This window comes from Pseudomonas ulcerans (assembly GCF_036324125.1).
Taxonomy (GTDB): Bacteria; Pseudomonadota; Gammaproteobacteria; order Pseudomonadales; family Pseudomonadaceae; genus Aquipseudomonas; species Aquipseudomonas ulcerans.
Genome location: NZ_JAZDQN010000023.1, coordinates 55,833 through 96,418, shown reverse-complemented (window position 1 = coordinate 96,418; position 40,586 = coordinate 55,833). Strand labels below are relative to the sequence as shown.

The following is a 40,586-nucleotide window of genomic DNA, read 5'->3' as shown; positions in this document are numbered from 1 at the left end:
AACCAAACTCCGGGGGTTCGCCCCGGTCCGGGGGGGGCGGTGGACCCCCGGTTTTTTTGTTTCTGAAATCACCACTGCAATCGCGGGTGAACCCGCTCCCACAAGGTCCGTGAATCAGGCCGAGGCCACGAAGAAGCTCACGATCAACCCCAACCCCACGAACCACACAGCCGAGCGCAGCGCCGCCCAGTCCGCCAGATAGCAGATGATGTAGAGCAGCCGGGTGGTAATGAACAACACCGCCAGCACATCCTGGGTCACCTGCTCGGCATTGCCCACCACGTCGGCGATCAGCACCGCGGCGATAAAGGCCGGAAGGATCTCGAAGCTGTTCAACTGCGCCGAATGCGCCCGCCGCGGCAAGCCCTCCAGGCTGTCCTGGAACGCCCGCGGATCATGGTTCTGGCGCAGGTTGAAGCGCCCGCTGGCCACCTTGGCCAGGGTCGTGCACAGGTAGGGCAGTATCAGCGCGATCAGCACGCACCAGAAAGCGACGGTCATCATCAGGTCCTTTTCAGTGGGGAAACGGGAGGGCTGGTCAGAGCTTCATCACCAGCATGCCGACCAGCACCAGGGCACAGGCTAAGAGCCTGGGGCCGCCGAAAGGTTCTTTGAGGTAGCGCATGCCCATCAGCACCACGAGGATCACGCTGACCTCGCGCAGTGCCGCCGCTTCCGCCACCGAGCCCAGGTGCATGGCCCAGAGCACCAGAGCGTAGCTCAGCAACACACAGACGCCGACGGTCAGGCCCAGTTTCCACTGGGTGCGCCAGAACGTCACGAACGGCCCGCGCCGCGCCACGCCGGCGATCATCGGAAATGGCAGGGAACAGGCCAGGGTCAGCCACACCAGGTAGTCCAGCGGATGGGCCCAACGGCGGATCGCCTGGCCGTCGAGCCAGGTGTAGCAACCGATGCACAGGCCGATCAGCGCCACCACCGGCAGCATGCTCCAGGGCAGGCGGTCACCGCCGCCGCCGGCCCAGAGCAGGCAGGCCATGCCGCAGGGAATTAGAAGGATGCCGATGATCTGCTGGCCGCTCAGGTGCTCACCGGCGAATACCAGGGTCAGGGCCAGCACTACCAGCGGCGACAACCCGCGCATCAACGGATAGACCAGGCCCAGGTCGCCGACCTTGTAGGCCTGGATCAGCAGGAAACGATAGAGCAGCTCGCACAGCGCCGAGGCCAGCAGCCACGGCCAGATCTGCGCTGGCGGCACCTCGACGAACGCCACCATGGCGAAGGCGAAGACCAGGGCCACGCTGTCCATGCTGGCGATCATCAGCAGGCGCTCGCCGCTGAACTTGACCAGGGTGTTCCAGGTTGCATGCAACAGTGCCGCGACGAGCACCAGGGAGGTCGCTACCACGTCTCGATTCCTTCGCCATCCACGGACCGGGTCCGTCCACCAGAAGGCGGAGTTTCAACCACTCGCAACAAAACAGCCAGCACGCTGTCAATCGCGGCATTGAAAGAAACTGTGTCGCGAACCGGACAAAAAGCCATCAAAGCTTTTGTCCGCGTTGCGCGGGCACAGAATCGGAAGCCAATACAGGAACCAGGATGCTCGAATTAGTTGCCGCGTTTATCTGCCTCACCACCCTCCTCACCTACGTGAACTACCGCTTCATCGGCCTGCCGCCGGCCATCGGCGTGATGGTCACCGCCCTGCTGTTCTCCCTGATGCTCCAGGGCCTGAGCCTGATCGGCTTCCCCGGCCTGGAAGAGCGGGTCGAAGGCCTGATGAACCAGATCGATTTCAACGACCTGCTGATGCACTGGATGCTGTCGTTCCTGCTGTTCGCCGGCGCCCTGCACGTCAACCTCGGCGACCTGCGCAGCTACCGCTGGCCGATCGGCCTGCTGGCCACCCTCGGCGTGCTGATCGCCACCGTGGTCATCGGTTATCTCGCCCACTGGGTGTTCGCGCTGTTCGGCTGGAACGTCAGCCTGATCTACTGCCTGCTGTTCGGTGCGTTGATCTCGCCGACCGACCCGATCGCGGTGCTCGGCGCGCTGCGTACCGCCAACGCCTCCAAGCCGCTGAAGACCACCATCGTCGGCGAGTCGCTGTTCAACGACGGCACTGCGGTGGTGGTGTTCACCGTGTTGCTGGGCATCATCCAGCTCGGCGAGACCCCGAGCGTATCCGACACGGCGATCCTGTTCGCCCGCGAAGCCATTGGCGGCGTGGTGTTCGGTGCGGTGATCGGCTACGCCACCTACCGCATGATCAAGAGCATCGAGCAGTACCAGGTCGAGGTCATGCTGACCCTGGCCCTGGTCATCGGCGGTTCGGCGATGTGCTACGAGCTGCATGTCTCGGCACCGATCGCCATGGTGGTGGCCGGCCTGATCATCGGCAACCTGGGGCGCAACCTGGCGATGAACGACATGACCCGGCGCTACATGGACGGTTTCTGGGAACTGATCGACGACATGCTCAACGCCCTGCTGTTCGCCCTGATCGGCCTGGAGCTGTTGCTGCTGCCGTTCAACTGGATGCACCTGGCGGCCGGTGGCGTGCTGGCGCTGGCGGTGCTGGCTTCGCGACTGCTGACCGTGGCCCCGGCGATCCTGCTGCTGCGGCGCTGGCGCAGCGTGCCGAAAGGCACCGTGCGGGTACTGACCTGGGGCGGTTTGCGTGGGGGCGTGTCGGTGGCCCTGGCGCTGTCGCTGCCGGTGGGGGAAGAGCGTGACCTGCTGCTGTCGATCACCTACATCGTGGTGCTGTCGTCGATCCTGGTGCAGGGGCTGACCGTTGGCCGCGTCGTGAAGGGTGTCAGCGAGCAACCTGCTGCCTGATCGACCGCTATCGCTGGCAAGCCAGCTCCCACAGGGTCAGCACAGGCCTCAGGACCTGTGCTGACCCTGTATCAAGTCGATCACTCGACGGCGCTGTCCGGGAACTGGTCCTGGATGTACTTGATCTCGGTCCGCCCGTGGGCCGCCGGCAAGCCGTCCTCGCCCAGGTTGACGAAGACCATCTTGTCCACGGTCAGGATCGACTTGCGGGTGATCTTGTTGCGCACTTCGCAACTGAGGGTGATGGAGGTGCGACCGAACTCGGTGGCGGTGATGCCCAGCTCGATGATGTCGCCCTGGCGCGAGGCGCTGACGAAGTTGATCTCGGAAATGTACTTGGTCACCACGCGCTGGTTGCCCAGCTGGACGATCGCGTAGATCGCCGCCTCTTCGTCGATCCAGCGCAGCAGGCTGCCACCGAACAGGGTGCCGTTGGGGTTGAGGTCTTCGGGTTTTACCCATTTGCGGGTATGGAAGTTCATGCGTGCTCCTAGATCGGCCTGGCATGTCAAGAATGGGCCTTGGCGACCCTGCCACTACAGGTTAGCCGCTTTTCCCCGCGCCTTGACCATGACCTTTGTAGGCCCTTTGTCGCGAGCGACGTTTTTGTCCTTGGGCCGTCACGAAAGCCCGGCTATAATCCCCGCGTTTTTATCCGGCGCCGACCCTCTGCGGTCGACGCTCCCGCCACCCGACCGAGGGGCGCTGCAGCAGGTTCGATCCTGTCAGGCTCGGTCGGGGCGTTGTCCGCGAACCCCGCGGACGCTCAACGCACAACGGCGCCCATTCGCACACTACGAATGGAGGCTCTAATGAGCGCTGTAAACACGCCTGCAGGTTTCACCGACTACAAGGTCGCCGACATCTCCCTGGCCGCCTGGGGCCGTCGCGAGACCATCATCGCCGAGTCGGAAATGCCTGCACTGATGGGCCTGCGCCGCAAGTATCAGGAAGAGCAGCCGCTCAAGGGCGCAAAAATCCTCGGCTGCATCCACATGACCATCCAGACCGCCGTGCTGATCGAGACCCTGGTTGCCCTGGGTGCCGAAGTGCGCTGGTCGTCCTGCAACATCTTCTCCACCCAGGACCAGGCCGCTGCCGCCATCGCCGCCGCCGGCATCCCGGTGTTCGCCTGGAAAGGTGAAACCGAAGAAGAGTACGAGTGGTGCATCGAGCAGACCATCCTCAAGGACGGTCAGCCATGGGATGCCAACATGATCCTCGACGACGGCGGCGACCTGACCGAGATCCTGCACAAGAAATACCCGGCGATGCTGGACAAGATCCACGGCGTCACCGAAGAAACCACCACCGGCGTGCACCGTCTGCTGGACATGCTGGCCAAGGGCGAGCTGAAGATCCCGGCGATCAACGTCAACGACTCGGTCACCAAGAGCAAGAACGACAACAAGTACGGCTGCCGTCACAGCCTGAACGATGCCATCAAGCGCGGTACCGACCACCTGCTGTCGGGCAAGCAGGCCCTGGTGATCGGCTACGGTGACGTGGGCAAGGGCTCGGCCCAGTCCCTGCGTCAGGAAGGCATGATCGTCAAGGTCACCGAAGTCGACCCGATCTGCGCCATGCAGGCCTGCATGGACGGTTTCGAAGTGGTCTCGCCGTTCAAGGACGGCATCAACGACGGCACCGAAGCCAGCATCGACGCGGCCCTGCTGGGCAAGATCGACCTGATCGTCACCACCACCGGTAACGTCAACGTCTGCGACGCCAACATGCTCAAGGCCCTGAAGAAGCGCGCCGTGGTCTGCAACATCGGTCACTTCGACAACGAGATCGACACCGCCTTCATGCGCAAGAACTGGGCATGGGAAGAGGTCAAGCCGCAGGTGCACAAGATCCACCGCACCGGCCACGGCGATTTCGATCCGCACAACGATGACTACCTGATCCTGCTGGCCGAAGGCCGCCTGGTGAACCTGGGCAACGCCACCGGCCACCCGAGCCGGATCATGGACGGCTCCTTCGCCAACCAGGTCCTGGCACAGATCTTCCTGTTCGCGCAGAAGTTCGCCGACCTGAGCGCCGAGCAGAAAGCCGAGCGCCTGACCGTGGAAGTCCTGCCGAAGAAACTCGACGAGGAAGTGGCCCTGGAGATGGTTCGCGGCTTCGGCGGCGTAATCACCCAGCTGACCCCGAAACAGGCCGAGTACATCGGCGTGACTGTCGAAGGTCCATTCAAGCCGCACGCCTATCGCTACTGATAAGTGAGCGACCCGAACCGCCGGCAGGCGCCGTTTCCACGGTGCCTGCCGGCGGTTTGCGGTGTGCATCCGACGTTGCAAGGATCTTTCGACATGACTCAGGAACGCCGTTACAGCTTCGAGTTCTTCCCGACCAAGACCGACGCTGGACATGAAAAACTGCTCGCCACCGCCCGTACCCTGGCGAGCTACAACCCGGATTTCTTCTCCTGCACCTACGGGGCCGGTGGCTCGACCCGCGACCGTACCCTGAACACCGTGCTGCAGCTGGAAAGCGAAGTGAAGGTCCCCGCCGCGCCGCACCTGTCCTGCGTCGGCGACAGCAAGGCCGAATTGCGCACCCTGCTGGCCCAGTACAAGGCTGCCGGCATCAAGCGCATCGTCGCCCTGCGCGGTGACTTGCCGTCGGGCATGGGCATGGCCAGCGGCGAGCTGCGCTACGCCAACGAACTGGTGGAGTTCATCCGCCAGGAAACCGGCGACCAGTTCCACATCGAAATCGCCGCCTACCCGGAGATGCATCCGCAGGCGCGCAACTTCGAGGACGACCTGGCCAATTTCGTGCGCAAGGCCAATGCCGGCGCCGACAGCGCCATCACCCAGTACTTCTTCAACGCCGAAAGCTACTTCTACTTCGTCGAGCGCGTGCAGAAGCTGGGGGTGAAGATCCCGGTGGTCCCGGGGATCATGCCGATCACCAACTACAGCAAGCTGGCCCGCTTCTCCGACGCCTGCGGCGCCGAGATCCCGCGCTGGATCCGCAAGCAGCTGGAAGCCTACGGCGACGACGCCCGGAGCATCCAGGCCTTCGGCGAAGAGGTCATCACCCAGATGTGCGAGCAACTGCTGCAAGGCGGCGCACCGGGCCTGCACTTCTACACCCTGAACCAGGCCGAACCTAGCCTGGCGATCTGGAACAACCTCAAGCTGCCGCGTTGATCCGGATGGCGATGGTGCCTGCGTGTTGTGGCACCATCGCCCTCTTCCCCCCTCCAGCCTGCCCGCCAATGCCCAGATTCGTCCGCCTGCTGACCGTCCTGCTGTTGAGCTGCATGAGCCTGCTGGCCCGTGCCGAACAGTTGCGCATCGTCAGTGATCCCTGGGCGCCCTATGTCTACGAGGAAAACGGCGAGGCCAAGGGCATCGACTACGAAGTCACCGCCGAGGTGTTCAAACGCCTGGGCGTGGATGTGCGCTGGGAGTTCATGCCGTGGAAACGCTGCATGCTGATGGTCGATCAGGGCCTGGCCGACGGCGTCATCGATATCTTCCAGAACGAAGCGCGCAGCACCCAGCTGTACTACCCCAGCGAGCCGCTGTCGGTGGTCGAGTTCGTGCTGTTCCAGGCCAATGACCGGCCGCATGCCGTCGAATCGCTGGAAGACCTGAAGAACCTGACCATCGGCACCTCCGCCGGCTACGACTACGGCACCGACTTCCTGCAATCGCCACTGTTCCGCCGCGAGGCCGCGCCGACCCAGGAAGCCAACTTCGGCAAGCTGCTGCGCGGACGCATCGACCTGCTGATCACCGACCGCCGCGTCGGCCGCTACATGCTCGAGCAACTCGGTCTGCAAGACCGCATCAGCGAGCTGCCGCTGGTGATCAGCCGGCAGAAACAGTACCTGGCGGTGCGTCGCAATGCCGGAATGGACCTGCTGGCCCAGCGCTTCGCCGCCGAACTGCGGCGCTTCAAGCAGGAACCGGCCTATGCCGAGCTGCAGGTCCGCTACGGGCACGTCACGGTGCCGATTTCAGAAACCGTTGAGCAGCAGGAACGCAGCACTCCCTGATTGCTCTGTTATACTCGGGCCTTTCCGCCAGGCTTACGCCCGGACGCCGGCCCCGATAGACGACATCCCAACCCCCGGATGCGCACCGTGGACCAGCAGGACCGGACGCGACAGCATCGACCCGATGCCCCTCGCGCCAGGCACGATCATCCCCATCGGGCACAGTCCCCACTAGAACAGGATTTCTCATGTCCTTTGCTTCCCTCGGTCTCTCCGAGGCTCTAGTCCGAGCTATCGAGGCTGCCGGCTACACGCAGCCGACTCCGGTGCAACAGCGGGCCATTCCCGCCGTGTTGCAAGGTCGCGACCTGATGGTCGCGGCACAGACAGGTACTGGCAAAACCGGCGGCTTCGCCCTGCCGATCCTCGAACGCCTGTTCCCCGGCGGTCACCCCGACAAGTCCCAGCGCCATGGCCCACGCCAGCCGCGGGTACTGGTCCTGACCCCGACCCGCGAACTGGCCGCCCAGGTCCACGACAGCTTCAAGATCTACGCCCGTGACCTGAAATTCGTCAGCGCCTGCATCTTCGGTGGCGTCGGCATGAACCCGCAGGTCCAGGCCATGGCCCGCGGCGTAGACGTCCTGGTGGCTTGCCCCGGGCGCCTGCTCGACCTCGCCGGCCAGGGCAGCGTCGACCTCAGCCACGTCGAGATCCTGGTCCTGGACGAAGCCGACCGCATGCTCGACATGGGCTTCATCCACGATGTGAAGAAAGTCCTCGCCCGCCTCCCGGCGAAACGCCAGAACCTGCTGTTCTCGGCGACCTTCTCCAAGGACATCACCGACCTGGCCGACAAGCTCCTGCACAACCCGGAGCGCATCGAGGTCACGCCGCCGAACACCACGGTCGAGCGCATCGAGCAGCGCGTGTTCCGCCTGCCGGCCAGCCACAAGCGTGCCCTGCTGGCGCACCTGATCACCGCCGGCGCGTGGGAACAGGTGCTGGTCTTCACCCGCACCAAGCACGGCGCCAACCGTCTCGCCGAGTACCTGGAAAAGCACGGCCTGACCGCCGCCGCGATCCACGGCAACAAGAGCCAGAATGCCCGCACCAAGGCCCTCGCCGACTTCAAGTCGGGCGCCGTGCGGATCATGGTCGCCACCGATATCGCCGCCCGCGGCCTGGATATCGACCAACTGCCCCACGTGGTCAACTTCGAGCTGCCCAACGTCGAGGAAGACTACGTCCACCGTATCGGCCGTACCGGCCGTGCGGGCCGCTCCGGCGAAGCCATTTCGCTGGTCGCGCCGGATGAAGAGAAGCTGCTCAAGAGCATCGAGCGCGTCACCCGCCAGAAGATCCCGGATGGCGACCTGATGGGCTTCGACTTCGCCGCCGTCGAGGCGGAGAAGCCGGAAGTGCGCGAGCCGCGTCCGCAGAACAACCCGCGCCGTGGCCAGCGCGCCGATGGCAGCAATGCCGGTGGCCGCAAGGACAAGGGCAAGGACAAGGGCCAGGAGAAAGGCGCCAGCAAGGAAGCCAAGCCAGCCGGCGAGAAGTCCGCGGACAAACCTGCCGGCGGTCGCCAGGAGCAGCGCAAGCCACGGGACAAGAAGCCACGCCAGCAGCAGAATGCCCAGCAAGGCGTGCCTTCGGCGCCGGCAGACCGTGATCCGGAAGAGTTCCTGGATGACGACGTCGACAATTTCGGCAACCGCGCCGACTACGTCAGCCCGTACCAGAACAAGGGCGGCCAGGGCCGCAACCGTCGTCCGGGTGCCCAGGCCGGTGCCGGCAATGGCGGTGGCCAGGCCCGTGGTGGCCAGCCGCGCAGCAATGGCGGCGGCGGTCAGCAGCGTAGCGGCGGCAGCGCCAATGGCGAGAAACGCGGTGGTGGTGCACGCAACGGCGGCAGCGGCGGTGCCCGTGATGGCCAGCCGCGTCGCGATGGCGGCAACGCCAACCGCAACCGCCGCCCGGCCCGCGAGGAGCGTCAGGAGCCGGCGGTGCGCAGCCCGCGTGAAGGCCAACCGCAGAACCAGCCGAAAATCATGCACAAGGAATCGAAGATCGATCGCTTCCCGTCCATGGAACAGCTGGAGCAACTGCCGAGCCGTCCACGGGGCGAGAAGCCGGCGTTGCTGACACGCAATCGCTGAGTCTTCCCTGCACAAACAAAAACGCCGCCCCTGAGGGCGGCGTTTTTGTTGGCGAGGCAGAAATTACTTCTGCTTAACGCCTTCGACCGAGATGTCCAGGTCCAGGGTCTGGGAAGCCGGGCCCGGACCTTTGATGCCGAAGTCGTTCAGGTTCAGGGTGGTGGTAGCGTTAAAACCGGCACGCTCGCCGCCCCATGGGTCCTTGCCTTCACCGTTGAAGGTCGCCTTGAAGGTGACCGGCTTGGTCACGCCGTGCAGGGTCAGGTCGCCGGTGACGTCAGCGGTTTTCTCGCCGGTGGATTTCACTGCGGTGGAGACGAACTTGGCGTCCGGATACTTCTTCACGTCCAGGAAGTCGGCGCTGGCGATGTGCTTGTCACGCTCGGCGTGGTTCGACCAGACGCTGGCGGTCTTCAGGTCGACGCTGATCTTGCTGGCCTCAGGCTTGGCGGAGTCCCAGGAGAAGTTGCCGTCGAAGTCCTTGAAGGTACCGTGGATGAAGCTGTAGCCCAGGTGGCTGATCTTCCAGTCGACGAATGCGTGCTGGCCTTCCTTGTCGATCTTGTAGTCGGCGGCCATGGCCTGACCAGCCGAGAGCAGAGCGGTACCCAGTGCCAGAGCGGCAAAAGTCTTTTTCAACATTCTTTCGATTCCTTTGAGTTGAGGTTGAACATCAAGCCTTGCGGCCCAGCATGCGCGTCAGGGTCGCATCACGGTCGATAAAGTGGTGCTTCAGAGCGGCCAGCCCGTGCAGGACGGCGAACACCACCAGTCCCCAGGCCAGATAGAGGTGAACCACACCGGCGATATCAGCCTGATCGGGCAGGCCGGAAATCAGTGCCGGTACTTCGAACAGGCCGAACACCGGAATCCCCGCACCGTCGGCGGTGGAGATCAGGTAGCCGGCGATCAGCACGCTGAACAGGCCGACATAGAGCAGCAGGTGACCGAACTTCGCGGCGACGCGGGTCAGCGCGCCGTGATTGGCCGGTGCCGGTGGTGGCGGGCTGACGAAACGCCAGATCACCCGCAGCAGCATCAGCGCCAGCACGGTCAGGCCGATGCCCTTGTGCAGTTCCGGCGCGGTGTGGCGCCAGGAGCTGTAGTAGTCCAGGCCGACCATCCAAAGCCCCAGCCCGAACAGACCGAACACCGCCAGGGCGATGCCCCAGTGCAGGACGATGCTGAGCAGGCCGTAGCGAGAAGATGAATTGCGAAGCTGCATGTGCCGGGTTCCCCGTAAGAATTGCTGCCAAGACTAACCGGTTATCTATCGATTTAAAGCGGAAAATTTCGCTTTGAACTATCAGAAAAATAGATGTTAAGTCTGTAACAGAGGCGTTAAGGAAACATTAACACCGGGGGAAAGACTGTAGATGGGGTTGGCGGGGAATGCGAAAAACACGCTGTTGAGGTGAAGAAACGAGGGTGGCAGCCGGCCTCATCGCCGGCAAGCCGGCTCCCACAGGTTCCTTCACTGCTCGCAAAAGCGGTGCTGGGCCCGTGGAAGCGACAAGGACCTTCAGCCTGCCTTGGCCTGGCTGTCAGCCGCCGGCTTCTTGGCTGGCTGCGTCTTTGCCTCGGTCTTCTTCGCCGGGGCGTGGGTGGTGGTCTTCTTCGGCGCAGGCTTGCTTTCCGCCTTCTTCACCGGAGCCGCTTTCGCCGGGGCCGGCCTGGCGGCGGGTGCAGCCTTGGCCGGCGCTTCCTTGGCCACCGGAGCCGGGGCTGCTGGAGTGGCGGGCGCTGGCGCTTGAGCTGGAGTTGCCGCCGGAGCCGGAGCCGGAGTTACGCTGGTCTCGGCGGCCTTGGCGGTTTCCGCCGCTGCCGGCTTGTCATCGCCACCACCGAACAGACGCGAGAAGAAGCCCGGCTTGCCGTCGTCTTTCTTCGCTGCCACCGCCGCAGCCGCCGCGGTACCCGCCGCCGCAGTCGCGGCAACCGACTTGACCGGATCGAACGACTTGCCTGCCGCCAGGTCCTGCACCTGCCCCGCCGCGCGCTTGCCGCTGCGCAGCGCGCCTTCCAGGGTGCCCGGGTACAGCACGTCGGTGTGCTCGCCGGCGAAGGCGATGCGCTGCACCGGCTTCTCCCAAAGGCGCCAGTACTTGCTGATCTGCCCCGGGCCATAGGCCAGGTACGAACCGCCGGTGCCCACGTCGGTGCTGTAGCGGCGGATCTCATAGCCGGTGAAGGCACCACGGGCCTGAGGATAGAAGGCGTGCAGGCGGATCAGCACCTGGTCGACCATCTGCTTGTCGCCGAAGGCCTGCATCACCCGCGCATTGTCGCCGGACAGGTTGATCACCACATTGGCACCGCCCTTCAGCGCCGGTTCGATCCACAGCATGCCAAGGCCGGCGTTGCTGTAGATCTCGCCGGACATGCGCGCCTTGCTTTCCCAGACCGGGTTCTTGAACTTCAGCATCAGCTGGTCGCGCCAGCCGTAGTTGGTGCCCTTGAGCGCCGCCAGGTGCTGGGTGTCCAGGCCCGGGGTCAACTGGATCTTGGCCAGGGCGCGCAGCGGCACCGCCAGCACCAGGTAGTCGGCCTGGTAGCCGACACCACCGACCTTGACCGTCACGCCGTCCTTGTCCTGGCTGATGGCAGTGACCGGGGAACTGGTCTTGATGGTCTTCAACTGCTTGACGAAGGCCTGGGCCAGTACCGGGCTGCCGCCAGGCAGGCGCGCGGCCCGCAGGTCACGGTCGTTGACGCCGCGATAGACGCGGGTCTGCTGGGCGAAATACAGCAGCGACAGGCGCGACGGCTCGTCATAGCGGGTACGGATCTGCTGGTTGACCAGCTGCCGCGCGGTGGCCGGCAATTGCAGCTTGTCCAGCCAGGCGGAAACGTTGATCTGGTCGAGGGCGAACAGGGTGCTGTTGGCCGCAGGGTTCTCCGGGTCGCTGATGGACGCGGCGAGGTCATCGAGGGTCTTCTCGTAGCGCTTCAGCGCTTCGGCAGTGGCCGGCTGTTTGGTGGCCAGGTCGGCAGCGCTGAAATACTCGCCGTCGATCAGGTAGCCGGGGGTCCGGACGAACTCGGGCGCCGGCAGCGTGGTGAGCTTGAAGCTGTCCAGGTACTGGTTGAGCAGCGGCTGCGCCTTGCTGTTGCCGATCCACTCGCTGGTGGCCAGGCCGGAGCGGCCACCGATACCCGACTTGGCTTCCAGCAGGGTGACCTGCCACCCCTTGTTCTGCAGTTCGTAGGCCGCGGTCAGGCCCGCCAGGCCGCCACCCACCACGATCGCCGTCGGGGTCTTGGTCGCCGCCATCGCCCCCGCGCTGAACAACCCGATAAACACCAGCGCGCAGCCGCGCAGCCAACCAGCAGACATTCGTCGAACTCCGGATTCAAGGCAGAAAAAGGGGAAGGAAATCCCCTGTAAAGAATGCCCGGAAGGATACGTCAGGGCTGCCGGGCTCGCCAGCGCAGGCACATGAAACAGCGCGGGCACCTGATATTTCTGTCAGTAGACGACTGGCGGGGCGAGCGTGACGATATCCGGGCATGGCCAATGGGGCTCGTGCACGTCCCGGGAGACCGATCATGTTCGTGATGGAACAGAACAAGGTTCATATCGAAGACTTCGACTTCGCCGTGAGCGAACATCTTTTCAAGCCTGGCGAAACCTATGACGACTCCAAATGCGGCCTGCGCCTGACATTCATCGACCGCCCCAATGCCGCCGGTACGATGCAAAGCCGCATCGCTGAAGTCCCCCAGGCCAACGGCAAGCCCAATATCCAGCGACTGTCGCTGATCATCGGCGACCAGGCGCAAGTACGCATGCAGTTCAAGGATGTAAATGGCAGGCCGATCCTGGCCAAGGACGTCAAGTTCCAATGGGCGAGCCACCCAGACTACAGCGCGGACAACGCGAAGCAGGATGCGCTCGACCTCGAGAACAAACGCACCGACTTCGCCGGACCGATCCGCATGGAGCTGCGCCGCGAAGGCAAGGCCGTTGCCTGGAGCGACTACGTGGCGCCCACCAGCACCCTGAGCACCGTGAGCCTGGCAGGTATCGAACTGGACGAGATCCTCATCACCACATCCGCGCGCGGGAAAGTATGGTTCGACAACTTCAACTGGAAGCCGGCCGTCTGACCCGGGACACGGCTGTCGACCAGGCCTGCAAAAACGCAAACATTGTCCTGCCCCCCGGCTTTGCTTAGGCTTGTGCGGGTTTACCCAACCCGCGTTGCCAGGAGTACAAGCCGATGGGCCTCAACCAACAGTGGATGGACCGCGACCTCAAGGTCCTGTGGCATCCCTGCACCCAGATGAAAGACCACGAGCAACTGCCGCTGATCCCGATCAAGCGCGGTGAAGGCGTCTGGCTGGAGGACTTCGAAGGCAAGCGCTACCTCGACGCGGTCAGTTCCTGGTGGGTCAATGTGTTCGGCCATGCCAACCCGCGCATCAACCAGCGCATCAAGGATCAGGTCGACCAGTTGGAGCATGTGATCCTCGCCGGCTTCAGCCACCAGCCGGTGATCGAACTGTCGGAGCGCCTGGTCAGCATCACGCCCGAGGGCCTGAACCGCTGTTTCTATGCCGATAACGGCTCGTCGTGCATCGAAGTGGCGCTGAAGATGAGCTTCCACTACTGGCTGAACAAGGGCCGCCCGGAGAAGAAGCGCTTCGTCACCCTGAGCAACAGCTACCACGGCGAGACGATCGCGGCGATGTCGGTGGGCGACGTGCCGCTGTTCACCGAGACCTACAAGGCGCTGCTGCTCGATACCCTCAAGGTGCCGAGCCCGGACTGCTACCTGCGCCCCGAGGGCGTGAGCTGGGAAGAGCACTCCCGGACGATGTTCGCGGCCATGGAACAGACCCTCGCCGAGCACCACGAGAGCATTGCCGCAGTGATCGTCGAACCGCTGATCCAGGGCGCCGGCGGCATGCGCATGTACCACCCGGTATACCTCAAGCTGCTGCGCGAGGCCTGCGATCGCTACGAGGTGCACCTGATCCATGACGAAATCGCCGTCGGTTTCGGCCGCACCGGAACCATGTTCGCCTGCGAGCAGGCCGGCATCCGCCCGGACTTCCTCTGCCTGTCCAAGGCCCTGACCGGCGGCTACCTGCCGCTGGCGGCGTGCCTGACCACCGACGAGGTGTACGGCGCCTTCTACGACGACTACCCCACCCTGCGCGCCTTCCTCCACTCCCACAGCTACACCGGCAACCCGCTGGCCTGTGCGGCGGCGCTGGCGACGCTGGATATCTTCGAGCAGGACAACGTGATCGAGGCCAACCAGGCGCTGAGCCAGCGCATGGCCACTGCCACGGCGCACCTGGTGGATCACCCGCATGTGGCCGAGGTGCGCCAGACCGGCATGGCCCTGGCCATCGAGATGGTCCAGGACAAGCCGAGCAAGACCGCCTATCCGTGGCAGGAGCGGCGCGGGATGAAGGTCTTCGAGCATGCGCTGACCCGCGGCGCACTGTTGCGCCCGCTGGGCAGCGTGGTGTATTTCCTGCCGCCTTACGTGATCACGCCGGAGCAGATCGATTTCCTCGCGGAAGTCGCCAGCGAAGGGATCGATATCGCCACCCGGGACAAGGTCAGCGTGGCGGTGCCGGCGAATTTCCATCCGGATTTCCGTGATCCGGGCTGATAGCCCCGTATCGATCTTGAGGGCCTCATCGCTGGCAAGCCAGCTCCCACAGGTACTGCATGCACCGGACCTGTGGGAGCTGGCTTGCCAGCGATGAGACCCTCGACAACACCTCATATCCAATGCCGAGCCCCCAATGAGACTCTCCCGCTTTTTCATCGATGCCCCGCTGAGCCTTGGCGAGCACGATCTGCCTGAAGCCCAGGCCCACTACATTGGCCGTGTCCTGCGCATGAGCGCCGGGGACGCCGTGCAACTGTTCGACGGCAGCGGCGAGGAATTCCTTGGCGAACTGCTCGACGTCGGCAAGAAGAGCGTGCGCGTGCGCCTCGCCCAGGCCCTCCCCGGCCAGGCCGAGTCCCCGCTGCACATCCACCTCGGCCAGGGCCTGTCCCGTGGTGAACGCATGGACTGGGCGATCCAGAAAGCCACCGAGCTGGGGGTCAATGTCATCACCCCTATCGTCAGCGAACGCTGCGAAGTGCGCCTCAAGGACGAACGCGCCGACAAGCGCCTGGCCCACTGGCGCCAGGTGGCGATCAGCGCCTGCGAGCAATGCGGTCGTTCCAGCGTGCCGCGCATTGAAGCGCCGGTGACGTTGACTGAATGGCTGGCGGCCCGCGACGAGGCCCTGAAACTGGTACTGCACCCGGTGGCCGAGCCGCTGGTCAGCCACGAGCGCCCGGCCAGCCTGGCCTTCCTGATCGGCCCCGAAGGTGGGCTGTCGGATGCCGAAGTGGAGCAGGCCAAGGCCAGCGGCTTCCATTCCGCGCGCCTCGGCCCGCGGGTCCTGCGCACGGAAACCGCGCCGGTGGTAGCACTGGCCGTGGCCCAACAGCTGTGGGGCGACTTCTAGTTCGACGGCAACAGCTTTTCCAGCGCCACCAGGTCCGGCACCCGGGCGACCTGCTCGCCCACCTGCACCGCCGCCAGCTCCAGCGCGCCGAGCGGGACATCGACGTAGTTGAGCTGGCTGTCCAGCTTGCAGGAACGCGGAATACCCTGCACCAGCAGGGCGAAGAAGCTGCGCGAGGTACCGCCGAGGGCATTGAGCACGACGATCCGCGCCCGCTCGCCGACCTGGGTCTGGCCACCGCAGGCCGCCTCGAAACTCAGCAGCGGCAGGCGCAGGCCGCGCCAGTCGATCCAGCCCAGCAGCCAGGCGGGCTGGTCGGGCGCCGGCGCACAGTGCTGGTAACCGATCAGCTCGGCCACCGCCACGTTGGGCAGCACCAGGCTGCGGTCGCTCAGCGGCAGCAACAGCCCGGTGAGGCTGCTGCGCCGTCCGCTGCGGGTAACTTGCTCAAGCATGGGAATGACTCCAGCGGGCGATGCTCTGCAGCAGCACCGATTCCTGGTACGGCTTGCCCAGGTAGTCGTTGACGCCGATGGCCATGGCCCGGTCGCGGTGCTTCTGGCCGGTACGCGAGGTGATCATGATGATCGGCAGGTTGTGCAGTTGCGGGTCCTGGCGCACCTGGGTGGCCACCTCGAAGCCGTCCATCCGCGGCATCTCGATATCCAGCAGCAGCACGTCGGGACGGTGCTCGGCCAGCACGGCCATGGCGTCGACCCCGTCCTTCGCCGTCAGCACGTGCATGCCGTGACGCTCCAGCAGGCGCCCGGTGACCTTGCGCACCGTCACCGAGTCGTCCACCACCAGCACCAGCAACGGCCGGGCCGGCCCGCTACCGGTCAGCAGCGGCGTCTCCCGCTGCGGCCGACCCGCCTGCTGCGCCAGGCGCAAATGCAGGCCGCGCAGTTGGGTCAGCACGTCGAGGATCAGCACCACCCGGCCATCGCCAAGCAAGGTCGCCCCGGCCAACCCCTGCACCGCAGCGAACTGCGGGCCGAGGCTCTTGACCACGATCTCGCGGCTGGCCGACAGGCTGTCCACCTGCACCGCGAACTGCTGGTCATGGGCATGCACCAGCAGCACCGGCAACGGCAGGCTCTGCCCCAGCAGGCGCGGCTGGCGCTCGCCTTGCAGCAGCTCGCCGAGGTAGCGCAGTTCATAACCGCGCCCGGCATATTCGTAGCGCGGCGGATCGAGGCGGTAACAGGCCTCCAGTTCCGCCGGCGGCACCCGCACCACGCCGTCGATGGCGTTGAGCGGCACGGCGTACTGTTCCTCGCCGCAATGCACCATCAGCGCGCGGTTGACCGACACGGTGAACGGCAGGCGGATCAGGAAGCGCGCGCCCTTGCCCGCCACCGAGCTGATGACCATCGAGCCACCGAGCTGCTTGACCTCTTCATGGACCACGTCCATACCCAGGCCGCGCCCGGAGATCTGGGTGATCTTCTCGGCGGTGGAGAAGCCCGGCTGGAGGATGAACTGCATCACCTCGTGGTCGCTGAGTTCGCTGCGCGGATCGAGCAGGCCGCGCTTGATCGCCTTCTTGCGCACCGCCTCCAGCGGTACCCCGGCGCCGTCGTCGAACATCTCGATGACGATATCGGCGCCCTCGTGGAGCAGGTTCAGGGCAATCATGCCCTGCTCCGGCTTGCCCGCCGCCAGGCGCGCCTCGCGGCTTTCCAGGCCGTGGTCGACGGCGTTGCGCAGCATGTGTTCCAGCGGCGCGACCATGCGTTCGAGGACGCTGCGGTCCATCTCGCCCTCGGCGTTGCCCACCACCAGCTCGACCTGCTTGCCCAGCTCGCTGGCGGTCTGTCGCACCACCCGCTGCAAACGCGGCACCAGGCGCTCGAAGGGCACCATGCGCGTGCGCATCAGGCCTTCCTGCAGCTCGCTGTTGACCCGCGCCTGCTGCGACAACAGGCTCTGCGCCATCTGGTTGCGCGCGCCGAGCGTCTCCTTCAGGTCGAGCAGGTCCGAGGCCGACTCCGAGAGCGCCCGGGACAGTTGCTGGAGCTGCGAGTGACGGTCCATCTCCAGCGGATCGAAGTCCTCGTAGGCATCGCCGTCGATCTGCAGGCGCCCGAGCAGGCTGCCCTGGGTCTCGGTGTCGAGGCGCCGCAACTGGTCACGCATGCGCTCCAGGGTGGTTTCCATCTCGTTGAGGGCGACCTGGGCGTCGTTGATCTGCTGTTCCAGGCGCCCGCGCAGGATCGAGGTCTCGGCGGCCTGGTTGCCGAGGTCGTCGAGCAGCTCGGCGTTGACCTTGACCATGTCCAGCGCCGCCCGCTCCGGGGTCGGTGCCGGGGCCTCGGCGGGCACGCTGTCGCTGCCCGGCGCGGCGGCAGCGCTGTCGCTGAGGGCGGCACTGCTGAAGTTGCGGATGTAGTCGATCAGCGCCGTGGCCGCGTGCAGCGGCTGCTGCAGGCGCACCGCATCGAGCATGTGAGCGAGGCGGTCATGGCAGTTCTGCAACAGGCTGAACAGCGCCGGACTCGGTTGCAGCTGGCCGGCGGCGAGGTGTTCGTAGAGGAATTCCAGTTCGTGGGCGAGGTCGCCGATCGGCGCGATTTCCACCATGCGCGCGCCGCCCTTGAGGGTGTGCAGGTCGCGCAGCAGGTTCTCCACCTCGACGCCGTTGCGCGGCTCGGCCTGCCAGCGGGTCAGCGCGGCCGCCGCGCTTTCGACGATATCCACGCCTTCTTCGAGGAAGATTTCCAGCAGCTCCTTGTCGCCCTCCTGCTCCGGCTGCTCGGCCTTGGCCACGGTGCTCGCCGGCTGGGCGTGATGGCGGAACTCGCGCAGGGCGGCGAGGCTTTCCACCACCGAGTCCAGGGCATGGCCTTGGCTCAGTTGCGCCAGCATCCGCGCCAGCAGGGTGTGGCTGCCGCGCAACAGGCTGGCCAGCTCCAGCGACGGGCTGAAGCGCCGGTCCACCAGGCCTTCGTAAAGCAGCTCCAGTTCATGGGCGAGCACGTCCAGCGCGCCGATGCCGGCCATCCGCGCGCCGCCCTTGAGGGTGTGCAGGTCGCGCTGCAGCGAGGACAGCACCGAGGCGTTCTCCGGCTCGTCGATCCAGCGCCTGAGGGCCTGGTCGGCGCTGTCCAGCACGTCGATGGCCTCTTCGAGGAAGAGCGCCACCAGTTCATGATCGCTTTCCTGGTCGGCCAGCTCGCGGGTGACCGCATCCAGCGCGACCACGCTCGACGTGCCATCGCCGTGTTGTCGCACCAGGCCCATGGCGGCGGGGTCCAGGCCCTGCTCCAGCAGCTCGCGCAGGCCGTGCAGGCGCTCCGGGCAAGGTTCCACTTCCTGGCCGGCGGCAATCTGGTCGAGCATGTTGATCAAGGCTTCGTGGGCCTGCTGGGCTTCGTCGAAGAAGCGCGCATCGGCCACCAGGCTGCTTTCTTCCACGGCGCCGTAGAGATCCAGCAGGGCTTCGCACAGCTCGTCGACCTGCCACAGGTTGGCCAGGTGGGCACTCTGGCCCAGCGTTGTCAGTTCGTCCAGCAGCGAGTTGAGCTCGTGGCGCTCGCCGGGGTGCTCCTGCCAGCGCAGCAGCAGGGACTCGGCATCCAGCAGGATGTCCATGCCCTGTTCGAGGAAACTGGCGATCAGTTGCGGGTCGCGCTTGATGCGCAGGCTCTGGTCCGGCGAGTCGAGCAGCGCCCGGAGGCGCGCGTCGACCACCTGGTCGACCTGCTCGACAAGGATTTCCGCCCCCTTGATCGGTGCCAGCGGCGTCGTGCCGAGCTGGTCCAGGCCACGGCGCAACAGCGGCTCGGCCATTTGCAGGAGGTAGATTTCATCGAGGTCTAAGCCTACCTGGTGGGCCTTGAACTCGCGGGCCAGCAGGTCCAGGGCGGTGGCCAGCTCGGCGATCGGAGTGACCCCGGCCATCGCCGCGCTGCCCTTGAGGGTGTGCAGGGCCCGTTGCAGGTCGTCGCTGACCGGTGCCGGCAGGTGCATCTCGGCGCCTTCGAGGAAAGCGTCGAGGCTGGCCAGGTGGGTCTGCGCCTCGTTGCGGAAGACCTCCAGCAGTTGCGGGTCGAGGGCCTCGGCGCCCTCCCCGTCGCCCGCGCCATCGTTCATCGCCAGGGCATGCAGGTGGCTGGCCAGGTGCTCGACATGGGCATGGGCATGCACCTCGCCGCTGGCGAACTCGGCGACCAGCGGTGGCATCAGGGTCATGGCCTGGCCGATCGCCTTGAGCACATCGTCGCGACTGCCGACGCGGCCTTCGAGCATGCGGTTGAGCAGGTGCTCACCGGCCCAGGCCAGCTCGGCCAACACCAGGGCACGGACCATGCGCCCGCTGCCCTTGAGCGTATGGAATCCACGGCGCAGCTCGATCAGCGCCTCGCGTGGATGCCCCTCGCCACGCCAGCGGCGCCAGTGTTCATCCAGTTGGCCGAGGACTTCCTCGGCTTCTTCGAGGAACACCTCGCGCAGTTCGTCGTCCACCGGCTCCGGCGCCGCGATGGCCAGCGGCGCCAGTTGCACCGGCCGCGCCAGCACCGGGAAGCCCAGCGCCGCCAGGGCCCGGCGTGCGCGGGCGAGCAATCCTTCGACCTCGGCGTGCAGATCGATGCTCAGGGCTTGCAGGTAGCAGTCGAGGCTGCCGATGACATCGGCCAGGTGCTCCAGCTCAACGCTGCCGGGCAGGGATTCGGCCTGCAGCACATGGGCTTGCAGGTAATCGGTGCAGCGCTGCACCACGGCGGCAGGTTGCGGCAGCATGAGCATAGCCAGTGCGCCACGGATCTGCCCGAGCAGGTCCGGCAGCGGTTGCAGGCGCTGGCGCTCCCAGCCGGCTTCGAGGCAGTCGGCGATCAGGTCGCGGGCCTGCAGCAGCACGCCATGGGCTTCATCCAGCACCAGCTGACGGATCTCGCTGATGTCGGTGCCGGCCGGCGGGCTCTGGTTGGCGGACTCCATGGAGCCGACCATGCCGCCGAGGGTCGCCTCGGCGTATTGCAGGGCCCCGGATACGTCCAGCAAAAGCGGCAGTTCCGTGGCACGCTGACCGCTGACCATGCCTTGCAGGGTCGCCACCTGGTCGAGGATCACCCGGCGCGGCTGGTTGAAGCCGAGCACGGCCAGGGTATCGGCGATCTGCCGCAGCGGCGCGAGCAGCGGCTCCAGTTCCCGGGCCTGTTGCGGCTCGCCACGGACGAACTGGTCGATGCGCTCCTTGATCCGCAGCAGGTCTTCGCTGATCGCCGCCACCACCGAGCGCATGGCATCCCGGCCGGGCATGTCGGACAGGCGACCGTGCAGCGCATCCAGGGACAGTTCGAAGCTTTCCCCGGCGCCACCCAGCGCACTCTCCCCCAGTGCCTCGACGCCGCGGGCGGCGCGCAACTGGTTGAGCAGCGGCAATGCCAGCAGCGGCAGGTCGCGGCGGGCACCCCGCAGGCGTTCCAGATACAGCGGCAACTGGGCCAGCGCGCGGAACAAGGCGCCCTGGGCTTCGCTACGGGCGGCGACCCGGCCCCCGCCCAAGGCCCGGGCCAGCAGCTCCATTTCCTCGGCCAGCAACGCCGCGCCCTTGAATTCCAGGAGCAGCAGACAGCCGCGCACCTGGTGCAGCGGCTCGATGCCGTTGTCCAGGTTTTCGCTTTCCCCCGCGACGAACTGCTCCAGCGCTTGGCGCGCCTGCGCGAGACTCTCGTCGATCGCCTCCCTGACCCACGCCAGGGCGACGAAATCTTGCCGGTCAGCCATGTCTGCTTCCAACACATAACTCATTGAATTTTCGCGGCCCCCGTGGAAGCGGGTTCACCGCGGATCAGCCGGCAGGGTGAAGCCCGACACCGAACGGCGCATCTCGCTGGCCATCCGCGCCAGGTCGCCGATGCTTTCGGCGGTGGCGGTGGAGCCGGACGAGGTCTGCGAGGTGATCTGCTGGATGATCGCCATGGTGTGGGAAATCTGCCCGGCCGACGACGTCTGCAACTGCGCCGCGTCGGAAATGCTCAGGATCAGGTCGGCCAGGGTCTGCGACACGCCCTCGATCTCTTCCAGGGCCACCCCGGCGTCCTGGGCCAGACGCGCGCCGCGCACCACTTCGGCAGTGGTCTGCTCCATGGATATCACCGCCTCGTTGGTGTCGGCCTGGATCGCCCGCACCAGCGCCTCGATCTGCCGCGTGGCCGAAGACGAACGCTCGGCCAGGCGCTGCACCTCGTCCGCCACCACGGCGAAACCACGCCCGGCCTCACCGGCCATGGACGCCTGGATCGCCGCGTTGAGGGCCAGAATGTTGGTCTGGTCGGCAATGTCGTCGATCAGGCCGACGATATCGCCAATCTCCTGGGAAGACTCGCCCAGGCGCTTGATCCGCTTGGCCGTGTCCTGGATCTGCTCGCGGATGTTGTCCATGCCACGAATGGTGTTGTGCACCACCTCGTTGCCCTTGTTGGCGATGGCTACCGAGCGCTCGGCCACCTTGGCCGACTCGTAGGCGTGCCCGGACACCCGGTCGATGGACTCGGCCATGTCGCCCACCGCCATCGACGCATCGGCGATCTGCTGGGCCTGGTGCTCGGAGGCCTTGGCCAGCTGGTGCGCGGTGGTCTGCGTGTCTTCCACGGCAGTGGCGACTTCCTCGGCGCTGAGGTTGATGGTCGCCACCAGGTCGCGCAACTGGTCGATGGAGTAGTTGATGGAGTCGGCGATGGCCCCGGTGAAGTCCTCGGTGACCGAGGCGGTGACGGTCAGGTCACCGTCGGCCAGGTCCTCGATCTCGTCGAGCAGGCGCATGATCGCCTGCTGGTTGCGTTCGTTCTTTTCCGCGGTCTCGCTGAGCTGGCGATGGGTCTCGCGGACCATCACCAGGCCGATAAGGATGATCGAGGCCAGCGCCAGCAGGCCCAGCACGTAGCCGCCGACCGTATCCAGGGTACGTCCGCTGGCCAGGTTCTCGAAGCCGTTGGCCAGGCGCGAGGCTTCGTCGAGCAGGGTTTGCGACAGGCTGAAGATGTTGCCGGCGGCCTCGCGCACGCGGAACAGCTCCGGCGAGGTCTCGAGGATTTCGTCCACGGAGCCGGCGACGAACTGGAACAGTTCGGCGATTTCGCCGAGGCGGGCGCGGGCGTCCGGGTCCTGGACGCGGGTGATCTGCAAGGCCGGGTTGCCGCCAAGCATGCCTTCCAGGACCTGGCCGAAACGGCTGGCATCGCGACCAAAGGCATCGGCGGCCTGCACCGAGCTGTCGTCGCCGGCCAGCACCGTGTTGACCGAGCCGAGGATACGCTCGGCGAGCAGCGCCTGGCGCTGGGCCATGGCCACCTGGCTGGCGGGCGCGCCGCTCTGCAGGAGGATTTCCACCACCTTCTCGTACTCGACCTGAAGTTGCGGCACGGTCTCGGCCAGGGTCGCGGCGACCTGGTGCAGGGACAGCACGGTCTGTTCGCTGGCGAGGATCACGTCGGTGTTCTTGCGCAAGGTTTCCCAGTCGCGCTGCACCGCGTCCATTTCGCCGCGCACCGCCACCGGCGCCGATGGCAGGCCGGTGCTGCGGTCGCCCTTCTTCAGGTAGCCCCAGCGCTGCTCGAAATCGTTGCGCGCCTCGCTCAGCAGGCGGAACGCCACGGTCTTTCCGGAGGCCGCCTCGGTGGCGTTCTTGGCGATGCGCTGGGACAGCACGCGCAGTTCGCCGGCGTGGCCAATGTACTGCTTGTCGTGGTTGGCCTGGGTATTGAGGTAGGCGAAGTTGGCGAACAGCAGGATGATCGACAGGATCAGCACGACGAACAGCGCGGCGATCTGCGCGCTGCTGCGGGAAGTCTTGACGGCACTGGCGAACTTGGGCTGGGTCACGGGTCTGGCGTTCCTTTACAGCGCGACATCGAGAAAGCCCGGGGCCTGGGCCAGGGCGAAGGGGCTGAAGATTCCCCAACAGTGTTCCCGCTGGAAATGCCCCTGGATAAACGGCGCGGCGCTGCCGAGCAGGGGCGACGGCGGTGCCAGCTCCAGGCCGTCGAGGGCGAAGTGCTGCAAACCGAGCACTTCGTCCACCAGCAGGCCAGTGAGCAGTTCGTCATGATCGACCACCAGCACCCGCCGTTGCTTGCGGCTGGTGCCCGCTTCCAGGCCGAGGAAACCACCAAGGTCGGTGACCGGCAGCAACTGGCCGCGCAGGTTGGTGACCCCGGCGACCCACGGCTTGACCCCGGGAATCCGGCTCAGGCGCGGCGCAGTGAGGACTTCGGCGACCTCGCCCATGGGCGCGACGAAACAGTGCTCGCCCAGGCGAAAGCCGATGCCGCTCCAGGTTTGCAGGCGGGTTTCCTGCAGTGGCAGGTCCGCGGCCAGCAGGCGGCAGCGCCGGTCGATGTCCAGCAGCAGCTCGAAGGCCGTCAGCGACTCGCCCATGGCCCCGCGGGTCAAGCGGTGAGGACGTCGTTGAGGACGCGGATCAGGTCGTCTTCGTCCACCGGCTTGACCAGGTAGCTCTTGGCACCCTGGCGAGTGCCCCAGACCTTGTCGGTTTCCTGGTCCTTGGTGGTGACGATGACGACCGGGATATCCTTGGTCGCCGGGTCCTTGCTCAGCTGGCGGGTGGCCTGGAAGCCGTTCATGCCGGGCATGACGATGTCCATCAGCACCGCATCGGGCTTTTCCTGGGCGGCCAGGGCCACGCCGTCGGCGCCATTGACCGCCTTGAGCACCTGGTGCCCGTGTTTTTCCAGCATGCCGCTGAGCTTGTACATTTCGGTCGGCGAGTCGTCGACGATGAGAATTCGGGCCATCTTGTTCCCCATGAAAGGCAAGATGCCGGCGCGCAGGCGCTGGCGTCAGGGTGCGTGTTGTTCTTCGGCGGTGAAACCCGGCACGTGGGCACGGATCGCTTCCAGCAGTTCTTCCTTGCTGAACGGCTTGGTGAGGAACTGGTCGGAACCGACGATACGCCCGCGGGCCTTGTCGAACAGGCCGTCGCGGGACGAAAGCATGATCACCGGGGTGTCCTTGAAGGCGCTGTTGTGCTTGACCAGCGCGCAGGTCTGGTAACCGTCCAGGCGTGGCATCAGCACGTCGACGAAGATGATGCCGGGGCGGTGGTCGACGATCTTGGCCAAGGCATCGAAACCGTCGATGGCGGTGATGACCTCGCACCCCGCTTCGCTCAGGAGCATCTCGGCGGTGCGGCGAATCGTCTTGGAATCGTCGATCACCATCACTTTCAATGCCGCGTCGGGCTGAACCATATTCGCTCTACCAATAACTGTCGGATAGCGCCATGCCGGCCACCTGCCACGCATTTTTAGCACACTCAGGGGGTGCATTCCATCGAGCCACGCCGGCTGCGTTTTTCCCTTGACCGCCAGCGTCGCGAGCGCCACCCTGAGCCACTTTTCATTCGAACCACCGCGGCCCCGCGCCGCCGAGAGGATTTACCCCCATGAGCGTTCGCCTCGGCATTGTCATGGACCCCATCGCGTCCATCTCCTACAAGAAGGACAGCTCGCTGGCCATGCTGCTGGCCGCCCAGGAACGCGGCTGGGAGCTGTTCTACCTGGAACAGAAGGACCTTTACCTGGGTGCCGGCCAGGCCCGCGGGCGGATGCGTGCGCTGAAAGTCTTCGCCAACCCGGAAAAATGGTTCGAGCTGGACGCCGAGCAGGACAGCCCGCTGGCCGAGCTGGACGTGATCCTGATGCGCAAGGACCCGCCCTTCGACCTGGAATTCGTCTACAGCACCTACCTGCTGGAGCAGGCCGAAGCCGAGGGCGTGCTGGTGGTCAACCGCCCACAGAGCCTGCGCGACTGCAACGAGAAGCTGTTCGCCACGCGCTTCCCGCAGTGCATGGCACCGACCCTGGTCAGCCGCCGCGCCGATATCCTGCGTGAATTCGCCGCGACGCACGGCGACGTCATCCTCAAGCCGCTGGACGGCATGGGCGGTGCCTCGGTATTCCGCCACCGCCCGGGCGATCCCAACCTGTCGGTGATCCTCGAAACCCTGACCCAGCACGGCCAGCAGCAGATCATGGCGCAGGCCTTCCTGCCGGAGATCAAGGATGGCGACAAGCGCATCCTGATGATCGACGGCGAGCCGGTGCCGTACTGCCTGGCGCGCATCCCGGCCAGCGGCGAGACCCGGGGCAACCTGGCCGCCGGTGGCCGCGGCGAAGCCCGTCCGCTGACCGACCGCGACCGCTGGATCGCCGCCCAGGTCGGCCCGAGCCTGCGTGAGAAGGGCCTGCTGTTCGTCGGCCTCGACGTGATCGGCGACTACCTCACCGAAATCAATGTCACCAGCCCGACCTGCATCCGCGAAATCGATGCCGCCTACAACACCGACATCGGCGGGCAACTGATGGATGCCATCGATCGCCAGTTGAAGGCACGCTGACCGACGACAAGAGGAAAACCTGCGGAGTGGGTTATCATGCCGGTCCATTTTGACCTGGCAGCCCGCTTCGCCGGCTTCGACAGATGACCCTTCCCGCCGATATCCCTGCCGACTTCGCTCCGCCCCGCGTCCGCGCGGCGGACCGCCTGGGCTTTACCCTGTTCGTGGCGGCGCTGTTGCACCTGGCGCTGATCCTCGGGGTGAGCTTCAGCATTACCAAGCCGGAAGAGATCCGCCGCACCATGGACATCACCCTGGCGATGTTCAAGAGCGAGGTGAAGCCCAAGCAGGCCGACTTCCTCGCCCAGGAGAACCAGCAGGGCAGCGGCACCCTGGACAAGGCGGAAGTACCGAAGACCACCGAGGTGGCGCCGTTCCAGGACAGCAAGGTGAACGAGGTCACGCCGCCACCCGCCTCGCGCAAGGAAGAAGTGCCGCCTCCGCCGGCCAAGGCTGCCGTCACCACCGTCGCACCCAAGCCGCAGAAAGTGCAGCCTGCGCCCAAGGAAGCCAAGCCCAAGGAAGCACCGAAGGCGCCAGCCCCGGACTTCGACAGCTCGCAGCTGTCCGACCAGATCGCCAGCCTCGAAGCCGAACTGGCCAACGAGCAACAACTGTACGCCAAGCGCCCGCGCATCCACCGCCTCAGCGCCGCCTCGACCATGCGCGACAAGGGCGCCTGGTACAAGGACGAGTGGCGCAAGAAGGTCGAGCGCATCGGCAACCTCAACTACCCCGACGAAGCCCGTCGCCAGCAGATCTACGGCAGCCTGCGACTGATGGTCTCGATCAACCGCGATGGCTCGCTCTATGAAGTGCTGGTGCTGGAGTCGTCCGGCCAGCCGCTGCTGGACCAGGCAGCGCAGCGCATCGTGCGCCTGGCCGCGCCTTTCGCGCCGTTCACCGGCGACCTGTCGGATATCGACCGCCTGGAAATCATCCGCACCTGGCGCTTTGCCCGGGGCGACCGCCTGTCCAGCAATTAACGACAGCGCAGCTTGTCAGCCCGGCGCCTCGCCGCCACACTACCGGGTATGAAAAATTTCAGCCCGAGTTACCTCAAGCATCAGTTCCTGATCGCCATGCCGCACATGGCGGATCCGAACTTTGCCCAGACCCTGACCTACATCGTCGAGCACAACGCCAACGGTGCCATGGGCCTGGTGATCAACCGTCCGCAGGAGCTGAACCTGGCCGACATCCTCGAACAACTGCGCCCCGAGGAAGAACCGTCGCCCTCCAGCCTGAACGTGCCGATCTATGTCGGCGGGCCGGTACAGACCGACCGCGGTTTCGTGCTGCACACCAACGAGAAGTCCTACCAGGCGACCATCCAGCTGGATGACCTGGCGCTGTCCACCTCCCAGGACGTGCTGTTCGCCATCGCCAACGGCAGCGGCCCGCGCCAGAGCCTGATCACCCTCGGCTATGCCGGTTGGGAGGCGGGGCAACTGGAGGCCGAACTGGCCGACAACGCCTGGCTGAACTGCCCGTTCGACCCCGAGATCCTCTTCGGCATGGCCACCGAGCTGCGCCTCGATGCCGCCGCCGCGCGCCTGGGCATCAACCTGCACCTGCTCACCAGCCAGGCGGGGCACGCCTGATGGCCGAGCTTCGACTGCTGCTGGGCTTCGACTACGGCAGCAAGCAGATCGGCGTCGCCGTCGGCCAGGTCATCACCGGCCAGGCCCGCGAGCTGTGCACGCTGAAGGCGCAGAACGGCGTGCCGGACTGGGCCCAGGTGGAAAAGCTGATCAAGGAGTGGAAGCCCGATGCCCTGGTGGTCGGCCTGCCCCTGAACATGGACGGCACCCCGAGTGAAATGAGTGACCGCGCCGAGAAGTTCGCCCGGCGCCTGAACGGCCGCTTCAACCTGCCGGTACATACCCACGACGAACGCCTGACCACCTTCGAGGCCAAGGGCGAGCGCATGGCCCGTGGCGGCCAGCGTGGCAGTTACCGCGACAACCCGGTCGATGCCATCGCCGCCGCCCTGCTCCTGCAAGGCTGGCTGGAGGCCAATACCGCGTCGTAATCCCCGATTCATTGGTTTCAAGTCGGGCCAGCCCACTGCCCCGGCCTTTTGAGGAGCAAGCATGAGCCTACCCAATCCCGCCGACCTGATCCGGCAGATGGCCGTCGATCTTCGCGCCCATCTGAGCCGCCGCAACATCGCCGAACCGCGTTTCATCGGTATCCGTACCGGTGGTGTCTGGGTAGCCCAGGCGCTGCTGGACGAACTGGGCAACGACAGCGCCCTCGGCACGCTCGACGTGTCCTTCTACCGCGACGACTTCAGCCAGAACGGCCTGCACCCGCAGGTCCGTCCGTCGGAGCTGCCGTTCGAGATCGAAGGCCAGCACCTGGTGCTGGTGGACGACGTGCTGATGAGCGGCCGGACCATCCGCGCCGCCCTCAACGAGCTGTTCGACTATGGCCGTCCGGCCAGCGTGACCCTGGTCTGCCTGCTCGACCTCGATGCCGGCGAGTTGCCGATCCGTCCGAACGTGGTTGGCGCGACCCTGTCCCTGGCCCCCCATGAACGGGTAAAATTGCTCGGCCCCGCGCCGCTCGCCCTAGAGCGCCAGGACCTCGCCTCCGCTTCCGCCCTTTAAGAGTCCCCCGCGATGACGCCAATCGACGCCAAGCGCCCGCTGCAGCTCAACGATCAGGGCCAGCTGCGCCATTTCCTCTCGCTCGACGGCCTGCCCCGCGAGCTGCTCACCGAAATCCTCGACACCGCCGACTCGTTCCTCGAAGTCGGCGCCCGGGCGGTGAAGAAAGTCCCGTTGCTGCGCGGCAAGACCGTGTGCAACGTGTTCTTCGAGAACTCCACCCGCACCCGCACCACCTTCGAACTGGCCGCCCAGCGCCTGTCGGCGGACGTGATCACCCTCAATGTGTCGACCTCCTCGACCAGCAAGGGCGAGACCCTGTTCGACACCCTGCGCAACCTCGAAGCCATGGCTGCCGACATGTTCGTGGTGCGCCACGCCGACTCCGGCGCCGCGCACTTCATCGCCGAGCACGTCTGCCCGGAGGTGGCGATCATCAACGGCGGCGATGGCCGCCACGCCCACCCGACCCAGGGCATGCTCGACATGCTGACCATTCGTCGCCACAAGGGCGGCTTCGAGAATCTCTCGGTGGCCATCGTCGGCGACATCCTGCACTCGCGGGTAGCGCGCTCGAACATGCTGGCACTGAAAGCCCTCGGTTGCCCGGACATCCGCGTGATCGGCCCGAAAACCCTGCTGCCGGTAGGTATCGAGCAGTACGGGGTGAAGGTCTACACCGACCTGGCCCAAGGCCTGAAGGACGTCGACGTGGTAATCATGCTGCGCCTGCAGCGCGAGCGCATGGCCGGCGGCCTGCTGCCCAGCGAGGGTGAGTTCTACCGCCTGTTCGGCCTGACCACCGCGCGCCTGGCCGGGGCCAAGCCGGATGCCATCGTGATGCACCCGGGACCGATCAACCGTGGCGTGGAAATCGAGTCGGCGGTGGCCGACGGCGCCCACTCGGTGATCCTCAACCAGGTCACCTACGGTATCGCCGTGCGCATGGCGGTACTGTCCATGGCCATGAGCGGGCAGAACGCCCAACGTCAATTCGAGCAGGAGAACGCCCAGTGACCCTCAGCATCCTCGGCGCCCGGGTCATCGACCCCAACAGCGGCCTGGACCAGGTCACCGACCTGCACGTCGACAGCGGCAAGATCGTCGCCCTCGGCGCCGCCCCCGCCGGCTTCACCGCGGTCCGCAGCATCGACGGCGCCGGCCTGGTGGTCGCGCCGGGCCTGGTCGACCTCAGTGTCTCCCTGCGCGAGCCGGGCTACAGCCGCAAGGGCACCATCGCCAGCGAGACCCGCGCCGCCGCCGCCGGTGGCGTGACCAGCCTGTGCTGCCCGCCACGCACCAAACCGGTGCTGGACACCCCGGCAGTCGCCGAACTGATCCTCGACCGCGCCCGCGAAGCCGGCCATGCCAAGGTGTTCCCGATCGGTGCCCTGAGCAAGGGCCTGGAAGGCGAGCAACTGGCCGAACTGGTAGCCCTGCGCGACACCGGCTGCGTGGCCTTCGGCAACGGCCTGGAAAGCTTCCGCAACACCCGGACCCTGGCCCGGGCGCTGGAATACGCGGCCACCTTCGACCTGACCGTGGTGTTCCACTCCCAGGACCGTGACCTGGCCGCTGGCGGCCTGGCCCACGAAGGCGCCATGGCCAGCTTCCTCGGCCTGCCGGGCATTCCGGAAACCGCGGAAACCGTGGCCCTGGCCCGCGACCTGCTGCTGGTGGAACAGACCGGCGTGCGTGCGCATTTCAGCCAGCTGACCAGCGCCCGTGGCGCGCAGCTGATCGCCCAGGCCCAGGCCCGCGGCCTGCCGGTGACCGCCGACGTGGCCCTGTACCAGCTGATCCTCACCGACGAAGCGCTGGTGGACTTCTCCAGCCTGTACCACGTGCAACCGCCGCTGCGTACCCGCGCCGACCGCGACGGTCTGCGCGAAGCGGTGAAATCCGGCGTGATCCAGGCGATTTCCAGCCATCACCAGCCCCACGAGCGGGACGCCAAGCTGGCCCCATTCGGTGCCACCGAGCCGGGCATCAGCAGTGTCGAATTGTTGCTGCCGCTGGCTCTGACCCTGGTGGAAGACGGCCTGCTCGACCTGCCGACCCTGCTCCAGCGCCTGTCTGCAGGCCCTGCCGCGGCGCTGCGCCTGCCGGCGGGCGAACTGAAGGTAGGCGCCGCAGCCGACCTGGTGCTGTTCGATCCGAAGGCGTCCACCGTGGCGGGCGAGCAATGGCGTTCGAAGGGCGACAACTGCCCGTTCATCGGCCACTGCCTGCCGGGCGCCGTGCGCTATACCGTGGTGGATGGGCATATCAGCCACGAGGGCTGATTCCAGGCCTGTACTTCTCCCCCTGTAGGAGCGGGTTTACCCGCGATGGCGATGGTGGATTCACTAGCGCAATCGCGGGTGAACCCGCTCCTACAGGGTACGCGTCGCTCTCTCGGGCCTCAGACCAAGGTCGCACCGCCCATCCCCCAAGGTTGAAATATTTCCCCCCACCCCCATATGAGTCTGCACAGGCATTTTCGCCCCGCTGCGTGGAGACTCTCCCTTGACCACCATCGTTTCTGTTCGTCGCCACGGCAAAGTCGTCATGGGCGGCGACGGCCAGGTTTCCCTCGGCAACACCGTGATGAAAGGCAACGCCAAGAAAGTGCGTCGCCTGTACCACGGCCAGGTCATCGCCGGTTTCGCCGGTGCCACCGCCGACGCCTTCACCCTCTTCGAACGATTCGAAGGCCAGCTGGAAAAACACCAGGGCCACCTGATCCGTGCCGCCGTCGAACTGGCCAAGGAATGGCGTACCGACCGTTCCCTGAGCCGCCTGGAAGCCATGCTGGCAGTCGCCAACAAGGACGCCTCGCTGATCATCACCGGCAACGGTGACGTGGTCGAGCCGGAAGACGGCCTGATCGCCATGGGCTCCGGCGGCGCCTACGCCCAGGCCGCGGCCCGTGCACTGCTGCAGAAGACCGAGCTGTCGGCCCGGGAAATCGCCGAGACCGCCCTGAACATCGCCGGTGACATCTGCGTGTTCACCAACCACAACCTGACCATCGAGGAGCAGGACCTGGCCGAGTGATTCAGCTGTTCTGGCGCCCGGATACATCGCCGGGCTTTTCCACGCTGAATCCACCGCCACGGGACCACCACATACCATGTCCATGACCCCCCGCGAGATCGTCCACGAACTCAACCGCCACATCATCGGCCAGGACGACGCCAAGCGTGCCGTCGCCATCGCCCTGCGCAACCGCTGGCGGCGCATGCAGCTCCCCGCCGAGCTGCGTGCCGAAGTGACGCCGAAGAACATCCTGATGATCGGCCCTACCGGCGTGGGCAAGACCGAGATCGCCCGGCGCCTGGCCAAGCTGGCCAACGCACCGTTCATCAAGGTCGAAGCGACCAAGTTCACCGAGGTCGGCTATGTCGGCCGTGACGTCGAGTCGATCATCCGCGACCTCGCCGATGCCGCGATCAAGATGCTCCGCGAGCAGGAGATGGTCCGCGTGCGCCACCGCGCCGAGGACGCCGCCGAGGACCGCATCCTCGACGCCCTGCTGCCACCCGCCCGCGCCGGCTTCAACGAAGACCCGGCGCCGACCCAGGACTCCAACACCCGCCAGCTGTTCCGCAAGCGCCTGCGCGAAGGCCAGCTGGACGACAAGGAAATCGAGATCGAAGTGGCCGAAGCCATGGGCGTCGACATTTCCGCGCCGCCGGGCATGGAAGAAATGACCAGCCAGCTGCAGAACCTGTTCGCCAACATGGGCAAGGGCAAGCGCAAGAGCCGCAAGCTCAAGGTCAAGGAAGCGCTCAAGCTGGTGCGTGACGAGGAAGCCGGGCGCCTGGTCAACGAGGAAGAACTCAAGGCCAAGGCCCTGGAAGCGGTCGAGCAGCACGGCATCGTGTTCATCGACGAGATCGACAAGGTGGCCAAGCGTGGCAACGTCGGCGGCGCCGATGTCTCCCGCGAAGGCGTGCAGCGCGACCTGCTGCCGCTGATCGAAGGCTGCACCGTCAACACCAAGCTGGGCATGGTCAAGACCGACCACATCCTGTTCATCGCCTCCGGCGCGTTCCACCTGAGCAAGCCGAGCGACCTGGTGCCGGAGCTGCAAGGCCGCCTGCCGATCCGCGTCGAGCTCAAGGCCCTGAGCCCGGAAGACTTCGAGCGCATCCTGAGCGAGCCGCACGCATCGCTGACCCTGCAATACAGCGAGCTGCTGAAGACCGAAGGCCTGAACATCGAGTTCGTCCCGGAAGGCATCAAGCGCCTGGCCGAGATCGCCTGGCAGGTCAACGAGAAGACCGAGAACATCGGTGCCCGTCGCCTGCACACCCTGTTGGAGCGCCTGCTCGAAGAGGTGTCGTTCAGCGCCGGCGACCTGGCCAGCGCCCACAGCGAAGCGCCGATCCGCATCGACGCCGAGTATGTGAACAGCCACCTCGGTGAACTGGCACAGAACGAAGACCTGTCGCGCTACATCCTGTAAGCGCCACGCATCAGGCGGTAAGCTGCACGCAGCCTACCGCCTGTACCAGGAAGCCCGCCATGTCCCGCCTGCCCACCGCCATCAACCTGCACAAAGCCTCGAAGACCCTGCGCCTCACCTACGGTCCCGACGAGGTCTACACCCTCCCCGCCGAATTCCTCCGCGTCCATTCGCCGTCCGCCGAAGTGCAGGGCCACGGCAATCCGATCCTGCAGTTTGGCAAGATCGACGTAGGCCTGGACAAGATCGAACCGGCCGGCCAGTACGCACTGAAACTGAGCTTCGACGACGGCCACGACAGCGGCCTGTTCACCTGGGAATACCTCGAGCAACTCTGCCTGCGCCAGGACGAACTGTGGGCCGAATACCTCAAGGATCTCGCCGCCGCCGGCAAGTCCCGCGACCCGTCCGAGTCGGTCATCAAGCTGATGCTCTAGTCCGGCACTCTCCTGTTTTAGAGCGCATTTTCTAACTCGATCTGCTTGAATGCCTGCGGCACCGGCCAGCATCTGGCCGGCTTGCGCATTGATGGAAAGTCGGGTAACCAATGGATCTGGCAGGTTCTCTGCATCCTTCCAACGGAAGATGGAGAACGGGCCGGTTGGTCGAGAACGCGAGCGAAAGCAGGCAGTCTTCACACGCGGCAACTACCCGCAACGCTCACCGCTGCTCACCGCCGGCCGCAGGATCGCAACTCGTTATCACTGGTCACCCGAGCAGCAGTACCGGGCTTCGAACAGCCGGTCCGGTACTCGTCTCAGGACAACGGAGCGTCGTAGATGAGCAACAAGAGTAACGATGACCTGCAGCGCCAAGCCTCGGAAAACACCCTGGGTCTGAACCCGGTCATAGGCTTGCGCCGCAAGGATTTGCTGACTTCTGCCCGCATGGTGCTGCGCCAGGCCATCCGGCAACCGCTGCACAGCGCCAAGCACGTCGCGCACTTCGGCATGGAGCTGAAGGACGTGATCTTCGGTAAATCCAGCCTGCAGCCGGAAAGCGACGATCGTCGCTTCAACGATCCGGCCTGGAGCCAGAACCCTCTTTATCGCCGCTACCTGCAGACCTACCTGGCCTGGCGCAAGGAGCTGCATGACTGGGTCGGCGACAGCAGCATGTCCGAGACCGATATCAGCCGCGCCCATTTCGTCATCAACCTGATGACCGAAGCCATGGCACCGACCAACACCATGGCCAACCCGGCGGCGGTCAAGCGCTTCTTCGAGACCGGCGGCAAGAGCCTGCTCGACGGCCTGTCCAACCTGGCCAAGGACATGGTCAACAACGGCGGCATGCCGAGCCAGGTGAACATGGACGCCTTCGAGGTCGGCAAGAACCTCGGCACCAGCGAAGGCTCGGTGGTGTACCGCAACGACGTGCTGGAACTGATCCAGTACAGCCCGATCACCGAGCAGGTGCACGAGCGTCCCCTGCTGGTGGTGCCGCCGCAGATCAACAAGTTCTACGTCTTCGACCTCAGTCCGGAAAAGAGCCTGGCGCGCTTCTGCCTGCGCTCCACCCAGCAGACCTTCATCATCAGCTGGCGCAACCCGACCAAGGCACAACGCGAGTGGGGCCTGTCGACCTACATCGATGCGCTGAAGGAAGCGGTCGACGTGGTCCTGGCCATTACCGGCAGCGACGACCTGAACATGCTCGGTGCCTGCTCCGGCGGCATCACCTGCACCGCGCTGGTGGGCCACTACGCGGCGCTGGGCGAGCGCAAGGTCAACGCCCTGACCCTGCTGGTCAGCGTGCTGGACACCACCCTCGACACCCAGGTCGCCCTGTTCGTCGACGAGCAGACCCTCGAAGCGGCCAAGCGCCACTCCTACCAGGCCGGGGTCCTCGAAGGCCGCGACATGGCCAAGGTATTCGCCTGGATGCGCCCCAACGACCTGATCTGGAACTACTGGGTCAACAACTACCTGCTGGGCAACGAGCCGCCGGTGTTCGACATCCTGTTCTGGAACAACGACACCACGCGCCTGCCCGCAGCCTTCCACGGCGACCTGATCGAGATGTTCAAGAACAACCCGCTGACCCGGCCCAACGCCCTGGAAGTCTGCGGCACGCCGATCGACCTGAAGCAGGTCACCACCGACATCTTCTGCGTCGCCGGCACCGCCGACCACATCACGCCGTGGCAGTCCTGCTACAAATCGGCGCAGCTGTTTGGCGGCAACGTGGAGTTCCTGCTGTCCAACAGTGGACACATCCAGAGCATCCTCAACCCGCCGGGCAACCCCAAGGCGCGCTACATGACCAGCAAGGAAATGCCAGCCAACGCCAACGACTGGCAGGAAAACTCCAACAAGCACACCGACTCCTGGTGGCTGTACTGGCAGAACTGGCTGGGCGAGCGCTCCGGCGAGCTGAAGCCTGCGCCGGGCGTGCTGGGCAACAAGGCGTATCCGGCCGGCGAAATGTCACCGGGCACCTACGTCCACGAACGTTGAAACCACTGCGCCGCCGGCCTGACGCCGGCGGCGCGCCATTAGCCAACAGGGTCCGCGCATGCCGCAACCGTACATCTTCCGAACCGTCGACCTGGATGGCCAGACCCTCCGCACCGCGGTTCGCCCCGGCAAGCCGCACTTGACGCCGTTGCTGATCTTCAACGGTATCGGCGCCAACCTTGAGCTGGTCTTTCCCTTTATCCAGGCCCTGGACCCGGACCTCGAAGTCATCGCCTTCGACGTGCCCGGGGTCGGCGGTTCGTCGACGCCCAGGCACCCCTACCGCTTTCCCGGACTGGCCAAGCTGGCCGCGCGCATGCTCGATTACCTCGACTACGGCCAGGTCAACGCCATCGGCGTGTCCTGGGGCGGCGCCCTGGCCCAGCAGTTCGCCCACGACTATCCCGAGCGCTGCAAGAAGCTGGTGCTGGCCGCCACCGCCGCCGGCGCGGTGATGGTCCCGGGCAAGCCCAAGGTGCTGTGGATGATGGCCAGCCCGCGGCGCTACGTGCAGCCATCCCATGTGATCCGCATCGCCCCGCTGATCTACGGTGGTGCCTTCCGCCGCGATCCGGACCTGGCGCTGTCCCACGCCGCCAAGGTGCGTTCCGGCGGCAAGCTCGGCTACTACTGGCAGCTGTTCGCCGGTCTCGGCTGGACCAGCGCCCACTGGCTACACAAGATCCAGCAACCCACCCTGGTGCTGGCCGGTGACGACGACCCGCTGATTCCGCTGATAAACATGCGCTTCCTGGCTTGGCGAATTCCCAATGCCCAGCTACACATAATCGACGATGGACATTTGTTTCTGATTACCCGTGCCGAGGCCGTGGCGCCAATCATCATGAAGTTCCTCCAGGAGGAGCGCCAACGCGCCGTCATGCACCCTCGGCCCGCCCCGAGCGCCTGAACCGCACCTCATCGCCCGCACGTCCGGCAGGAACGCCGGAGTACGTGGGCGCATGGTCGAGGTGGAGTCGCTCATTTGCCCTGGTTCAGTTTGTCGATGGCTCGACGACGGAGTGTTGCCTGATGAAAGACAAACCCAAAGCGGTGGCCAGCAACCCCGCCACCACGATCAACATCCAGAACGCGATCACCGGCCTGAGGGGTCGCGACTTGGTCTCGACCCTGCGCAACGTCGGTCGCCATGGCCTGCGCCATCCGCTGTACACGGCGCGGCACATGCTCGAACTGGGTGGCCAGCTGGGCCGCGTGCTGCTCGGCGACACCCTGCACCAACCCAGCCAGCGCGACAGCCGCTTCAGCGACCCGGCCTGGAGCCTCAATCCGTTCTACCGGCGTGGCCTGCAGGCCTACCTGAGCTGGCAGAAACAGACCCGCCAGTGGATCGACGAAAGCCAGCTGGCCGAGGACGACCGCGCCCGCGCGCACTTCCTCTTCACCCTGCTCAACGATGCCGTGTCGCCGAGCAATACCCTGCTCAACCCCTTGGCGCTGAAGGAGCTGTTCAACTCCGGCGGGCTGAGCCTGGTGCGCGGTGTCGGCCACCTGCTCGACGACCTGCGCCACAACAACGGCATGCCGCGCCAGGTGGCCCGGGATGCCTTCGAGGTCGGCGGCAACCTCGCCACCACCCCGGGCGCGGTGGTGTTTCGCAACGAGCTGCTGGAGCTGATCCAGTACCGCTCGATGAGCGAGAAACAGTACGCCCGACCGATGCTCGTGGTACCGCCACAGATCAACAAGTTCTACATCTTCGACCTGAAGCCGACCAACAGCTACGTGCAGTACATGCTGAAGAGCGGCCTGCAGGTGTTCATGGTCAGCTGGCGCAACCCGGACCCGCGGCACCGCGAGTGGGGCCTGTCGAGCTATGTCAGCGCACTGGAAGAGGCACTGAACGCCTGCCGCTCCATCACGGGCAGCCGCGACGTCAACCTGATGGGCGCCTGCGCCGGCGGCCTGACCATGGCCGCGTTGCAAGGCCACCTGCAGGCCAAGCGGCAATTGCGCCGGGTGCACAGTGCCACCTACCTGGTCAGCCTGCTCGACAGCCAGATGGACAGCCCGGCCAGCCTGTTCGCCGACGAGCAGACCCTCGAAGCGGCCAAGCGCCGCTCCTATCAGCATGGCGTGCTGGATGGCGGCGAGATGAGCCGGGTGTTCGCCTGGATGCGCCCCAACGACCTGGTGTGGAACTACTTCATCAACAACTACCTGCTGGGCAAGACCCCGCCGCCGTTCGACATCCTCTACTGGAACAACGACAGCACGCGCCTGCCGGCGGCGCTGCACGGCGACCTGCTGGACTTCTTCAAGTACAACCCGCTGGCCCACGCGGCCGGGCTGGAGGTCTGCGGCACGCCGATCGACCTGCAGAAGATCACCGTCGACAGCTTCCACGTGGCCGGCCACAACGACCACATCACCCCATGGGACGCGGTGTATCGCTCGACCCTGCTGCTGGGGGGCGATCGACGCTTCGTGCTGTCCAACAGCGGCCACGTGCAGAGCATCATCAACCCGCCAGGCAATCCCAAGGCGCACTACGTGGCCAACCCCAAGCTGAGCAGCGACCCGCGGGCCTGGTACTACGACGCCGAGAAGACCGACGGCAGCTGGTGGCCGCTGTGGCTGGAGTGGATCCAGGCGCGCTCCGGCGCGCTGCGTGAAACCGGCACGACCCTGGGCAGCGCCAGCTACCCGGCCATGGAACCCGCACCCGGCCAATACGTGCTGGTGCGCTGATCAGAGGACTGGATGAAGACCCGCGACCGCATCCTCGAATGCGCCCTGCTGCTGTTCAACCAGCAGGGCGAGCCGAATGTCTCGACCCTGGAGATCGCCAACGAACTGGGCATCAGTCCCGGCAACCTGTACTACCACTTCCACGGCAAGGAACCGCTGGTGCTGGGCCTGTTCGAGCGCTTCGAGGAGGAACTGACACCGCTGCTCGACCCGCCGCTGGAGGTGCGCCTGGATGCCGAGGACTACTGGCTGTTCCTGCACCTGATCGTCGAGCGCATGGCGCAGTACCGCTTCCTGTTCCAGGACCTGTCGAACCTGACCGGGCGCCTGCCGAAGCTCGCGCGGGGCATGCGCACGCTGCTCAACTCGCTCAAGCGCACGCTCGCAGCGCTGCTCGCCAGTCTCAAGGCCCAGGGCCAGGTGACCAGCGATACCCGTGCACTGGGGCAACTGGTGGAGCAGATCACCCTGACGCTGTTGTTCTCGCTGGATTACCAGCGGGTGCTGGCGCGGGAGGCGGAAGTGGGTGTGGTGGTGTACCAGATCATGATGCTGGTGGCGCCGCACCTGGAGGCACCGTCGCGGCAGGCGGCGGAACAGCTGGCCCTGAGGTACCTGGAGGGCTGACCTGTGTCGCCTGTCAGGGCCTCATCGCTGGCAAGCCAGCTCCCACAGGGATTTCTGGCAGCCTGGGGAATGTAGTCCTCCTGACACACCTGAAGAGTCCTGGTCTGTGCAAAACCTTGTGGGAGCTGGCTTGCCAGCGATGAGGCCCGCAAGGACAAAACAAAACGCCCGGCACTGAGCCGGGCGTCTTGTTTCCAGCCGCCTGTGATCAGGACTGGCTGGTTGGTGCCGGTGCTGCTGCCGGAGTGGTCGGCGCCGGGGCGCTGCTGGCTGCTGGAGCAGCGCTCGCGGCCGGTGCTGCGCCATTGGCCGACGACGGTGCCAGCTTCAGCGCTTCCTGCTTGGGCGCCGCGGCTTTCTTCACCGCTGGTTTCTTCGCTGCTGCAGGCTTGGCCGCCGGTTTCGCGGCAGGCTTGGCGGCGGGCTTGGCAGCCGCCGGTTTCGCAGCCGGTTTGGCCGCTGCGGTCTTCGCAGCAGCCGGCTTGGCCGCTGGCTTGGCTGCAACAGGCTTGGCCGCTGCCGTCTTGGCTGCAGGCTTGGCCGCCGCGGTTTTCGCCGCCGGTTTGGCTGCAGGCTTCGCAGCGGGTTTCGCCGCTGGCTTGGCCGCAGCCGCCTTGGTCGCCGGAGCGCGCTTGGAGATCGGGGTCACCGAAGCGCCGGTGAGTTTCTCGATCTGCTTGGTCAGGGTATCGACTTGCTGATGCAGTGCCTTGATCTCGTTGCGGCTCGGCACGCCAAGACGCGAGATCGCGCTGTTCAGGCGCTTGTCGAATGCCTCTTCCAGCTCGCTCCACTTGCCCAGCGCGCGGTCCTTCACGTCAGTCACCCGCGAGGTGGCCGCCTTGGCGCCATCTTTCGCGGTGTCTTTCGCAGTGTCGACGCCTTTCTTGGCCTGCTTCTCGGCCTTTTCGCCATCCTTGACCAGGGTGTCGAACAGCTTGGGGCCGTCCTGGTCGATCTTCGAGTAGATACCCAGGCCAGCCAGCCAGATCTTGCGGGAATACTTTTCGATTCCCCCGATCCAGGAGCTGCCTTCTTTCTCAGTCGTCTTCTTGCCAGCCATCCCGCTCTCCTTATTGTTTGCCCGTAACGCGTTCGAGCAACGCCGTCAGCTCTTCGAGCTTGACAGAAAGTGCCTCCACGTCATGTTTAGACGGAATGCCGATGCGATTCAAGGCGCTGGCGACCCGCGCGTCGAAAGCCTTTTCGATTTTGTCGAGTTGAACTTCGACCTTGCCCTTGACGCTGAGCAGTTCGTCCTTCGCCGAATCGATCTCGCTGTTGGCGGCCTCGACTTCACGGTCGATGCGTTTCTTGCCGCGTTTCTCGACCTGTTCGCCCGCCTTGATCAGGTCCTTGACGTAATCGGCGCTCTCCTGGCCCACGCGGGCATAGGCCCCGAGACCGGCCAGCCAGATCTTGCGGGCATAGCCACGCACTTCACCCAGGCTGCTCTGAACGTCATCTTTTTTCTTCAGGATCGCTTTGGCCATGCTCTGTACCTCGCACTCATGAGGGAATGGAAGAACTACCCACGGATCGGGGATTGAGGGCCAAGGTACGGAGAAAAATTAGAATGGGCACCCTAAAGGGCATGGGCATCGATACAACCGGGAGCGAGCAGGCTCGCCCCCATGACTCAGGCCAGCGCCTTGTCCAGCGCGCGCTCGATCTCGGCCTTGATGGTGCCGCCCATCATCGACAGCATCATGCCCAGCTTCAGTTCGACGCGGATGGTGTCGTCGCCGATCTCCACGCTGCCGTTGGCACCGCTGCGCTTGACCTCGACACGGTCGCCTTTCCATTCGGCCTTGAGGTCGTACTGGCTGGACAGCTTCTCCACCAGTGCTTCGGCCTTCTGGCGGGCGGCTTCGCGGCCGAGACTGTGTTTACGTTCAACGCTGATCTGGGTCATTCATCAAGTCCTGGCTGCAAGGGCATACTCG

Annotated in this window: 37 protein-coding genes and 1 riboswitch; of the genes, 22 read left to right on the top strand and 15 right to left on the bottom strand. The window is 65.5% G+C overall.

Going from position 1 to position 40,586, the window contains the following annotated elements; genetic code table 11:
* Positions 1 to 114 precede the first annotated feature (114 nt).
* Both V0R59_RS19900 and V0R59_RS19895 read right to left on the bottom strand, forming a co-directional pair.
* The gene (locus V0R59_RS19900) at positions 115 to 501 is read right to left on the bottom strand and encodes an MAPEG family protein (RefSeq protein WP_330076089.1); all 387 of its coding nucleotides are present in this window, start codon (positions 499 to 501) and stop codon (positions 115 to 117) included.
* A gap of 37 nt (positions 502 to 538) precedes the next feature.
* Positions 539 to 1,372, bottom strand: a complete 834-nt coding sequence (locus V0R59_RS19895) for an EamA family transporter (protein ID WP_330076088.1) — start codon at positions 1,370 to 1,372, stop codon at positions 539 to 541.
* 194 nt (positions 1,373 to 1,566) lie between these two features.
* Between V0R59_RS19895 and V0R59_RS19890 the strand changes: the two genes are divergently transcribed.
* On the top strand, positions 1,567 to 2,808 hold the full coding sequence (locus V0R59_RS19890) for a cation:proton antiporter (RefSeq protein WP_330076087.1): 1,242 nt from the start codon (positions 1,567 to 1,569) through the stop codon (positions 2,806 to 2,808).
* An 80-nt stretch (positions 2,809 to 2,888) separates the two neighbouring features.
* On the opposite strand, the gene V0R59_RS19885 is transcribed toward V0R59_RS19890, so the two are convergent.
* The gene (locus V0R59_RS19885; protein WP_330076086.1) at positions 2,889 to 3,290 is read right to left on the bottom strand and encodes an acyl-CoA thioesterase; all 402 of its coding nucleotides are present in this window, start codon (positions 3,288 to 3,290) and stop codon (positions 2,889 to 2,891) included.
* Positions 3,291 to 3,499: 209 nt separating this feature from the next.
* Positions 3,500 to 3,600: riboswitch (S-adenosyl-L-homocysteine riboswitch) on the top strand.
* 20 nt (positions 3,601 to 3,620) lie between these two features.
* Between V0R59_RS19885 and ahcY the strand changes: the two genes are divergently transcribed.
* The 4 genes from ahcY to V0R59_RS19865 all read left to right on the top strand — a co-directional run bounded on the left by ahcY (position 3,621) and on the right by V0R59_RS19865 (position 8,925).
* Entirely contained in the window at positions 3,621 to 5,030 is a 1,410-nt protein-coding gene (ahcY, locus tag V0R59_RS19880) for an adenosylhomocysteinase (protein WP_330076085.1), read from the top strand.
* A 93-nt stretch (positions 5,031 to 5,123) separates the two neighbouring features.
* Positions 5,124 to 5,969 carry a methylenetetrahydrofolate reductase [NAD(P)H] gene (metF, locus tag V0R59_RS19875; RefSeq protein WP_330076084.1) on the top strand — a complete coding sequence of 282 codons (846 nt, stop codon included), beginning with the start codon at positions 5,124 to 5,126 and terminating at the stop codon, positions 5,967 to 5,969.
* A 68-nt stretch (positions 5,970 to 6,037) separates the two neighbouring features.
* The gene (locus V0R59_RS19870; RefSeq protein WP_330076083.1) at positions 6,038 to 6,823 is read left to right on the top strand and encodes a substrate-binding periplasmic protein; all 786 of its coding nucleotides are present in this window, start codon (positions 6,038 to 6,040) and stop codon (positions 6,821 to 6,823) included.
* 188 nt (positions 6,824 to 7,011) lie between these two features.
* Positions 7,012 to 8,925 carry a DEAD/DEAH box helicase gene (locus V0R59_RS19865; RefSeq protein WP_330076082.1) on the top strand — a complete coding sequence of 638 codons (1,914 nt, stop codon included), beginning with the start codon at positions 7,012 to 7,014 and terminating at the stop codon, positions 8,923 to 8,925.
* 63 nt (positions 8,926 to 8,988) lie between these two features.
* Here V0R59_RS19865 and V0R59_RS19860 read toward each other — a convergent pair whose 3' ends face one another.
* The 3 genes from V0R59_RS19860 to V0R59_RS19850 all read right to left on the bottom strand — a co-directional run bounded on the left by V0R59_RS19860 (position 8,989) and on the right by V0R59_RS19850 (position 12,262).
* Positions 8,989 to 9,567, bottom strand: coding sequence for a YceI family protein (locus V0R59_RS19860; RefSeq protein ID WP_330076081.1), 579 nt, complete (start codon positions 9,565 to 9,567; stop codon positions 8,989 to 8,991).
* 31 nt (positions 9,568 to 9,598) lie between these two features.
* Positions 9,599 to 10,150 (bottom strand): cytochrome b, encoded by a 552-nt coding sequence (locus V0R59_RS19855; protein ID WP_330076080.1) that lies wholly within the window; start codon positions 10,148 to 10,150, stop codon positions 9,599 to 9,601.
* A 297-nt stretch (positions 10,151 to 10,447) separates the two neighbouring features.
* Positions 10,448 to 12,262: a flavin monoamine oxidase family protein gene (locus tag V0R59_RS19850; protein ID WP_330076079.1), complete on the bottom strand. Its 1,815-nt coding sequence runs from the start codon at positions 12,260 to 12,262 to the stop codon at positions 10,448 to 10,450.
* A gap of 212 nt (positions 12,263 to 12,474) precedes the next feature.
* Between V0R59_RS19850 and V0R59_RS19845 the strand changes: the two genes are divergently transcribed.
* From V0R59_RS19845 to V0R59_RS19835, 3 genes are all read left to right on the top strand, one after another.
* The gene (locus tag V0R59_RS19845) at positions 12,475 to 13,035 is read left to right on the top strand and encodes a hypothetical protein (protein ID WP_330076078.1); all 561 of its coding nucleotides are present in this window, start codon (positions 12,475 to 12,477) and stop codon (positions 13,033 to 13,035) included.
* Between the two features lie 113 nt (positions 13,036 to 13,148).
* Positions 13,149 to 14,555, top strand: a complete 1,407-nt coding sequence (locus tag V0R59_RS19840; RefSeq protein ID WP_330076077.1) for an adenosylmethionine--8-amino-7-oxononanoate transaminase — start codon at positions 13,149 to 13,151, stop codon at positions 14,553 to 14,555.
* A 136-nt stretch (positions 14,556 to 14,691) separates the two neighbouring features.
* Positions 14,692 to 15,411: a 16S rRNA (uracil(1498)-N(3))-methyltransferase gene (locus tag V0R59_RS19835; protein WP_330076076.1), complete on the top strand. Its 720-nt coding sequence runs from the start codon at positions 14,692 to 14,694 to the stop codon at positions 15,409 to 15,411.
* Here V0R59_RS19835 and V0R59_RS19830 read toward each other — a convergent pair.
* The 6 genes from V0R59_RS19830 to pilG are packed head-to-tail and all read right to left on the bottom strand — an operon-like array spanning position 15,408 to position 24,626.
* Positions 15,408 to 15,866 carry a chemotaxis protein CheW gene (locus V0R59_RS19830; protein WP_330076075.1) on the bottom strand — a complete coding sequence of 153 codons (459 nt, stop codon included), beginning with the start codon at positions 15,864 to 15,866 and terminating at the stop codon, positions 15,408 to 15,410. The genes V0R59_RS19835 and V0R59_RS19830 overlap by 4 nt on opposite strands.
* The gene (locus tag V0R59_RS19825) at positions 15,859 to 21,141 is read right to left on the bottom strand and encodes a hybrid sensor histidine kinase/response regulator (protein WP_330076074.1); all 5,283 of its coding nucleotides are present in this window, start codon (positions 21,139 to 21,141) and stop codon (positions 15,859 to 15,861) included. The genes V0R59_RS19830 and V0R59_RS19825 overlap by 8 nt, the downstream gene beginning before the upstream one ends.
* 54 nt (positions 21,142 to 21,195) lie before the next feature.
* On the bottom strand, positions 21,196 to 23,238 hold the full coding sequence (locus V0R59_RS19820; protein ID WP_330076073.1) for a methyl-accepting chemotaxis protein: 2,043 nt from the start codon (positions 23,236 to 23,238) through the stop codon (positions 21,196 to 21,198).
* A 15-nt stretch (positions 23,239 to 23,253) separates the two neighbouring features.
* Entirely contained in the window at positions 23,254 to 23,793 is a 540-nt protein-coding gene (locus V0R59_RS19815; RefSeq protein WP_330076093.1) for a chemotaxis protein CheW, read from the bottom strand.
* An 11-nt stretch (positions 23,794 to 23,804) separates the two neighbouring features.
* On the bottom strand, positions 23,805 to 24,170 hold the full coding sequence (gene pilH, locus V0R59_RS19810) for a twitching motility response regulator PilH (protein ID WP_330076072.1): 366 nt from the start codon (positions 24,168 to 24,170) through the stop codon (positions 23,805 to 23,807).
* 45 nt (positions 24,171 to 24,215) lie between these two features.
* A complete protein-coding gene (gene pilG, locus V0R59_RS19805) occupies positions 24,216 to 24,626 on the bottom strand; it encodes a twitching motility response regulator PilG (protein WP_330076071.1) in 411 nt (136 codons plus the stop codon).
* 194 nt (positions 24,627 to 24,820) lie between these two features.
* Here pilG and gshB point away from each other — a divergent pair, with 194 nt between their 5' ends.
* The 14 genes from gshB to V0R59_RS19735 all read left to right on the top strand — a co-directional run bounded on the left by gshB (position 24,821) and on the right by V0R59_RS19735 (position 38,640).
* A complete protein-coding gene (gene gshB, locus V0R59_RS19800; protein WP_330076070.1) occupies positions 24,821 to 25,774 on the top strand; it encodes a glutathione synthase in 954 nt (317 codons plus the stop codon).
* A gap of 83 nt (positions 25,775 to 25,857) precedes the next feature.
* Positions 25,858 to 26,760 (top strand): energy transducer TonB, encoded by a 903-nt coding sequence (locus V0R59_RS19795; protein ID WP_330076069.1) that lies wholly within the window; start codon positions 25,858 to 25,860, stop codon positions 26,758 to 26,760.
* A 48-nt stretch (positions 26,761 to 26,808) separates the two neighbouring features.
* Positions 26,809 to 27,378: a YqgE/AlgH family protein gene (locus tag V0R59_RS19790; RefSeq protein WP_330076068.1), complete on the top strand. Its 570-nt coding sequence runs from the start codon at positions 26,809 to 26,811 to the stop codon at positions 27,376 to 27,378.
* Positions 27,378 to 27,809, top strand: coding sequence for a Holliday junction resolvase RuvX (ruvX, locus tag V0R59_RS19785; RefSeq protein WP_330076067.1), 432 nt, complete (start codon positions 27,378 to 27,380; stop codon positions 27,807 to 27,809). The genes V0R59_RS19790 and ruvX overlap by 1 nt, the downstream gene beginning before the upstream one ends.
* Before the next feature lie 61 nt (positions 27,810 to 27,870).
* Positions 27,871 to 28,389, top strand: a complete 519-nt coding sequence (pyrR, locus tag V0R59_RS19780) for a bifunctional pyr operon transcriptional regulator/uracil phosphoribosyltransferase PyrR (protein WP_330076066.1) — start codon at positions 27,871 to 27,873, stop codon at positions 28,387 to 28,389.
* Positions 28,390 to 28,401: 12 nt separating this feature from the next.
* Positions 28,402 to 29,406, top strand: a complete 1,005-nt coding sequence (locus V0R59_RS19775; RefSeq protein WP_064302600.1) for an aspartate carbamoyltransferase catalytic subunit — start codon at positions 28,402 to 28,404, stop codon at positions 29,404 to 29,406.
* The gene (locus tag V0R59_RS19770; protein WP_330076065.1) at positions 29,403 to 30,674 is read left to right on the top strand and encodes a dihydroorotase; all 1,272 of its coding nucleotides are present in this window, start codon (positions 29,403 to 29,405) and stop codon (positions 30,672 to 30,674) included. Before V0R59_RS19775 ends, V0R59_RS19770 begins: the two co-directional genes overlap by 4 nt.
* A 223-nt stretch (positions 30,675 to 30,897) precedes the next feature.
* On the top strand, positions 30,898 to 31,428 hold the full coding sequence (gene hslV / locus V0R59_RS19765; RefSeq protein ID WP_330076064.1) for an ATP-dependent protease subunit HslV: 531 nt from the start codon (positions 30,898 to 30,900) through the stop codon (positions 31,426 to 31,428).
* Between the two features lie 76 nt (positions 31,429 to 31,504).
* The gene (gene hslU / locus V0R59_RS19760) at positions 31,505 to 32,842 is read left to right on the top strand and encodes an ATP-dependent protease ATPase subunit HslU (RefSeq protein ID WP_330076063.1); all 1,338 of its coding nucleotides are present in this window, start codon (positions 31,505 to 31,507) and stop codon (positions 32,840 to 32,842) included.
* 59 nt (positions 32,843 to 32,901) lie between these two features.
* Positions 32,902 to 33,279 (top strand): DUF971 domain-containing protein, encoded by a 378-nt coding sequence (locus V0R59_RS19755; protein WP_330076062.1) that lies wholly within the window; start codon positions 32,902 to 32,904, stop codon positions 33,277 to 33,279.
* A gap of 342 nt (positions 33,280 to 33,621) precedes the next feature.
* Entirely contained in the window at positions 33,622 to 35,301 is a 1,680-nt protein-coding gene (gene phaC / locus V0R59_RS19750; RefSeq protein ID WP_330076061.1) for a class II poly(R)-hydroxyalkanoic acid synthase, read from the top strand.
* Between the two features lie 58 nt (positions 35,302 to 35,359).
* Positions 35,360 to 36,211 carry a poly(3-hydroxyalkanoate) depolymerase gene (gene phaZ / locus V0R59_RS19745; protein ID WP_330076060.1) on the top strand — a complete coding sequence of 284 codons (852 nt, stop codon included), beginning with the start codon at positions 35,360 to 35,362 and terminating at the stop codon, positions 36,209 to 36,211.
* Between the two features lie 122 nt (positions 36,212 to 36,333).
* A complete protein-coding gene (phaC, locus tag V0R59_RS19740; RefSeq protein ID WP_330076059.1) occupies positions 36,334 to 38,013 on the top strand; it encodes a class II poly(R)-hydroxyalkanoic acid synthase in 1,680 nt (559 codons plus the stop codon).
* A 12-nt stretch (positions 38,014 to 38,025) separates the two neighbouring features.
* Positions 38,026 to 38,640 carry a TetR/AcrR family transcriptional regulator gene (locus V0R59_RS19735; protein ID WP_330076058.1) on the top strand — a complete coding sequence of 205 codons (615 nt, stop codon included), beginning with the start codon at positions 38,026 to 38,028 and terminating at the stop codon, positions 38,638 to 38,640.
* A 208-nt stretch (positions 38,641 to 38,848) separates the two neighbouring features.
* Here V0R59_RS19735 and V0R59_RS19730 read toward each other — a convergent pair whose 3' ends face one another.
* From V0R59_RS19730 to V0R59_RS19720, 3 genes are all read right to left on the bottom strand, one after another.
* Positions 38,849 to 39,703 (bottom strand): phasin family protein, encoded by an 855-nt coding sequence (locus tag V0R59_RS19730; protein WP_330076057.1) that lies wholly within the window; start codon positions 39,701 to 39,703, stop codon positions 38,849 to 38,851.
* A 10-nt stretch (positions 39,704 to 39,713) separates the two neighbouring features.
* A complete protein-coding gene (locus tag V0R59_RS19725) occupies positions 39,714 to 40,133 on the bottom strand; it encodes a phasin family protein (protein WP_330076056.1) in 420 nt (139 codons plus the stop codon).
* A gap of 146 nt (positions 40,134 to 40,279) precedes the next feature.
* Positions 40,280 to 40,555 (bottom strand): polyhydroxyalkanoic acid system family protein, encoded by a 276-nt coding sequence (locus V0R59_RS19720; RefSeq protein ID WP_330076055.1) that lies wholly within the window; start codon positions 40,553 to 40,555, stop codon positions 40,280 to 40,282.
* Between the last annotated feature and the right edge of the window lie 31 nt (positions 40,556 to 40,586).

Bases quoted from the DNA above. Each gene is read 5' to 3' on its own strand.
- V0R59_RS19900 (WP_330076089.1), bottom strand. From the start codon at position 501: ATGACCGTCGCTTTCTGGTGCGTGCTGATCGCGCTGATACTGCCCTAC.
- V0R59_RS19890 (WP_330076087.1), top strand. From the start codon at position 1,567: ATGCTCGAATTAGTTGCCGCGTTTATCTGCCTCACCACCCTCCTCACC.
- V0R59_RS19885 (WP_330076086.1), bottom strand. From the start codon at position 3,290: ATGAACTTCCATACCCGCAAATGGGTAAAACCCGAAGACCTCAACCCC.
- ahcY (WP_330076085.1), top strand. From the start codon at position 3,621: ATGAGCGCTGTAAACACGCCTGCAGGTTTCACCGACTACAAGGTCGCC.
- metF (WP_330076084.1), top strand. From the start codon at position 5,124: ATGACTCAGGAACGCCGTTACAGCTTCGAGTTCTTCCCGACCAAGACC.
- V0R59_RS19870 (WP_330076083.1), top strand. From the start codon at position 6,038: ATGCCCAGATTCGTCCGCCTGCTGACCGTCCTGCTGTTGAGCTGCATG.
- V0R59_RS19865 (WP_330076082.1), top strand. From the start codon at position 7,012: ATGTCCTTTGCTTCCCTCGGTCTCTCCGAGGCTCTAGTCCGAGCTATC.
- V0R59_RS19860 (WP_330076081.1), bottom strand. From the start codon at position 9,567: ATGTTGAAAAAGACTTTTGCCGCTCTGGCACTGGGTACCGCTCTGCTC.
- V0R59_RS19855 (WP_330076080.1), bottom strand. From the start codon at position 10,150: ATGCAGCTTCGCAATTCATCTTCTCGCTACGGCCTGCTCAGCATCGTC.
- V0R59_RS19850 (WP_330076079.1), bottom strand. From the start codon at position 12,262: ATGTCTGCTGGTTGGCTGCGCGGCTGCGCGCTGGTGTTTATCGGGTTG.
- V0R59_RS19845 (WP_330076078.1), top strand. From the start codon at position 12,475: ATGTTCGTGATGGAACAGAACAAGGTTCATATCGAAGACTTCGACTTC.
- V0R59_RS19840 (WP_330076077.1), top strand. From the start codon at position 13,149: ATGGGCCTCAACCAACAGTGGATGGACCGCGACCTCAAGGTCCTGTGG.
- V0R59_RS19835 (WP_330076076.1), top strand. From the start codon at position 14,692: ATGAGACTCTCCCGCTTTTTCATCGATGCCCCGCTGAGCCTTGGCGAG.
- V0R59_RS19830 (WP_330076075.1), bottom strand. From the start codon at position 15,866: ATGCTTGAGCAAGTTACCCGCAGCGGACGGCGCAGCAGCCTCACCGGG.
- V0R59_RS19825 (WP_330076074.1), bottom strand. From the start codon at position 21,141: ATGGCTGACCGGCAAGATTTCGTCGCCCTGGCGTGGGTCAGGGAGGCG.
- V0R59_RS19815 (WP_330076093.1), bottom strand. From the start codon at position 23,793: ATGGGCGAGTCGCTGACGGCCTTCGAGCTGCTGCTGGACATCGACCGG.
- pilH (WP_330076072.1), bottom strand. From the start codon at position 24,170: ATGGCCCGAATTCTCATCGTCGACGACTCGCCGACCGAAATGTACAAG.
- pilG (WP_330076071.1), bottom strand. From the start codon at position 24,626: ATGGTTCAGCCCGACGCGGCATTGAAAGTGATGGTGATCGACGATTCC.
- gshB (WP_330076070.1), top strand. From the start codon at position 24,821: ATGAGCGTTCGCCTCGGCATTGTCATGGACCCCATCGCGTCCATCTCC.
- V0R59_RS19795 (WP_330076069.1), top strand. From the start codon at position 25,858: ATGACCCTTCCCGCCGATATCCCTGCCGACTTCGCTCCGCCCCGCGTC.
- V0R59_RS19790 (WP_330076068.1), top strand. From the start codon at position 26,809: ATGAAAAATTTCAGCCCGAGTTACCTCAAGCATCAGTTCCTGATCGCC.
- ruvX (WP_330076067.1), top strand. From the start codon at position 27,378: ATGGCCGAGCTTCGACTGCTGCTGGGCTTCGACTACGGCAGCAAGCAG.
- pyrR (WP_330076066.1), top strand. From the start codon at position 27,871: ATGAGCCTACCCAATCCCGCCGACCTGATCCGGCAGATGGCCGTCGAT.
- V0R59_RS19775 (WP_064302600.1), top strand. From the start codon at position 28,402: ATGACGCCAATCGACGCCAAGCGCCCGCTGCAGCTCAACGATCAGGGC.
- hslU (WP_330076063.1), top strand. From the start codon at position 31,505: ATGTCCATGACCCCCCGCGAGATCGTCCACGAACTCAACCGCCACATC.
- V0R59_RS19755 (WP_330076062.1), top strand. From the start codon at position 32,902: ATGTCCCGCCTGCCCACCGCCATCAACCTGCACAAAGCCTCGAAGACC.
- phaC (WP_330076061.1), top strand. From the start codon at position 33,622: ATGAGCAACAAGAGTAACGATGACCTGCAGCGCCAAGCCTCGGAAAAC.
- phaZ (WP_330076060.1), top strand. From the start codon at position 35,360: ATGCCGCAACCGTACATCTTCCGAACCGTCGACCTGGATGGCCAGACC.
- phaC (WP_330076059.1), top strand. From the start codon at position 36,334: ATGAAAGACAAACCCAAAGCGGTGGCCAGCAACCCCGCCACCACGATC.
- V0R59_RS19735 (WP_330076058.1), top strand. From the start codon at position 38,026: ATGAAGACCCGCGACCGCATCCTCGAATGCGCCCTGCTGCTGTTCAAC.
- V0R59_RS19730 (WP_330076057.1), bottom strand. From the start codon at position 39,703: ATGGCTGGCAAGAAGACGACTGAGAAAGAAGGCAGCTCCTGGATCGGG.
- V0R59_RS19725 (WP_330076056.1), bottom strand. From the start codon at position 40,133: ATGGCCAAAGCGATCCTGAAGAAAAAAGATGACGTTCAGAGCAGCCTG.
- V0R59_RS19720 (WP_330076055.1), bottom strand. From the start codon at position 40,555: ATGACCCAGATCAGCGTTGAACGTAAACACAGTCTCGGCCGCGAAGCC.